Genomic DNA, 57,530 nt, shown 5'->3' on the forward strand with positions numbered 1-57,530 from the left:
GTGTTGTCTCCCTGCCAGCGGGGGCCGGCCTGTGGGGGGCGGGGGGTGGCGCCGCCCCCGGCATTACTGATCATCACATGGTAGCGGCCGTTGGAAAGTAACTGTACCGCGGGGTGCCGGCGGCAGGGGTCGGTGTAGACCCGCAGCTTGTTCTCACTGGCGCGGGAGACCTGGCCTTCCAGTGAGGCATTGGCGGTGTGCAGGTACTGCGCGGCACTTTTCGGCGCCCGCTCCTGCAGCAGCAGGGACGTCGCCTGGAAATGTGGATTGGCTTCGAAGCGACGCTGCATGGGCCGCTGGCGCAATACATGGGTCAGCGATAGCAGGCTCATGCCCTGGTGGTGCGCCATGAACGACTGGATGAGTCCGGCGTGCTGACCGGGAGGGAGGCGGGCGCTGGTGAAATCGATGGCTTCATACAGGCCATAGCGGCCAGCCATGCCCAAGCCGGCCAGGCGTTGGAGATTCTTGCAAGCGGCTTCTGGCGCTACCATCAGCGCCAGTACCGACGCATAGGGTGCCACCACCAGGTCATCGCCAAGTCCGCGCTTGAGACCGAGTCCGGGCACGCCGAAGGCCCGGTATTGGTAGTTCAGTTGTGCATCCAGGGTGCTATAGCCGGACTCGGATACGCCCCATGGCAGGCCCAGTTGCTGGCCGTATTCGATCTGCCTCGCCACGGCCGCGCGGCAGGTCTGGTCGAGCAGGGTGTCCGCATAGTGGGGCATGACCAGCATCGGCATCAGGTACTCGAACATCGAACCGGTCCAGGACAGCAACACGGGATTGCCGCCGTTACTCGTCAACAGCCGACCAAGGGTGAACCAGCTTTCCTGCGGCAGTTGGCCCTGCGCGATGGTCAGGAAACTGGTCAGACGTGCCTCTGATGCAAGGAGATCGTAGTAACCGCCGTCCAGGCGTTGTTCGTCCGCGTTGTAGCCAATGGTCAGCAGCTCGCGTTGCGGGTTGTAGAGAAAGGTGAAGTCCATGTCGGCCAGGTCGGCAGTGACATCTGCCAGGCGCAGCGCGGTGGCGATGCGCTCCTTGGCCTGGGCGATCACCGTCCGTACCCAAGGCTGTTCGTCGATGGGCCACTGCGTGACCTCCAGCTGCGCCAGCTCATGCCAACTGGCTGATGCCAGGGGGGATCCAGGGAGGGTGAGGCTGGCCACCTCGCCATGGAGATCCTGGCATTGCGCGGACAGCGCCTGGCGCCAGTAGTCGGCTTCGGGAGCCGCTTCCAGTGCGGGTTTCAGAGCCTCGGCCCAAACGATGAGGCGCTGCAGGACGGTACTGATCTCGTGCAGACCTTCAAGCGTGTGGGCGGACGCCAATTCGCTAAGCGCACCGTCGAGCAGGTGCTCATCCAGTTCGCTCGCCCGTACTGCCTCTCGCAGTACGCCAAAGCAGTCCGCTAGGCCATTGCACCAATCTGCGCTGAGCAGTGGCGCGTGCGGCAATTCATAAAGCCCGGAGCGCAGCGTCAGTAGCAGGCCAGCCAGATTGCCGCTGTCCACCGTAGACACGTAACGCGGTGGCAGCGGTTGCAGCGTCTGGGTGTCGTACCAGTTGTAGAAGTGGCGGCGATGACGCTCCAGCCGCGACATGCTGGCCAGGGCCTTGTCCAGTCGTGTGAGCAGGCGACCGCCGCTCAAGTAGGCGAAGTCATGGGCGGCCAGGTGGGACAGCAGCGCCATGCCCATGTTGGTTGGTGAGGTTCGGTGTGCGATCACCGACGTTGGTTGCTCCTGAATGTTGTCCGGTGGCAACCAGTTATCGCCAGGGCCCACATGATCGTCGAAGAAGGCCCAGGTCTTGCGCGTCAGGGCGCGCAAAAATTGCTGGTCTGCGGGTGACGGCGTGAATACCGAGGGGTCACTTGGCTGGCTCAACCGATAGGCGACGGCCGGTGCCAGCAGCCAGGCCAGCAGGAAAGGCGTTGCGCTTGCCAAGGCCCAGAGATCACCCAGCAGCAGCGCGGCGACGACACTCCCCAGCAATGGCGCGATCCACATCAGCCGATACAGGCCCGACAGGTCGTTGCGGCTGCTGCGCTCCACTTCGCGGGACGAATTCCATTGCAGCAGATGGCGGCGACTGATGGTCAGGCGCCACAGCGTGCGACCGATGGCGTCCAGGCTGCTGAAGGCTTCGAAGGGTAGCCACACCAGGCTTAGCAGTGCCCGCGTGAACTGCTGGGTCGCACTGCGAAGGACCACCTTCAGGTGCTGACCGAGCTGGATGTCCGGGGCTTTGTGTAGCAGCTCCAGCGAGGCGCTGATCAGGGGGTGGGTGATCACCAGCAGCAGTACACCCAGACTCCATGCCAGTGGATGAGCGCTGGCGAACCATCCCCATAGCAGTACCCCGAGAAAGGCGGCCGGCTCCAGGCTACGACGCAGGTTGTCGATGATCTTCCAATAGGCCAGGTGCGTCAGCCGATTCGGCTCCAGACCACCATCGGATTTCGGGGTCCAGGGCATCAGCCACGGCAGTAACTGCCAGTCACCGCGGATCCAGCGATGACGGCGTTTGGCATCGGCGCTGTAGCGCGCCGGATGCTCTTCATAGAGTTGTACATCGCTGATCAGACCAGAGTGGGCATAGCAGCCTTCAATCAGGTCGTGGCTGAGAATACGGTTTTCGGGAAAGCGGTCCTGCAGGGCATGTTCGAAGGCGTCCACGGCATAGATCCCTTTGCCGATGAAGGAGCCATTGCCGAACATGTCCTGATAGACGTCGGAGACGGAACGGGTATAGGGGTCCACGCCCGCGTCGCTGCCGAACAACTGAGCGTAGGAGGAGCGGGCGATGCTTGGCAGGCTGATGCCGACACGGGGTTGCAGGATCGCGTAGCCGCTGGTGATGCGTTTCTGGCGCCCATCGAAGCGCGGCTGGTTGAGCGGGTGGCAGATCGCCCCCAGGAGCTGCCGCGCCACCTCGCGCGGCAGCTGGGTGTCGGTATCCAGCGTGATGACGTAGCTGATCCTGGGCAAGGCGGAGAGGTTGCCGACCACCAGCGAGAAGCATCCAGCGCCATGCCCACGTAGCAGTGCATTGAGGTCCGCTATCTTGCCGCGCTTGCGCTCATGGCCTATCCAGCGCTGTTCGGTGGGATTCCAGCGCCGTGGGCGATGCAGCAGGAAGAACCGCGCCGCGCCGGTTTCCGGGTACTTCAGGTTCAGGGCTTCGATAGCCTGGCTCGCGTAGTGCAGCACCCCCGCGTCACTCTCGAGGACTTCGCTCTGGGCATCCATGAAATCGGTGAGCAGGGCGAAATGCAGGTTGGCGTCACGGTTGGCGAGAAAGCGTACCTCCATGCCATCGATCAGCTCTTCCACATCCTGAACGCTGCCGATCAGGGTTGGCACCACGACCAGTGTGCGTGCATCGGAGGGAATACCGGCGCTGAAATCCAGGCGGGGCAGGATGTCCGGCCGCAGCGTCAGGGTCGCCAGGCGGTTGACCAGCGCGATGGCCAGCTGGCTGGTCATTACCATTATCGGCCCGCCAAGCAGCAGTATCGTCCAGAGTCCCCAGCCGTCCGCTTTCGACCCGGTGAAGAAAGGCCAGGCCAACAGCAGGCTGAGCGCCAGAACGGGCACAACGAAGAACGCCATGGGCGCGCCACGCAGTATCCTGCGGCAGCGCTCCACCAGGGAGCGCCGGGCACCCAGCTGTATTTCCAGGGTGGCCAGCCCCGCGCCCACCAGGTAGAAACCGACGTGCCTCTGCACTGGATCCTGTTCGGCTGCGGCGTCGCAGAGCCCAATGGCCGCCTGCGCGATGTCAATCTCGGAAGACGAGCAACTGCGCGCCAGGCGCTCGATGGTGTGGCGGTAGTGATCGCGAGTGGCGAAATCCATGCGGCTGTAGATGTCGGCCGGGTCCTTAGCCAGCACCTGTTCGACCCCGCTCAGGCGTTCGACGAACTCGCGCCAGTCCACCGCCGATAGCAGCCGCAAGCTGTTGATGCTGTTGCTGATCGACACCTGCTCCGTGGCCTGCAGTTGGCCATCGAGATAAATAAGGCGTTCGACACTTTGGCCGGACTCCGCCAGGGCCTGTTCGACCCAGGTCATCGGCAGAACCAGTGAGGTACTCTGGCCCTGCAAACGTCGCGAGAGTTCCGCAACGAAGGCGCTGGTCATCGGCGGCGCAGAGCGTGCGAGATCGGCTACCAGCAGCACGACGCTCTTGGCGTCGTGCTCCGCCGTCGAAATGAAACGGTCGGCCCAGTTATCGGCGAGGTTGCGATCGGTCCAGCTGGCCATTACCTGCGACGCGACACGTCGAAGATTTTCGATCAACGCTAGGCGCAACATGATGGGAATGGCCCACAGCTCGCCCAGGGTCAGGGGCGTCACCGTTTGATAAGCGGTGACGAAACGACTCAGATTCTCGCTGTCGACGCGGCCGTCGCCATGGGAAATGGTCTCCAGCGCAATGTCATACACCCGCGGAAAGGTGCGCGAGGGTCCGTCTTCCAGACCGGGCAGCTCACGGCAGTAGCCTTTGGGCAGGTGTTTCTGGGCGGTGCGTATCTGCTCCTCGACCAGATAGAAATTGTCGAGTAGCCAGGCGGCCGCTGGCGTGGCGCGTTGACTGGACAGTGCGGCCACGGCCATCGCCTGGCCGCTGCTGGCCAGTACGGCGGCATTCTCGGCAAGGCGGTGAAGCAGGGCGTCCGAGGTGTTATGGGTGCTCAGCTGATGTTGTCGGGCGAGATGAGCGCCGTGGGCCGCCATCTGCTCCAGACTGAACAGTTCCGCGCGTAACGCCGGCTCATACTGGAAGGTGCGCGGTGCGGGATGCCACAGCCGTTGGATTGCTCGAAGCCATTGCCTATCCATGTTTTCCTTAGCATTCAGCGCGAAACGTAGACAACGACGCGGAGATGCCTTTCACGCTATTGCCGCGGGCACGACAGCTTGAGGGGATGCTCATTCAGTGTGGAAGTCTGGATATGGGGCGTCTGTCTGCTGGCACACATAGCGTTGGGTCTTGATGGCGGTTTGTGAGGTACGGCGCACCCCGTCAGTTGGACGACCTTTTAGAAGTCGCCATTGCCAGTGGCCAGGTGTAGCTTCTTCGCGCTGCTGGCCGTTAACTGCCCTCCGCCAACGGCTGCTTTGGGTCGAGAGCAGACCTTAAGCTTTTCCTACTGCATAAAAAGCCATCGGTGGATTCTTCAAACAAGAATCCACCGATAGTCGTAGCTATTACAAGCAAGTCCCTGGGCCGTCGCATTGATTGCTACCAGCAGTCGCAGCTATTTCGAAGATCTGAAGCTCCCTATTGCAGACTTGTTGGCCCGGGGTCGCATCTATTTCGCAAACCGACAGCCAACCCTATGCGCCACTGCACCTCAACTGTGTGGAGGCTGCTCGTAGCAGCTGCGGGCGAAGGCACCGATGGCGTCAGCCATGGCCTTGGGCTGTTCCGGGGCCATGGCGTGACCAGCGTTCTTCAATACCTCGATCTGCACCCGATCACCCAGCATGCTCTTGAGCACGCCCGAGAAGCGGCGGGGCGCCACTGCATCGGCCTCACCCTGCAAATCGAGAATGGGCGCCTTGCCGGCAGCGAAATAGTCGTCCACGGGGGTGGTGTTGCGCGCATGGGATTCGGCCTCGTGGGTGGCCTCATGCCAGCCGTCCAGCCAGACACGCGGATCGTTGCCCGGAGCGAAGAAGGCCTTGCGCAGATAGACCAGGCGCTGTGCTTCTGACAGCGAGGGATCGCCCGCGCCGTCGATGGCCTGCCGCATTTCGGCATTGATCGGTTTTTCCGTCGAACCCGGCGGTACCTTGCCAGCTGAAGCAGCGGCCAGGACCACGCCGCGCACCAGGTCCGGACGATCCACGGCCAGTTGCCGTGCCGGGAAGTTGCCCCAAGCATGGCCGACAACTACCACCGGACCTTGATGTTCGTGCTCCACCACGGCGGCGACATCGCGAGCGAAGTCGTGAACCGAAAGCTTGTCCATAGGCCCTTCACTATGGCCTATGCCACGCGGCTCGGGCCGTACGACACGGAAACCCTGCTCGACCAGGTAGGCTGCTACCTGGTCATAGTCGCGCCCCGAGCGGCCGAGAGAAGGCAGCATCACGATCACGGGACCTTTACCCTGGGCATTGACCTCAATCTGAACGTTATCGTGCTTTACCAGCGTCTGGGTCAGAGGTGGCGATACCGGTACCGCGTAGGCCAAGGCACTGGCCAGTGTCAGCGAGCCTGCCAGTAGCAGGGAAGCGGGGATCTTCATGGGTTAGCTCCAGCGATGGGTTCGAGGCCGCTTTCGACCAGCAGGTGACGGGCGGCGGGACTGCCTAGGAAGGCCACGAATTCGCTGGCGACCTGGGTATGGGGCGTGTTGCTGGCTACTGCGGCGCAGAACCGACTGATCTTTTGCACCTCTTCCGGCAATGGGCCGAGATAGTCGACGCCGGGAGTCACCTTGAGCTCGCTGACCTGCTGCATGCCGATGTCGGCATCGCCCCGGGCGAGGGCGGTACCCACCAGCTCCTTGCCCTGGATCTCGAGCGTCTTACCCTTGACCTGCTCGCTGATGCCCAGGCGCTGGAACAGCTCGTTTCGCACGAAGACGCCGCTGGCGCCCTGGGAGTAGGCGATCCGGGGCGCCTGCAAGAGCGCCGTGCCCAGGGCCGCTACCGTGCTCACATCAGGGTGAGCGTGGCCTGTGGGCACACCTACGCCAATACGGGATTCGGCGATCTCGCGACGACTCGCCACGTCGAAGACGCCCGTGGGGCCGAGCAGGGCAAGGGTCTCGTCGGCCATGATGGCCAGGTCCATGGGTTCCCTGTGCTTGATGCGTTCAGGAATGGATTCCGGTGAAGTGCCCATCGAGGGGCCCCAGGCGATGGTCAGTGTGTTGCCAGTAGCTTTCTCATAGGCTGGCTGCAACTGCGCCATGGCACCCTTGAGCGCGCCGCTTGCGATGATCTTCAGTTCGGCGGCATCGACAGCAGGAGCAAGGCTGACCAAGCCGGCCAATCCGGTGGCTGCGAGAAGTGAAGCGGATTTTGTTTTTTTCACGGTGGCTTCCAGGCAGACGCGACCTCTACAGGCCGCGAGTATTGACGAACAGGGCGTAGAGCGAGGTGGTGGAGGCCATCAGCAGGCGATTGCGCTGTGGGCCGCCAAAGCAGAGGTTGGCGCAGCGTTCAGGCAGGTCGATGTGGCCAATGGCGGTGCCGTCGGGGGCGAAGACGCGGACACCGTCCAGGCCAGGCTCGGACGCGCCCCAGCCGCACCAGAGGTTGCCGTCCACGTCCACGCGCAGGCCATCGGGCAGGCCGCTGCCGGCATCGATGAGTGTGCGGCGGTCGTACAATTGGTTCTGCGCATCGATCGAATAGGCCACGATCCGGCGCGGACGTGCTCGGGATTCCACTAGGTAGAGGGTGCGCTCGTCCGGCGAGAAGGCCAGGCCGTTGGGACCTTCGAGGTCTTCGGCGATGCAGTGCAGTTGGCCGTCGGGGTCCAGGCGATAGAGGTTGGCAGGCAACTCCGCCATGCCCTGGCGCCCCATGTAGTCGCTGACCAGGCCGAAGGGCGGATCGGTGAACCAGATGCTGTCGTCGCCCTTCACCACGATGTCGTTGGGCGAATTCAGGGGCTTGCCGGCAAATTGGTCGGCCAGCACCGTCAGGCTGCCGTCGTACTCGGTGCGGGTGATGCGGCGCCCGCCGTGCTCGCAGGCCAGCAGTCGGCCCTGGCGATCACGGGTCAGGCCGTTGGCCTGGTGAGCGGGCTGGCGGAAGACGCCGAGGGTCTCGGTGGCTTCGTCCCACCTAAGGATGCGGTCGTTGGGCAGGTCGGTGAACAGCAGGTAACGACCATCGCCGAACCAGACCGGGCCTTCGGCCCAGCGCATGCCTGTTGCCAGGCGCTCTACCTTGGCATGGGCCAGCCGATAATGGGCGAAGCGCGGATCCAGTTCGCGTACTGCCGGGTCGGGTACCCGGCGACTCGGTTGCCATTCGATGGCGTCCATGGGCTCTCCTCGGGGAAGCAGGTGGGCTAGGCGTATAGCCGACGCGGGTTGTCGATTAGCACGGCCTGTTGCAGCGCCCGGCTGTCGCAGACCTGCTGCACGAAGTCCAGCAGCTGGCCATCGTCGGGAACCGGACCCTTGATGTTCGGGTGCGGCCAGTCGCTGCCCCAGAGGGCACGCTCCGGCGCGCATTCGAGGAGTTGCCGCACGCGATCCAGGGCCTGGGGCCAGGGGCCGGGCTGACCCTGCATGGCCCGGTCGATACCGGACAGCTTGATCCAGCGATCCGGACGCTGCAGTTCCTTGCGCAGTGCGGCAAAGCCTGCCTCGACCAGCGGCTGGGTGAGGTCGGGGCGAGCCATGTGGTCGATAACCAGCGGCACCTGCAGGGTGCGCCACTGTTCCAGGAAGGGCAGCAGGGTCGGCAGTTCACCATGGATGAGCACGTGCCAGCCCAGGGGGGCAACGCGCTCGGCCAGTCGGCGAAGCTGCTGGGGGTCGCGGCCGCCTGGTAGGTGCCCCATCAGATTGAAGCGGATACCGCGCAGACCGCCGTCGTGCAGCGCCTGCAGCTGGGCGTCGCTGGTGTCCTGGTCGATCAGGCCGACGCCGCGATAGTGGCCGTCGCTTTCCGCGATGGCGGCCAGGATGGCGCTGTGGTCGGTGCCATAGGGTGCGGCCTGCACCAGTACGCCGTGGCTGATGCCCAGGCGGCGATGCAGGGCCAGCAGTTCGCTGAAGGGCGCCGGCGCGGGGGTGTAGGCGGCGTTGGCCGGCAAGGGAAAGCGTGCCCAAGGGCCATAGATATGGGTGTGACAATCCCAGAGGCCGGTCAGGGCAGGGGAAGCGTTCATGGTGGCTCCATGGGTCTGGAGGAGGGGGCCGGCGCCCAGCCCCAGGGCGGCGGCGGCAAGGGTTGCCTGCTTCAGAAAGCGGCGGCGCGTAGGGGGAACGTGGGCATCGGCCATCGGGCGCTCCAGGGTTGGAAAAGAAAGAACCGGGCGGCCGGTGCCGCCCTGGGCGAGCTAGTCGCAGCGCGCGGTCATGCCGCCGTCGACGATGATCTCGGTCCCGGTGACGAAGCGCGCCTCGTCGCTGGCCAGGTACAGGGCGGCGAAGGCGGTGTCGCGGCCATCACCCATGAAGCCCAGAGGGATGCGCGCCAGGCGCGTATCAAGCAGCTTGCTGACGTCGCCGCCGGTCCGCTGGCCGGCCAGGCGCGCTTCGACCATGGGCGTGTGCAACTGGCCGGGCACCACGGTGTTCACCCGGATGCCCTTGGGCGCGTATTCCACCGCCGTCACTCGTGACAGTTGAATCACGCCGGCCTTGCTGGCGGCATAGGCCACCTGAGCCGAGCCGGTCCAGCGAATGCCCGAGGTGGAAGCGGTGTTGACGATGGCGCCGCTGCCCTGGGCTTCCATCAGTGGCAGGACGTGCTTGCAGGTCAGGTAGACGCTCTTGAGATTAAGGGCGATCTGGGCATCGAAGCGCTCCTCGGCCAGGGCGACGGCGCCGCCGGCGGCCGAACCGCCGACGTTGTTGACCAGGATGTCGACCTGGCCATAGGTGGCTTGACAGGCCTGCACCATGGCCGCCACCGCGTCGCTGTCGGTAACGTCGCAGGCATGAGGGGTCACCTCGCCACCGGCTTCGCGAATGCGCGCCAGGGTTTCTTCGAGCGCGCCGAGGTCGCGGTCCACGGCAAACACCTTGGCGCCGGCCAGGGCGAAGAGGGTAGCCACCGCGCGGCCGTTGCCCCAGCCGGCGGCGACGCAACCGGCACCGGTGACGATGGCGACCTTGCCCTGGAGGCGGTCACTGCGGGGAAGTTGGTCGGTCATAAAAGGTTCCTCAGGCAAGGGTGGCGGGCAATTCGGGGGCGACACCGGCGGGTGGCGGAACCTCGAACACCTTGATGGTCATGGAAATCAGCGTGTAGTAGCCGGCGATGCCGACCAGGTCGACCGCCGCGTCGTTGCCCAGCTCGGCGACGAAGGCCTGGTAGAGGTCATCGCCCACCTGGCGCTGCTCGTGCAGCTCGCGAACGAAGCGGTAAACGAGCTGCTCGTCGCGACGCTGGAACGCGGGCTCCTCGCCAAGGCGGATCGCCTCGATCAGCTCCGGATCCAGCCCGGCCTCTAGGGCGAAGGGTTTGTGCGCGGCCCATTCGTATTCGGCGAGCCAGTGGCGGCCGAGCAGCAGGATGGCCAGCTCGGACAGACGCGGCTCCAGGCAGCTGTCGTAGCGGCAGTAGCGGCCCAGGGCCTGGGCGCAGGCCGCCAATTCCGGGCGGTGCAGCCAGATGGCCAGGGGGCCGCGGACGCCTTTACGGGGACCGCTGGCGATGCGGTCGTAAATCTCCTGTTGCGCGGCGTTAAGGTGCTGCGGGTCGACGGGGGCGAGACGATGCATGGTGGTGTCCTGTCAGGAGCGCAGAGTGGAGGAAGAGGAGGTGGCGACGGCCTCGGCCTGAGCTTCTGCCTGGGCTTCTCGGATGGCCGCGGCGGAGGGGCGCAGCAGGCTGCGGCCGGGCACTTTGCCCGTGGCGCGGGTGAAGGCGTCAGGGTCGAAGCTGCCCTCCCAGCGGGCGATGGCGAACACCGCGATGGTGTTGCCGACGATGTTGGTCAAGGCCGTGGCGGTAGCCATGATTCGATCGATGCCGAACAGCAGGCCCAGACCGCTCAGCGGCAGGACGTGCACCGACTGCAGGGTGGCCGCCAGCTTGATGAAGGCGCCGCCAGCCACCGTGGTGCCGCCCTTGGAGGTGATGCTCAGGACCGCCAGCAGACCCAGTTGCTGCCAGAGCGAGAAGGGGGTGTCGGTGGCCTGAGCGATGAAGCCGACGGCGATGGCCATGTAGATGGCAGTGCCGTCCAGATTGAAGCTGTAACCGGCCGGCAGCACGAAGCCCACCACCACCTCGTCACAGCCGCTGCGCTTGAGTTTCTCGATCAGGCGCGGGAAGGCCACCTCGCCGGAGGCGGTGCCGAACACCAGCAGTATCTCGTCGCGGATCAGGCGCAACACCGCCATGAACGGGAGGCCGATCGACCAGCTGATGCTGCCCAGCACGCCGAAGACGAAGAACAGCGAGGCGGCGTAGTAGACCGCGATCAGCTTGAGCAGATAGAACAGGGTGGCGCCGCCGTAGCTGCCGATGGCGGCGGCCATGGCCCCGAAGGCGCCCAACGGCGCGAGTTTCATGATGAAGCCGAGCATCTTGAACAGGATGGTCTGGGCTTCGTCGAGGGCGCGTACCGCGATGGATTCGGGACCACAGGTGCGGTTGATGGCGATGCCCGCCAGCAGCGAGATGAGCAGCACCTGAATGATGTCGCCCTTGGCGAAGGCATCGACCAGGGTGTGCGGGATGAGGCTGAGCAGATACCCGGTCACCGAGATCTCGCCCGCGCTCGACGTCGCCTTGATGGCGGCGGTGGATTCGGCGAGGTTGGTGGCATGCAGGCCGTCGCCGGGCTGCACGAGATTGACCAGGACGAAGCCGACCAGCATGGCGACGGTGCTGACCACCTCGAAGTACGCCAGGGACTTCATCCCCAGGCGACCCAGCTTGCGCATGTCCTGGACATGGGTGAGGCCGTGGACCAGGGTCACGAAGACGATGGGGGCGAGCATCATCTTCAGGAGGGCGATGAAGGCCTGGCCCAGCGGCTTCATCGCGACCGCCCAACCCGGGGCGGCGAAGCCGACGATGATGGCGGCGACCAAGGCGATCAGCACCTGCACGTGCAGTTTCTTCAACAGAGTCATGGCGTGTCCTCGCCCTGCGGGCGTCGTTGTTCTTGTGATTGGCCGGTAGGGATAGCCAATTCCCCCTACGAGCTATTTGATGCGAGCATAGATAAGTCGCTTTAGGTGGACAAAAACCTTATTTTCATCAAGAGCTATGCTTTGAAAGCATGGGGTTGTTATGGATATTCGCGAGCTTCGCTCCTTCGTCAAGGTCGCTCAGTGCGGTGGCTTCAGCCGTGCTGCGCGAGAACTCTATGTCGCTCAACCCGCGCTCAGCCGGCAGATCGCCAAGCTCGAAGAGCAACTGGGGGTCGAGCTTTTCATCCGCCACGGCAAGGGGGTGGAGCTGACCGCCGCAGGGTCGCGATTGGTGGAGCGGGCCGAGGTGATGCTGCGGTATCTGGAGGAAACCGCCGACCATGTGCGCAGCAGTGCCGAGGAGGAGCGGGGCCACTTGGCGGTGGGCCTGCCACCGGCGATCGGTTCGCTGGTCGGGCCCCAGCTGATCCAGAAGTTTCGTCAGCGTTGGCCCAAGGCCTCACTGCATGCCCTGGAGGGCCTGAGCACCTCGCTGCAGGAGTGGCTGCTGCAAGGGCGCATCGAGGTGGCCGTGGTCTACAACCAGCCGTTGCTCGAAGCCTTCGAGGTGCGGCCGCTGTTCAGCGAGCGGATGGTGCTGGTAGGGCCGCCGGGCGAGGCCAGTCGCTCGCAGCGGCTGTCGGCGCTGGGTGAGGTGCCGCTGATCCTGCCCGGGCTGCCGCACAGCAACAGACGCCTGGTGGAGCAGGTGGCGGCGCAGAGCACGGTACGCCTGAATGTGATCCTGGAGGTGGACAGCGTCGGCCTGACCAAGAAGCTGGTCGCCGCAGGGCAGGGCTATTCGATCCTCGCCCACGCCGCCGTTCAGCAGGACATAGACCGCGGCGAGCTGGTCGGCCACGAGATCGAGCGACCAGGCATCCGCTCGACGGTGGCCCTGGCGCGGCTGAAGGAACGTCGCAGCAGCCGCCTGGCCCTGAGCTGGGAAAAGATCGTGCTGGAAACCCTGGAGGAGCTGGTCACCGTGGGGCCCTGGAAGGAGGCGGCCCACTGGCTTGGCCATTGAGCGGGCTGGGTGGCCAAGGTCCCTTGCTCGCCATGGCCAAAGGCCGGCCGCACATCAAAGGGTCTTGAGTCCGTTGGGCGTTTCGATACAAGCCAGCAAGCCAGGGTGCGCAGCGGTCATACACGCTATCGGCCCGGAAAATCCGATGGCTTCCAGCTGCTGCCCGAGCACCGCGGCAGCGGGATGCCTGAGTTCCAGACGCTGCAAGCAGCAGCCCTGGTCGATCAGCCCTGACGCGGGGTGCCGGGCGTCGCCCCAGTCGATCAGGCTGGGCAGGGCACCGCCCAGCGGCAGCTGCCCATCGGCGTGGATCGAGATCTGCCAGGCCAGCGTGCCACGGCTCATCGACTCGATGCGCCCGAAGATCTGGGTGAGGCGCGCATCCGCCTCAGCCAATCCCCGGGTCCTGGTCACCCAGTGCGCCAGGCGGGGCTCGGCATCGGGGCCCAGCTCATCCAGCCCGAACCAGCGAGGTCTGGTCGGCGGTGGAGCATCCGGGTCCGGGGCTATGACTTCCAGGTAGCAGTCACCCAGGCGCAGCAGGAGGTTGTGGGTGCCCATGCGCGCGTGTTTGCCGCCGGGCTGCAGCGCCACGCCCAGGCGCTGCTCGACATGCAGGGCGCCCGCGGCGAGGGTCGGGGCCACGATGACCAGATGATCCAGGCTGGAACGTCTCATGGGTGCGACTCCTGAGTGGGTGAGGTGCGAGCACGAAAGGGGCGGCAGGGTCCGTTTGGCGTTCACCGGCCAGGCCTGGGTCACGAGGGCAGCCACCGCGGAACGCAGTGGCTGCCCTGGCGGTTCCATTCAGGGCCGTGGGTCTTCGTCAATTGGCTCGTCCGGCATGGGCCTTGGCGATTGCCACGCCGGCTTCTCGTGAACTCGCTCATCGAAGGCACGGCGCGCGGCCCGGAAGTCTTCGACATTCTCGATGACCCAGGTCCAGATGGGCGTCATCCGGATCAGCAGACTCAGGCCCAGCGGCGTCAATTCGTATTCGACCCGGGGCGGGACTTCGTCGAAGTCGTGGCGCAGCAGCAGGCCGTCACGTTCGAGGGCGCGCAGGGTCTTGGTCAGCATCCGCTGGGTGATGCCCGAGAGTTGCCGCGCCAGCTCGGCATGCCGCATGACGCCATAGACCCCAAGCGCATGCAGGACCCCCAGGGACCAGCGACTGCCCGCATGGGTCAGCACCTCCCGGCGTACGCCGTCTTCGTCCCGCCTGAGCGTCTGGCAGATGGCTTCGGACTGTCGGAGGATCTCCAGATCGGTCATCTCGTCCCCTGGTATCACGCGTGTGCCTTCTTCTGAGCGCCGCTGGCGTCTGCCAGCATTCGCTCATCTTACACCTGACGTCAGGAGGCATGATGACTGCCCAATTCCCTACCGCTACCCAATCCATTCTCGTACTCGGCGCCGGCGAACTCGGTCTGCCGGTGCTGCGCAATCTCGCCCGGCTCTCCGGGCAAAAGCCGGGCTCGCGGATCAGCGTGCTGCTGCGCCAGGCCACGCTCGACAGCCAGGAGCCTGGCAAGAAAAGGGAGATAGACGAGCTGCGCGCGCTCGGCGTCGAGCTGGTTGCTGCCGACCTGGTCAGGGATTCCATCGAGCACCTGGCGGCGGTCTTCGCCCAATTCGATACCGTCGTCGGCTGTGCCGGCATGGTTGCGGGACGCGAAACCCCCATGAAGCTGGCTCGCGCCGCGCTGCAATCCGGGGTAAAGCGCTACTTCCCCTGGCAATTCGGTGTGGACTTCGAGGCCATCGGCCGCGGCAGCCCCCAGGACCTGTTCGATGCCCAGCTCGATGTGCGTGAACTCCTGCGGGCCCAGCACCAGACCGAGTGGGTGATCATCTCCACCGGGATGTTCACCAGCTTCCTGTTCGAACCCGTGTTCGGGGTGGTAGACCTCGTAACGGCTACCGTGAATGCACTGGGCAGCCTGGATACCTGCGTGACCCTGACCACCCCTGACGACATCGGCAGGCTGACCGCCGAGATCGTCTTCTTCGAGCCACGTTTCTGCAATGAAATCGTCTATCTCGCGGGTGACACCCTGGCCTATGGCGAGCTGGCCGAGCTGCTGGAGCGGGTATTGAAGCGTCCCTTCAAAACCAATGTCTGGTCGGTTCCCTACCTGGTGGACGCCATGGAGCAGGAGTCCGACGAGGATGCCAAGCACATCAAGAAGTACCGTGCCGTCTTCGCCCAGGGCCGCGGCGTCGCCTGGCCGATGGAAACCACCTTCAATGCCCGGCACGGTTTCGCGGTGACCAGCGCAGAGCAGTGGGCGCTGGAGCACCTGGGCGAGGCCGGGCGTGCCGAGTGAGCCTGGCCGGGCCGGGACGTAGCCCGGTCAGGTAGGGCGGTGCCCCCGCTGTACTACCGGGCTCAACCAGTCTTCAGTAATAGGCAGGAGTGACACCACGGAGCGGAAGGATGGCCTCTCGGGCGGCGATGTTGCCCCGAGACATCACGTCAGTCCGCCAGGATCACTCCCACACGCCGCCCTGATCTCCCTGGCCAATTCCAGCAGCACCTCGGCATAGCGCTCCTCGATCTCCGCCTCCGACAGCGGGGTGGCCAGGCTGATGTTGAGGGCATGGGTGCGATAGCCGGGGAGGCCGAGGGGGGTGGCGATGGCGACCACTTCGGGTTGCCAGGCAGCCACGCAATAGCCCTTGCTGCGGACGCTGGCGAGGGCGGCGCGGATCTCCTGTTCCAGTGGCGCCCGGCGTGCCTCGCAGCGGCGGGCGCAGAAGGTGGCGATCAGCGTTTCGCGCTGGGCTTCGCCCAGGCCGGCGAGGCAGGCGCGGCCCAGGGAGGTGATGTCCATCGGCAGGCGCTGGCCGACCAGGACGTTGCGCGGGGTCTTGCGTTGACTCAGGCGAATCGACTCCAGGTAGATCATCTCGTCGCGGTCCGCCGCCGCCAGGCTGACGTTGACCTGATGTTGCCGCGCCACCTTGACCATCAGCGGCGAGGCGGCCTGCAGGAGGCTGCTGCCCTGGTGCATGGCATGGGCCAGGCCGAGAAAGGTCGGCGCCAGCCGATAGGCGCTGCGGCCGCCGTCGTAGTCCAGAAAGCCGGTACGCACCAGGGTCTGGGTCAGGCGGCTGACGGTGGACTTGGCCAGGCCGAGGAGGTCGCTGAGGTCGCCATTGGTGAGGTATTCGGTGCCCGGACGAAAGGCGCGCAGGACATCCAGGCCACGCTCCAGCGAGCGGTTGGCCGGTGCCTTGCCCTGGCCAGGCATGTCGGCGGCGTGCGGCTCGGCGACGGCGTGTTCCACCTGGTGGAATGGCTGCGTTGTCATGACAGGTCTCCTCGCGCAGATTGATTTCAAGCCTGGCGCAGATCCGGGCAGCCAATCAACCCAAGAATAAGAGAGGCCTCCCATGACGACAGCTCCCGAATCCTCGACCCCCATCCAGCTGACGGTGACCCAGGGCATCGCCACCCTGACGCTCAACCGCCCCGAAGCGCGCAATGCCATCAGTGACGACATGCGCACCCTGCTGATCGAGCACCTGGAGCGCATCGCCGCCGACAGCGCGATCAAGGCGCTGATCCTGACCGGTACCGGCAAGGGCTTTTGCGCCGGCGGCGACATCAAGGGCATGCAGGCGCGCATGAGTGCGCCGGCCGGTTCGGTGGCCTTCAACGGCTGGAAGCGCCAGCAACGGGTTCACCATGCCGTTTCGCTGCTGCACAACCTGCCCAAGCCGACCATCGCCGCGGTCAACGGCGCCGCCACCGGGCTGGGCTGCGACATGGCGCTGAGCTGCGACTTCATCATCGCGTCCGAGCAGGCGTCCTTCGCCATGAGCTACATCGCCCGCGGCCTCATCCCCGACGGTGGTGGCCTCTACTTCCTGCCACGGCGGGTCGGCCTGAGCCGGGCCAAGGAGCTGATCTTCACCGGTCGCACCGTCGCGCCGGGCGAAGCCGAGCGCATCAACATGATCGACCGGGTGGTGCCCCACGATGCTCTGCTGCCAGCGGCCCAGGACTGGGCGCTGCAACTGTCCGCCGGTTCCGCCACGGCGCTGGGGCTGAGCAAGTCGATCCTCAACAATACCTTCGAACTGACCCAGGGCCAGATCTCGGCCATGGGCAGCCAGGCCCAGGGCATCTGCTACACCTCCAGCGAACACCAGGAGTCGGTCGCCGCCTTCCTGGAGCGCAAGAGCAATGGTGGCCAACGATGAGCGCCCTCGACCGTCTGCTCAGTCCGGCCAGCGTCGCCGTCATCGGCGCCTCGGGCGACGCCCGCAAGACCTCCGGCCGGCCCATCGCCTTCCTGCGCAAGCATGGCTTCCAGGGACGCCTCTATCCGGTCAATCCGCGCTACGAGGAGATCGACGGCCTGCGCTGCTATCCCTCTATCGCCGAGTTGCCCGAGGTGCCGGACGTGGCGGTCATCCTGCTGGGTGCCGAACGTGCCAATCAGGCGGTGGCCGAACTGGCGGCGCTGGGCTGTGCGGCGGCCATCGTGCTGGCCGGCGGCTATGGCGAAACCGGGGAGAGCGGCATCCGCCGCCAGGCGGAACTCCAGGCCGCGCGCGGCGGCATGCGTATCCTCGGCCCCAATACCATCGGCCTGGTCAACGTCAGCGAGCGCATCACCCTGTCCGCCAGTGGCGCCCTGGACATGGACGCCCTGCTGCCGGGCAAGGTGGCCCTGGTCTCCCAGAGCGGCGGCATCCTCGGCGCCTTGCTCTCCCGTGGCGTGGCGGCCGGCATCGGCTTTTCCAAGCTGATCTCCACCAGCAACGAGGTGGATCTGGACGTCGCCGACTTCGTCGACCATCTGGCCGGCGATCCGGCCACCGCGGTGATCGCCCTCTACCTCGAAGGGCTGCGCGACACCGCCAGGTTCACCCGCGCCGTGGGCCGGGCCCGTGCCGCCGGCAAGCCGGTGGTGGTGTTCAAGGTCGGCCGCTCGGAAGCCGGCGCCAGCGCCGCGGCCTCCCATACCGGCGCCCTGGCTGGCTCCGATGATCTCTATTCGGCCTATTTCCGCCAGCTCGGGGTGATCCGCGCCGAGACCTTCGCCGATCTGCTGGACATTCCCTTCGCCCTGGCCAGTGGCCGGGTGATGCAGGGCACCCGGGTGGCGATCCTCACCTCCACCGGTGGCGCCGGTACCCTGATCGCCGACAACCTGGGCGTCAACGGCTTCCAGACCCCGCCGCCCGGCGCGGAGACGGCGGCGCGACTGCGCGCCCTGGACGTCGGCGACCAGGCGGTGCTCGACCGCAACCCCATCGACCTCACCCTGGCGGGCCTGCAACCCGAGGTCATGCGCGGCGCCATCGGCATCCTGCTGGACAGCCCCGACTATGACGCGGTGATCAGCGTGGTGGGTTCCTCCGGGGTGGCGCAGCCGCATCTGATGGCCGATGCCATCCGTGACAGCCTGGCCAATTCGACTAAGCCGGTGCTGGCCTATATCAGCCCCCATGCACCGGCAGCGGCGCAGCGCATCAACGGTTCGGGCGGGGTGGCCTTCAGCGCCCCCGAGAGTTGTGCCGGAGCGCTCCAGGCGCTGGCCTTGCAAGGCAGCTATGCAAGGCAGCGGCCGGGGCAGCTCGGCGCCGCTCCCTTGGCCGAGCCTGGGGCTCTGGCGGACCTGCAACCCGGCCCACTGGACGAGGCGCGCAGCAAGCAGCTCTACGAGACCTTTGGCATTCCGGTGACCCGCGAGCGGGTAGTGGGTGACGCGCGCCAGGCCGAGGCGGCGGCCCGTGAACTGGGCGGCGAGGTGGTGCTCAAGGTGCTCTCGGCGCGCATCCCGCACAAGAGCGAGGTGGGCGGCGTGGCCCTGCGGCAGCGACCCGAGGGGATCGGTGCGCGTCTGGAGCGGATGCGCGACGAGGTGACCACCCAGGTCGGCTTCAATCCCGAGGCCTTCCTGGTGCAGGAGATGGTCAGTGGCGGCGAGGAGCTGATCCTCGGCTTTACCCGTGATCCGCAACTGGGCCCGGCGCTGCTGCTGGGCATGGGCGGGGTGACCGCCGAACTGTTCCAGGACACCACGCTGCGCCTGCTGCCGGTGACCCTGGAGGATGCCCGGGAAATGCTCGCCGAATTGCGTACCTATCCCTTGCTGGACGGCTATCGCGGCCGACCCAGGGCCGATGTCGAGGCGGCGGCGCACTGCATCGTGGCGTTCTCCGACATGGCCCTGCGCCTGGGCGAGCGCCTGCAGGAGGCCGAGATCAATCCGCTGCTGGTCAGGCCGCAAGGGCAGGGCGTAGTCGCCCTCGATGGTCTCACCGTGCTGAGCTGATGCGCCGCTGTTCCACAGGGTGGAATAGCACCATTGCCGCTCAGGTTCACCCTTGCATAATCCAAGAACGCTTCATTTCTGGCTCATAACAATAAGTAGGTCACTATGAACAGCTTCCAGATCAACCGCCCTTGGTGTGCATTCCTACCGTCAGACGCCGTCGCGTCGTTCATGAGTCCTGAACCCGACGCCACGTCCTCGAACCGGGAGTAACGCCATGTCCGCCGTACTGAAGAACGCCAGCCCTCGCGAGCCGATCGGCAGCATCGCCACGGCGCCCACCGTGATTTCCTTTCGCAACGTCGCCAAGGCCTTTACCGTCAAGGGCGTAGCGAAACAGGCTTCCCACAGCATCAACGTCGACATTCAACAGGGCCAGGTGGTGACCATCGTCGGTCCTTCCGGTTGCGGCAAGTCGACCCTGCTCAACATGGTGGCCGGGTTGTTCGCCCCCACCGAAGGCCAGGTGCTCTACAGCGGCCAGCCGGTCAAGGGCATCAACGGTCGTACCGGCTACATGACCCAGAGCGATCACCTGCTGCCCTGGCGCGACGTGGTCGGCAACATCGCCGTGCCCCTGGAGATCCGTGGCGTGGGCAAGGCCGAACGCCAGGCACGCATCCGCGAGCTGCTGGCCCTGGTCGGCCTGGAAGGCCACGAAAAGGCCTACCCGAGCCAGCTTTCCGGGGGCATGCGCAAGCGCGCCGCGCTGGCCCGGCTGCTGGCCTACGATCCCGAGACCCTGCTGATGGACGAGCCCTTCGCGGCGCTCGATGCCCAGCTGCGCATGCGCATGCAGACCGAGTTGTTCAAGCTCAGTCGCCAGCTCAAGAAGACCGTACTGTTCGTCACCCACGACCTGGACGAGGCGGTGGCCCTGGGCGATCGCTGCCTGATCTTCTCCGGCCGGCCCGGCACCATCGTGCGCGATGTGACCATCCCCCTGGGCGACGAGCGCAACATCCTGCAGCTGCGCAAGGACCCGCGTTACCACCAGCTCTGCGGTGACCTCTGGGAATTCATCACCCCGAGCCAAGACGCCTGAGCGGCCCACCCCTGGAGAATCCTGCTATGAACATCTTTCTCGGCCGCGTCGCCATCTTTGCCGTCATCCTGCTGTCCTGGCAGTTCGCCTCGGGACCGCTGGTGGATCCCTTCTTCGTCAGCTCGCCCAGCGAGATCGGCGGCCGCTTCGTCGAGCTGGTCGCCAGCGGGCGGCTGTTCGCCCACGGCTGGATCACCGTCGTCGAGACCCTGGCCGGCTTCTTCTGCGGCGCCTGCGCCGGGATCAGCGTCGGCCTGCTGCTGGGTCGCAACGAGACCCTGGCCAAGCTGCTCGACCCCATCCTGATCTCCATCTACAGCCTGCCCAAGGTGGCCCTGGCGCCGCTGTTCATCATGTGGTTCGGCATCGGCATCGAGATGAAGATCATCCTGACCGCCACCATCGTGTTCTTCCTGGTGTTCCTCAACACCTACAGCGGCGTGCGCGCGGTGGAGCGCGAGCAGTTGGAGATCCTGCGGCTGATGGGCGCCAAGGAACATCACCTGATCAGCAAGGTGGTGCTGCCCTCGGCCATTCAGTGGGTGTTCACCGGGCTCAAGCTGTCGGTGCCCTATGCGCTGATCGGCGCCATCGTCGGCGAGATCATGGCGGCCAACCGCGGCCTGGGCTACCTGCTGCAGGACGCCGCCGGCCAGCTGGACACCGCCGGGGTCTTCGCCGCGCTGCTGGCAATCATCTTCCTGGCGCTGCTGCTGCAGGCGGCGGTGCGCAAGCTGGAAACCGCGCTGATGCCCTGGAAGAAGGAACAGGACGCCCGCGAACTCTCGATCTGAATGCTCCCGTTACCCATTACAAGAAGAAGAGAGGTCTTTGCCATGTCGTTCAAGCGTCTGTTTTCCGCCCTCGGCCTGAGTGCCGCGCTGCTGACCGCCACCCCCGCCGTGCAGGCCGATGAAGCGGTCAAGGTGGCCATAGGTACTGAAGGCTTCGTGCACATGCCGCTGTTCGTGGCGCTGGATGCCGGGCTGTTCAAGAAGCACGGGCTGGACGTCAGCCTGGTCAAGTTCAAGGGTGGCGGCGCCGCCGCCTCCGGGCTGGTCAGCCGCTCGGTGGAGTTCTGTTCCTGCGCCATCCAGAACGCCATCAACGCCAAGGTGAAGGGCGCCGACGTGACCCTGCTGGGGCGCATGGTCGGCCAGTATGCGAGCAATGTGGTGATCCGCCAGGAGGTGGCCGACCGCCTGGGGCTGAACGCCAACTCCACTGTCGAGCAGCGTCTGGCCGCCTTCAAGGGGCTTCGCCTGGCGGTCAGCGGGACGGGCGGCAGCGCCGACTTCCTGGTGCGCTTCCTCGGCCAGGAAGCCAAGCTGCAGTCGGAGAAGGATTTCACCCTGCTGTACCTGAACAACGGCGGCGCCATGCTGGCCGCCTTCGCCCAGGGCCGCATCGACGGCTTCGCGCTGTCGTCGCCGGCGTCGGACAGCGCGGTGATCGAGCAGCAGGGCTTCACCCTGCTGGACATGTCCGAGGGCCAGGTAAAGGCCCTGGATGGCTATCCTTCCATCGCCCTGAGCGCCCGCCGCGAGTGGTCGCAGGAGCATCCGGACACGGTCAAGGCCTTTCTTGCCGCGCTCAACGATGCCACCCAGCTGATCAGCCAGCATCCGGACGAGGCCGCCAAGGCCGTACGTACCCGCTTCGAGGGCGTCAACGACGAGGTCTATGCCGCCGCCTGGAAGAACAACCGCAAGTCTTTCCCCGCGACGCCCTATCTCACCGATGAAGACGTCCAGCGCGCCATTACCTTCCTGGGCCAGATCCAGAACACCCAGATCCCCGGTACCGCCGCCGATTACCTGACGCAGGTGCGCTGAGCCGCACGCTTCCTTCCATCCCCCTGGCGCCGCGGGTGGCCAGGGTTCGGTAGAGACCTCCTATGCACAGGCATCATGACAAGCCGATCTTGACGGCAGGGCTGGGTATTGCCCTGCTGTCGCCCCTCACCTATGCCGATGGCTTCCTCGAAGACAGCAAGGCCACCCTGGAGCTGCGCAACTTCTATATGAATCGCGACTTCCGCGACGGCAGCGGCCAGTCCAAGCGCGAGGAGTGGGGCCAGGGCTTCATCCTCAAGTACGAATCCGGCTTTACCCAGGGCACCCTTGGCTTCGGCCTGGACGCCCTGGGCCTGGTGGGGTTGAAGCTCGATTCGGGCCGTGGCCGCACTGGCACCGGTCTGCTGCCGGTAGACGACGAGGGCCGCGCGCCCGGCGAATACGCCAAGGCCGGGGCGACCTTCAAGGCGCGCCTCGCCAGGAGCGAGTTGCGGATCGGCACCCTGCTACCGCGCTGGCCGACCCTGGTCACCAACAATGGCCGCCTGCTGCCCCAGACCTTCGAGGGCAGCCAGTTCGAATTCAAGGAGATCAAGGGGCTGACCCTGACCGGTGCCAACATCCAGCGCACGGTCTATCGCGACAGTTCCGGGGCCGATGGCCTTTCGCTGAACAACAAGAATCGCCGTTTCAGCGGCTCCCTCGAGGGCGGGGATTTCAATGTCGTCGGCGCCCTTTATCGCTTCGGTACCACCACCGATGTGAGCGCCCAGTACGCCGTGCTGGAAGATGTCTATCGGCAGCGCTTTCTCGGCCTAACCGACCGCCGCAAGGGCGACTGGGGCGCCTTCCTCACCGAGGTGCGGCTATTCGACAGCGACCATGAAGGTCGTGCCCGCGGCGGGCGCATCGACAACCGCGCCTTCAGCGCCCTGGGTACCTACAAGCGCGCCGGCCACTCCCTGGGCCTGGGCTATCAGAAGATGTTGGGCTCGACGGCCTTTCCCTACGTCAATGGCACCGATCCCTATCTGGTCAACTTCGTCCAGGTGGGGGACTTCGCCGAGACCAACGAGCGCTCCTGGCAGGCGCGCTACGACTACGACCTCGGCCAGCTGGGTATTCCTGGCCTGAACTTCATGACGCGCTTCGTACGCGGCCGCCAGGCCGAACTGCGCGGCGGCGCGTCCGGCGGCGAACGGGAACTGGATGTGGAGCTGCAATACGTGCTGCAGGGCGGCTCGCTCAAGGGCCTGAACCTGCGCCTGCGCAGCGCCACCTACCGTTCCGATTTCTCGCGGGACGCCAATGACGTCCGCGTCATCGCCAGCTATCCGCTGTCGCTGCTCTGACCCTTCGGGAGACCCTACATGACCACCGTGACTCTGCAACGGATCGACGCCCTGGGCGTCATCACCCTGGACCATCCACCGGTCAATGCCCTGTCCCGCGCGGTGCGTGCGGGGCTCCTGGCACGGTTGCAGGAGGCCCTGGCGGATGACCGGGTCCAGACACTGGTGATCACCTGCGCCGGGCGGACCTTCGTCGCCGGCGCCGACCTCCGCGAATTCGACCTGCCGCTGCAGGAGCCCCATCTACCGGATGTGCTGGCGGCCCTCGAAGCCTCGCCCAAGCCGGTGATCGCCGCGCTGCATGGCACGGTATTGGGCGGTGGGCTGGAGCTGGCACTGGCCTGTCATTACCGGGTCGCGGCGACCGCTACCACCTTCGCCTTGCCGGAAGTCAGCCTGGGCCTGATCCCGGGTGCGGGCGGCACCCAGCGCCTGCCGCGCCTGGTGGGCGGGCTCCTGTCGCTGGACATGATCGTGGGCGGCACGCGCCTGGATGCCGGCGCGGCGCTCGCCGCCGGGCTGATCGATGGACTGGGGGAGGGAGAGCCGCTGGCGCTGGTTCAGGCCTTCTGGCGTGAACATCCGGGGCTGGACAGGCGGCCAACCGCCGCACGCAAACTGGCTCCCTTCGATCTGGAGGCCTTCGAGGCCCAGGCCCGCGCGCTGCTGCGCAAGCTGCCGGGCCAGGAGGCACCGGTGCTGGCGCTGGACGCCTTGCGCGGTGCCTGGCAGCTGCCGCTGTCCGCCGCCCTGCAGCGCGAGCGTGAGCTGTTCATTGCCCGCCGTGAATCCGCTCAGGCCCGTGCACTGCGCCATGTATTCTTTGCCGAACGTGCCCTGGCCGGGCGCAATCGCGCCTTGGGCAAGGCGGCGCCACCCCTGGCGTTGCGGCAGGTGGCGGTACTCGGCGCGGGGCTGATGGGCAGCGGTATCGCCCTCTGCCTGGCCAACGCCGGCCTGGCCACCGTCCTGATCGATACCCAGCCCCAGGCCCTGGAACGGGGCCGCGCCACGATCGACAGCTATTTTTCCGGGGCCCTGGCCAAGGGCCGCCTGACGGCGGATCAGGCCAGCGCGCGCGCCGCCCTGATCCGCTGTGAGGCGACGCTGGACGCGGTAGCCGACGCCGATCTGATCATCGAGGCGGTGTTCGAAGATCTGGCGGTCAAGCAGGAGGTCTTTCGTCAGCTTGATCGCCTGGCCAAGCCCGGCGCCATCCTGGCCACCAACACCTCCTATCTCGACATCGATGCCATCGCCGGGGTGACCGGCCGGCCCGAGGCGGTGATCGGCATGCACTTCTTCAGTCCGGCCCAGGTGATGAAGCTCCTGGAGGTGGTTCGCACCCGCGCGGTCGCGCCTGCTGTCCTGGCTACTGCTCTGCAGCTGGGCGAGCGTCTGGGCAAGACTACGGTGGCGGTGGGCAACTGCCATGGCTTCGTCGGCAATCGCCTGCTGGCGGTACGCGAACGCGAGGCGACCCTGCTGGTGGAAGAGGGCGCCGCCCCCGAACAGGTCGACCGGGTGTTGCGTGAATTCGGCTTTCCCATGGGGCCCTTCGAGTTGCGTGACCTGGCCGGGATCGAGATCGCCTGGCGCAATCGGCAGGGACGGGGTGAATCCCTCAGCCCTGCCGAGCGGGCCTGCGACCTGATCGAGCAGCTGCACGCCCTCGGCCGTCTTGGCCAGAAGTCCGGCGCCGGCTACTACCGCTATGAGCCGGGTCAGCGCCAGGGCCAGGCGGATCCCCTGGTCGCCGGGTTGCTCGCCGCCCACCGTCAGCGCCGGGGCATCACGCCGCGCAGCCACAGTGATACGGAGATCCTCGAACGCTGCCTGTTCGTGATGATCAACGAAGCAGCCTGGCTGCTGGAGGAAGGCATCGTCGAACAGCCAGTCGACATCGATCTGGTCTGGCTGCACGGCTACGGCTTTCCGCGCTATCGCGGCGGGCTGCTGTACCACGCCGACCAGTGCGGGCTGGAGCGGATCGTCAGCACCCTGGAAGGCTGGTCCGCCGCTCTGGCCGAGCGCGGCACGCGAATCTCTCCGCGGCTCAGGCAGCTGGCAGCCGAGGGCCGGACATTTCTGGACCTGTGAGTCGAAGGCAGCACCCTTAGCGACGCTGCATATCCGAGAGCGCCCGGTTCTTTGACCTTTCGTTCGCGGGCACCTAGGGTCAGGCGGGGCGCATTCGTCTGACGATTGCGCTTCATCGGAATACCAATTCAGGCAATGGGAGTGTCAGATGTCTTTTGCTCGTTCGGCCTTGGCCAACCGCTTTTCCGCTCTAGTGCTTACTGCCGCGACCGCCACCCTGGCGCTGCCCCTGGCCGCCGCGCCGGGCGTCGAGGGTTCCCTGTCTGCCGTCCAGGGCGATGCCCGGGTCACCAAGGCGCTGGACGCGCTGCGCGCCGATGACGGCCGCACCTTCACGGAACAGAAGCACATCGCCCAGATTCCCGCGCCGCCGTTCAAGGAAAAGGTGCGCGCCGAGTATTACCTCAAGCGATTCCAGGAACTGGGGCTCAAGGACGCCAGCATCGCCCCGGAAGGCTATGTGATCGCCACCCGCAAGGGCAGTGGCCAGGGTCCGCAGCTGGTGGTCTCGGCGCACCTGGATACGGTGTTCCCCGAGGGCACCGACCTGACCCTGAAGGAAAAGGACGGCAAGACCTACGGCCCTGGCATCGGCGATGACGCCCGGGGCCTGGCGGCGCTGCTGTCGGTGATCGACGCCCTGAACAAGAGCGGCATCGAGACCGTGGGCGACCTGATCTTCGTCGGTACCGTGGGCGAGGAGGAGCTGGGCAACCTGCGCGGGGTGAAGGCCCTGTTCAAGGATCGCCAGGGCATCGACGGCTTCATCTCGGTGGACGGCATCGACGTGCGGCGGATCGTCAATCGCGGCACCGGCAGCCACCGCTACGAGATGACCTTCAAGGGCCCGGGTGGCCACAGCTTCGCCGAGTTCGGTCGACCCAGCGCCATCCACGCCATGGGTCGTGCCATCGCCAAGATCGCCGAGGTGCGTCCGCCCAAGGAGCCCAAGACCACCTTTACCGTGGGCACGGTGCAGGGCGGCACCTCGGTCAATGCCATCGCCGGCGAAGCGCGCCTGACCCTGGACATGAGATCCAACGAGGAGGCCGCGCTGCTGGCCGAAGAGAAGGAGATACTGGCCCTGGTGCAGGACGCGGTGAAGGAAGAGAACAAGCGCTGGGACACCGATCAGATTTCGGTCGACATCAAGCTGATCGGTGATCGTCCGGCCGGTGGCACGGCGGAGGATTCGCCCATGGTGCAGACGGCGCAGCGCGCCATCGCCGCAGTCACCAACGGCGCCAAGGTCACCCTGAGCGGTGGTAGCACCGACTCCAACACCGCCATGTCCCTGGGCGTGCCGGCCATGACCATCAGCGGCGGCGGGGAGGGCGGCAGTGCCCACTCGCTGGCGGAGTGGTACAAGCCGGTGGATGCCTACCAGGGGCCGCAGAACGTGCTGCTGACCAGCCTGACCCTAGTCGGCGTCAAGGGCGTCAGCGAGCCGGTGCTGCAGGCTCACGGCAAGTAGCGGCAGGCAAAACCTGGCGTCCGCCACGGACGCCAGGGTAAGGATAGCTACGCGGCAGCCGGTTTCAATTTCAGGCAGGCCAGGGAACTGACCAGGATCGCCAGGCCGGACAGCGGATACAGCAGGGTCGAAGGCACCAGGGGGATGAGCACGCCCGCCAGCAGCGGCCCCACGCTGGCACCCACGTCGCGCCACATGGCGTTGGAGGCCAGCGCCGGCAGCCGGGCCTGACCGGGATGGCGAGTGGCGACCAGGGTCACCACCAGGGGGATCTGCAGGGCACGCAGGATGAGCACGCCGCCGGCGCCAAGGATCAGCCAGTGGAAGCCGAAGGCGATCAGGAACAGCGCGGTCAGCGTCGAGCAGACCACCAGCATGGGCGCCGCGCCATAGCGATCCGCCGCCCGACCGCCGAGCGGGCTGAGCAGCATGTCGGACACATAGCGCAGCGCCATCAGCAGCCCGGCCACCAGCACGGCATCGCCGCCCAGTACCGCCTGGGAAAAGGCCGACAGGCCGAAGATGAACAGACCGTCCAGGGTCACGCCCTCGATGAAGGACCAGGTGACGATGCGATCCGGCCAGCGCAGGCGCCGCCCGGGCGCCGGCAATTCGTGACCGGCGCGCGGCAGCCCCAGGGCCAGCAGCAGCCCGATCAGGCAGAGACCGCTGCTCAGCAGCAGCACCGCGCGCGGCCCGTATTGCAGGGTGAGCCAGGCACCCGCGGACAGGGCGAGCATGGGGCCGATGGCGATCAGCGCGCGGGAGGTGCCGGTGCGCCGGGCGGCGCCGGCCGGGTCGGCGGTGGCCAGTACCTGGGTGGACAGGTTGAAGGTGGCGAAGCTCAGGCCCCAGGCCAGGCGTAGCCCCAGCAACGCCCAGAAGCCCGAGAGGTTGGCGTTGCCCAGGGCGCAGAGCGCGGCCACCGCGGCGGCCACCACCAGGCTGCGCCGATCGCCGCAGCGGGCATAGAGCTGCACCACATAGCGATAGCCGACGATGCGGATCACCCGGTTGGCGGCCAGCAGGATGCCGGCTTCGATCAGGGTGATGCCGAAGACCGGAGCGTACATGGGCAGGACGAGGTAGAGCAGCACGTCGCTGGGCAGGCAGCAGGCGAGGACGATGGCCGCGCGCCGGGAGGCCTGATCGACGGACCGGGAAGAGGTCATGCGCGAAAGATTCCTGTGGACGGGGTGACGTCCAGCCCTTCGGTCGGCAGCTGGACAGCGGGTTACACGGGCGGCATTGCCGGACAGGCGCCTGGCAGAGGCCGTGGCTGCAACGAGACTGTCATTATCTCTTCTTTTGCAAGAGGTGTCCGCCAGGCGAAGCGGCTGAACTAACCCCGGGCGCGCGCAATCCTTTTCAGTGCGTCTTGCGTCGCGCAGTGGCTGCCCGGCCCTGCCACGTCCCGTCTAGAAAAGGAGTTGTCAGTGACCGTAGCTGCCCACCATTACCACCCTGTCCGGCCCGGCCCGCTGCACGCGCTGCTGCTGGCTGGCTCCGTCCCGCTGTTCATCGGCGGCCTGCTCAGCGATATCGCCTACTACCAGACGATGCAGATCCAGTGGGCCAACTTCGCCGCCTGGCTGATCGCCGGGGCGCTGTTGCTGTCCGGGCTGGCCCTGCTGTTCGCCCTCGGCAATCTGTTCGGCGCGCGCTTCCGCGGTCGCCGGCCGGCGGCCTATTTCCTCCTGCTGCTGCTGGCCTGGGCGCTGGGGCTGGTCAATGCCTTCGAGCATGCCAAGGACGCCTGGGCGGTGATGCCCGCCGGGCTGATCCTCTCGGTGGTGGTCTCGGTGCTGAGCCTGGTGGCGGCCTGGATCGCGCTCTCCAACCTGCGTTCGGAGGTGGTTCGATGAGCACTCCAAGAGCCTTGAGCGTCCTTGGTCTGGCTGTCTTGCTGGCCGCCTGCGGCAACGAAGGCGGTGCCGACACCCAGGCGCGCGGACCCGATCCCAAGCTGCCCGAACCCCAGCGCGGCCTCCTACCGAGCATGAAGATCGCCGAACCGGCCCCCTGGGGCGATCGCACGCCCACCGTGCCCCAGGGCTACACCATTAACGCCATCGCCACTGACCTGCGCATTCCGCGGCAGATGCTGGTGCTGCCCAATGGCGACATCCTGGTGGCCGAGGGCCGCGGCGGCAACGCGCCCAAGCTGAAGCCCAAGGATGTCATCGCCGGCTACATCAAGGCCCAGGGCAACACCCAGGTGAAGGGTGGCAATCGCCTGACCCTGCTGCGCGATGCCGACGGCGATGGCAAGTACGAACTCAAGACGGTGTTCGCCGAGAATCTCAATGCGCCCTATGGCCTGGCCTTCGCCAATGGGCGGATCTACGTGGCCAACCAGGACGCCTTGGTCAGCTTTCCCTACCAGGACGGCCAGACCCAGGCCAGCGGCGCGCCGGACAAGCTGGTCGATCTGCCGGCGGCGATCAATCACCACTGGACCAAGTCCCTCGCCGCGAGCGCCGATGGTCGCTATCTCTATGTGGGGATCGGCTCCAACAGCAACGTCGGCGAGCGCGGCATAGATGTCGAGGTGGATCGCGCGGTGATCTGGCAGATCGATGCCCAGAGCGGCGCGCACAAGAGCTATGCCACCGGGGTGCGCAATCCCACCGCCCTGGCCATCCAGCCCGACAGCGGCCAGCTGTGGGCGGTGGCCAACGAGCGCGACGAAATCGGCCCGGACCTGGTGCCGGACTACCTGACCTCCATCCGCGAAGGCGGCTTCTATGGCTGGCCCTACAGCTACTGGGGGCAGAACGTCGACACCCGCGCCCAGCCGCAGAATCCGGCCAAGGTGGCCGCGGCCATCAAGCCCGACTACAGCCTGGGCTCCCACGTCGCCGCCCTGGGCGTGACCTTTGCCACCGCGGCGGTGGGCGGTCAGTTCACCGATGGCGTCTTCGTCGGCGAACACGGCAGCTGGAACCGCGACAAGCCGGTGGGCTACCGCGTGGTCTTCGTGCCCTTCCAGCAGGGGCGTCCGGCCGGCGAGCCCATCGACTTCGCCACCGGATTCTTTGGCGACGATGGCAAGACCCGCGGCCGACCGGTCGGGGTGGCGGTGGACCAACGTGGCGGAGTGATCATCGCCGACGACCTGGCCAATACCGTCTGGCGGGTGACGCGCACCCAGTAAGGTGGGTGACGATCCGGTTGCCGTCTTTCGGGACGGCGACCGTTATCAACCCATGCGGTGATGAAGATCGCCCAGCACGATCAAACTACCTACCACCATCAGCACCAGGATCAGGCTGGTGAACAGCAGCAGACAGAGGTCGTGGCGGTGCGAACGCCCCAGGCTGATATGCAGAAAGCAGCGCAGGTGCACCAGAATCTGCAGCAGCCCCAGGCCGAAGATGACGCCCAGGGTGGTCCCGCGCGGCCAGGTCGGGAAGAGCACCAGGCCGATGGGAACCAGGCTCAGCGTCACCGCCAGCACCAGGCCGATCACATAGCTCGCCAGCTCGCGGCGATAGTTGTCACGCTTCATGGCAACAGCCCCTGCAGGTAGACCACCGACAGGATGGCGACCCAGACGATATCGAGAAAATGCCAGAACAGCCCCAGGCGCATCAGCCGGGTCTTCACCGGCGTATCCAGGCCGAACACCCTGAGCTGCACCAGCATCACCACCAGCCACAGGCAGCCGCTGGCGACGTGCACCCCGTGCATGCCCACCAGGGCGAAGCAGGCCGAGAGAAAGGCGCTGCGCTGGGGCAGGGCGCCCTTGTCCGCCATGCCGAGGAAGTCGTGCACCTCCAGGCCGAGAAACACCAGCCCCAGGGCCAGCGTCACCAGCAGCCAGGTTACCAGGGGCCGCAGGCGACCCTCGTGGTACTTCATCGCCAGCGACGCCAGGCCGTAGGTGAAGCTGCTGGCCAGCAGCACCAGGGTCTGGACGGTGACACTGCCAATCTCGAAGACGTCCCGGGCCACCGGTCCCCCGGCGGTGGCGTGCTGCAGCGTCGCATAGATGGCGAACAGCAGCGCGAACACCAGGGCGTCGCTCATCAGGAAGATCCAGAAGCCGAACAGCGAGTATTCGGCCTCGGCGTGGGTCGCGTGATCGGTGTGACCGACGTTGAGGCCGGCGTGGTTCATATCACGCGAACTCATGGCCCCATCTCCGCCAGGCCACGATTGCCCGGCCCGGTTTCCTCGTCGCGCGTGACGGGGCGGGTCGCGGCGACCTCATCCAGCCAGGCCTCATGCTCGCGCCGAACGTCCGCCGCCGAGATCAGTCGCTCGGTATCACGCTGGAAGCTGCGGGCGATCACCGCGCCCCAGGCCACCAGCAGCCCCAGTACGGCCATCCAGCCGATGTGCCAGACCAGGCCGAAGGCGCAGGCGAAGCCCGCCGCGCCGACGATGGCCGGTACGGCGCTGTTCCTGGGAAGCACCAGATCGGCATAGGTCCGCGGCCGGTCGTAGGCCAGGCACTGTTCCTTGAGCCAGGTGAAGGGGTCGCGGTCGTTGATCGGCAGCGGCACGGCGAAGTTGTACTCCGGCGGCGGCGCGGCGACCGCCCATTCGAGGGTGCGGCCGTTCCAGGGATCACCCGCCGGCACCCGCGCACTGTCGCGGCGGCGAATGCTCACCACCAGCTGAATCACCAGGCTGCCCAGGGCGGCCAGCAGCACCACAGCGCCGAGTTCGGCGACCCACAGCAGCGGGGCGAAATCGGGGTTGTGGATGGCCTGGCTGCGCCGCGGCAGACCGGAGACGCCCAGCACATACAGGGGCATGAAGGCGAGGACGAAGCCCAGGCCGAAATTCAGCGCGGCGATGCGGCCCCAGCGCTCGTCGAGGCGAAAGCCAAAGGCCTTGGGAAACCAGAAGTGGTAGCCCGCCAGCATGCCGAACAGCATTCCCGGGATCAGCATGTTGTGGAAGTGGGCGACCAGGTAGACGGTGTTGTGCACCTGATAGTCCACTGGCGGCGTGGCCAGGGTGATGCCGGTGAGGCCGCCGATCACGAACAGCATGATGAACATCACCGCGTAGATCAGCGGCGTGGTCAGGCGGATGCGACCGCGGAACATGGTCGCCATCCAGTCGTAGATCTTCACCCCGGTGGGAATGCCGATGAGCATGGTGGCGATGCCGAAGGCGGCGTTGATCCTGGGGCTCTGGCCCATGGTGAAGAAGTGGTGCAGCCACACGGTAAAGGACAGCACGGCGATCACCAGGGTGGCCCAGACCAGCGAGTGGTAGCCATAGAGCCGCTTGGTGGAAAAGGTGGCGAAGACCTCGGAAAACACCCCGAAGGCCGGCAGGATCAGGATGTACACCTCCGGGTGGCCGAATAGCCAGAACAGGTTGATGTAGTTCATCAGGTTGCCGCCCTGGGTATTGGTGAAGAAGTGGAAGTCCAGGTAGCGGTCCAGGGCCAGCAGCAGGGTGGCCACGGTCAGCGGCGGCATGGCGAAGATCATCAGGATGCTGGTGCATAGCGCCGTCCAGCTGAACAGCGACATATGGAACAGGCGCATCCCCGGCGCCCTTTCCTTGTAGAGGGTGACGGCGAAGTTGAGGCCGGTGAGGGTGCTGCCGAGGGAACTCAGGGTCAGCGCCCAGATCCAGTAATCCGGGCCGACGCCGGGCTGGTATGCGATGCCGGTATAGGGCGGGTAGCCGCTCCAGCCACCGGTGGAAAAGCGCCCCAGCACCAGGGACACCATCACCAGGGCGGCACCGGCCACGGTCAGCCAGAGGCTGATGGCGTTGAGCAGGGGAAAGCGCACGTCGCGGGCGCCGATCTGCAGCGGCATGACGAGGTTGATCAGCCCGGTGAGGAAGGGCATGGCGACGAAGAACACCATGATGGTGCCGTGGGTGCTGAACAGCTGGCCGAAGTGTTCCGGCGGCAGGTAGCCCGGCGCATCGATGGCCAGCGCCTGCTGGGTACGCATCATCACGCCTTCCACTACGCCGCGGCTGAACATCACCAGTGCCAGCACCACATACATGATGCCGATGCGCTTGTGGTCCAGGCTGGTGAACCACTCCTGCCAGAGATAGCGCCATTTGCCGAGCCAGGTGATCACCGCGGCGGTAGCCAGGCCGCCGAGAATCACCACGCTGGCGCCGCAGGTGGCGATCAGGCTGTAGAAGGGCAGGGCGTCGTAGCCCAGGCGGCCGAACAGCAGGTGCCAGAGGGCCGAGGAATCAGTCATGGGCGGCTCCGGTAAAGGTGGCACAGGTCGGTACCGGGTCCTGGCGATAGCGCGCCAGCACCCAGGCGAACAGGGCGGGTTGGGTCAGGCGCCACTCGGCGGCCTGCTCCAGGGTGCCGGGGCGGGCCAGCACCTGGTAATGGGCGCAGTCCAGGGCTTCGCGGGCCTGACCGACCTGTCGGGTCCAGGCCTGGAAATCCGCCTCCGCCAGCACCCGGATCGGGAAGTGCTGGTCCTGGAAACCTTCGCCGCTGTACTGGGCATTGCGGCCCTCGAACTGGCCGGGCGCCGGAATCTGCAAATAGCGCTGGGTCTGCATGCCGGCCATGGCGTAGATCTGGCCGCCCAGGCGCGGCAGCAGCAGGGATTGCATCACCGTATCGCTGGTGAGCCTGAGCTGTACCGGCCGCCCCGCCGGCAAGACCAGCTCATTGACCGTGGCGATGCCCTGTTCGGGATAGAGAAACAGCCACTTCCAGTCCAGGCCGATCACCTGGACCTCCAGCGGCGCCTCGCCGGGCGTCGGTGAACGATAGGGGTCCAGGCTGTGGGTGCGGGTCCAGACCAGGAAGGCCAGCACCGCGACGATCAGCGCCGGCACGCCCCAGGCGAAGACGTCCAGCAGCCAGGAGAATTCCCAGCGCGGCCGGTAGGCGGCGCGCGTGTTGCCGTGGCGATAGCGCCAGACGATCAGCGGGGTGAGCAGGATCACCGGCAGCACCACCACCAGCGTCAGGCCGACGATCCACAGCAGCAGGTCGCGTTCGCCGCTGGCGGCGAGGCCGGCCGGGGCGAGAAAGCCGTGCTGCAGCGGCGAACAGCCCGTGAGCGAAGCGGCGAGCAGCAGCCCGGCCAGCGCTCCGACGGCGGAGCGGCGCTTCGAGGTGCTCCCCGGGCAAGGAGAAGAACGATGCGACTTCAGCGCAAAGGACATGAGCGGACCTGACCGTAACCAGTTGTTGCAGCCAACAGACCGCCCGAGGGGACACGACGTTCACTGGATACTGGCGCTTGGCCGCTGCTGTTCAGGCCAGGGGCGCGTGCATGGCGCGGACTAGGGCTGTTCGGTCTTCCACTGGCCGAGCAGGATGGCGACGAATTTTTCCGCGGCGGGCGACAGCGAGGCGCCGCGGCGCGAGACCAGGCCGAGGGTACGGGTCACCTCAGGATCGGTGAGGGGCACGCTGACCAGGGTCGGGTGGTCGGCATCCGGCATGGCCAGGCTGGGCATGGCCGAGACGCCGAGGCCGGCTTCCACCATGCCCAGGGAGGTGGACAGGTGCTGCACCTCGTAGAACCACTTGGGGCGAATGCCCCGCGCGGAGAGAGCATGGTCGAGCAGCACCCGGTTGCCGCTCAGGCGCCCCACGCCGATCAGCCGGTGCTCGACCAGCTCGGCCCAGCTGATCGAGGGTCGCCCGGCCAGTTCGTGGTCCCGCCGGCAGGCCAGCACGAACTGCTCCTGCACCAGGGGCACGAATTCGATGTCCGGGTGCTGGCCGCTGAGCATGTTGATGCCGAAGTCGGCCTCGCCGCGCAGCACGGCTTCCAGGCCGTCGTTGGCGCTGAGGTCCAGCAGGCGGATGCGGATCTTGGGGTATTGCTCGTTGTACTGGCGGATCACCGAGGGCAGGAAGTAGAAGGCCGCGGTAGGGATGCAGGCCAGGGTGACCTGGCCGGTCTGGCGCTCGGCCAGTTCGCGGATGCTGAGGATGGAATCCTCGAAGTCGTCCAACAGTCGCCGCGCCTTGGGCAGGAAATCGCGACCGACGCTGGTGAGGCCGACGCGACGGGTGGTGCGTTCGAGCAAGGGCGTGCCCAGGCCGTCTTCCAGCTTCTTGATACGCCGGCTCAGGGCCGGCTGCGACAGGTGCAGGGCGTCGGCGGCCTCATGGAAGCTGCCCAGTTCGGCGATTTTCACGAAAGATCGAATGTCTTGCAGCTCGTAGTCCATGATTACCCTGCCTCGGAACCTCGTCGTAATTGATTATCCAGGTGGAATAATAGCGACGATATTTGCATTGGATAGATTTATTCGGGACTGCCAATCTTGTTCCCAGAACATCAATAACCGCTATTGATCAACAAGAGTTAGCAGTCATGCAACGTATTCCCTGCGTTCTCATGCGAGGCGGCACCTCCAAGGGCCCCTTCTTCCTCGCCAGCGACCTGCCCAGCGATCCCGTCCAGCGCGACGAGATGCTGATCGACCTCATGGGTGCCGGGCACGAACTGGAAATCGACGGCATCGGTGGCGGCAGCCCCCAGACCAGCAAGGTCGCCATCATCAGCCCGTCCAGCCATCCCGATGCCGACGTGGACTATCTCTTCGTCCAGGTGATGGTCGCCGAGCGCCGCGTCGATACCGCGCCCAACTGCGGCAACATGCTCTGCGCCGTGGGTCCCTTCGCCGTGGAGCAGGGGCTGGTGGCCGCTGAAGACGGCAAGACCCTGGTGCGCATCCGCAACCTCAACACCAACAGCTTCGTCGATTCGCTGGTGCATACGCCCGGCGGCCTGGTGCGCTATGAAGGCGACACCGCCATCGATGGCGTGCCCGGTACCGCCGCGCCGGTGCAGCTGACCTTTCTCGACGCCGTGGGCAGCAAGACCGGCAAGCTGTTTCCCACCGGCCAGGCTACCGATGTCTTCGACGGCGTGCCGGTGACCTGCATCGACATGGCCATGCCGATGATGGTCGTCGACGCCCGCCACCTGGGCGTGACCGGCAGCGAGCGGCCGGCCGAGCTGGACGCCAACACGGCGCTGCTGGCGCGGCTGGAAGCCCTGCGTCTGCAGGCGGGTCGGGCCATGGGCCTTGGCGATGTCAGCGGCAAGGTGATCCCCAAGCCGGTACTGGTCTCCCGGCCGCAGCACGGCGGCACCCTGCAGGTCCGCTATTTCATGCCGCACAGCTGCCACCGCGCCCTGGCCATCACCGGCTCGATCGGCCTGGCCACCGCCTGCGTCACCGCGGAAACGGTGGTGCTGGCGCTGCTCGGCGAGTCGGCACGAGCGCTGACCGACGTCCGCCTGGAGCATCCCAGCGGCGGGATCGATGTCGTGCTGTCGCGCGGCGGCGCGGACGGCACTACCATCCAGGCCTCGGTCGTCCGGACCGCGCGCCGCCTGTTCGCCGGCCATGTCTACGCGCCCACCGCGCGGAGGCTCGCCGGCTGACGTAAGAGCCTGTTCAGAATCTGCTGCGCGTCGGCCAATCCGTATTGAAAAGAGCTTCGGAATGCTCATTTACCACTCGTAAACTCCGCTTCCTCAGCCATTTTCGTGGGGCCGCCCAGGCCTTGTTTGGCTCTAGCTCGCGAGATTATGAACAGGCTCTAAGAACCCACCCCACCAGCGCATCCGCACAACTTCAATAAACGGTGATGCCCCATGAAACTTGCCAAATCGCTGTACTTCCAGATCCTCTGCGCCGTGGTCCTCGGGGTGCTGGTCGGTCACTTCTGGGCGCAACAGGCCGTCGCGCTCAAGCCCCTGGGTGATGCTTTCATCAAGCTGATCAAGATGATGATCGCCCCCGTGGTGTTCTGCACCATCGTCACCGGCATCGCCGGCATGACCGACAAGAGCGCTCTGGGTCGGCTGATGGGCAAGACGCTGCTGCTGTTCCTGGTGCTCACCGTCATCAGCCTGTTCATCGGCCTCGGCGCGGTCTATCTGTTCCAGCCCGGCGTGGGCATGAACATCGATCCCGCGACCCTGAGCACCGCCAGCATCGCCCAGTACACGGCGTCGGCGGCCAGGCTCAGCGTGGTGGACTTCTTCATGCACATCATCCCGGACACCTTCATGGGGGCGTTCAACAAGGGTGAGGTGCTGCCGGTGCTGTTCATCGCCGTGCTGTGCGGCTTCGCGCTCTCCGCCATGGGCGAGCGCGGCCGGCCGGTGCTGGAGGTGCTGGAGTCGGCGTCGCAGATGGTCTTCCGCATCTTCGGCTACCTGATGCGCTTCGCCCCGGTGGGTGCCTTTGGCGCCCTGGCCTTCACCGTCGGCCAGTACGGCATCACCTCGCTGGGTTCCCTGGCCAAGCTGATCGCCACCCTCTACATCGCCTGCGCCTTCTTCGTCTTCGTGGTGCTGGGTGCGCTGTGCCGCTCGCGCGGCTTCAGCCTGTGGAAGCTGCTGCGCTACTTCCGCGAGGAATTCCTGGTGGTGCTCGGCACCTCGTCCACCGAGCCGGTGCTGCCGCGCATGCTGCAGAAGCTCGAAGGCCTGGGCTGCAAGAAGGGCGTGGTCGGCCTGGTGCTGCCCACCGGCTACTCCTTCAACCTGGACGGCACCGCCATCTACCTGTCGCTGGCCGCGGTCTTCATCGCCCAGGCCTGCAACATCGATCTCACCATCGGCCAGACCCTGACCATGCTGGCGATCATGCTGCTGTCCTCCAAGGGTGCGGCAGGGGTGACCGGCAGCGGCTTCGTCGCCCTGGCCTCGACCCTCACCGTGATCCATGACATTCCCCTGGCCGGTCTGGCCCTGCTCATCGGCATCGACCGCTTCATGTCCGAGGCCCGCGCCCTGACCAGCCTGGCCAGCAACGCCGTCGCCACCGTGGTGATCGCGCTGAGCGAGGGCGCCTGCGATCGCGAGAAGCTGATGCGTGCCCTGGCCAGTGGCAAGGCCGAACCCCTGGCGGTGCCCGAGGCCGCCGAGTGGACGGCACCGGACGCCCGTCCCCACGCCTGATCGTTCCAACCCCGCTACCGCTGCACTCCCACCTCCGCGCCGTCAGCTGGCCGGGGGCGGGGATCGGCTGGCCTTCGTCTGGCCAGACCCACAACAAGAACCAGGGATATGCCTATGCTCGCGCTTCTCGGTCTGATCATGGTGGTGACCTTCACCTACCTGATCATGAGCAAACGTCTGTCGCCCATCGTGGCGCTCACCGTGGTGCCCATCGTCTTCGCCCTCATCGGTGGCTTCGCCCCCACCACCGGCAAGATGATGCTCGACGGCCTGAAGATGGTGGCGCCCTCGGCGGCGCTGCTGCTGTTCGCCATCCTCTTCTTCGGCCTGATGATCGATGCCGGACTGTTCGATCCGCTGATCCGCAAGATCCTCAAGCGGGTCAACGGCGACCCGGTGAAGATCGCCATCGGCACCGCGCTGCTGTCGCTGCTGGTGGCCCTGGACGGCGACGGCACCACCACCTACATGATCACCTGCGCGGCCATGCTGCCGCTGTACAAGCGCATCGGCATGAATCCCATGGTGCTGGCGACCGTCTCCATGCTCTCGCTGAGCATCATGAGCGGCATGAGTCCCTGGGGCGGCCCGGCCACCCGCGCCATCGCCGCGCTGGGGCTGGACGCCACCGCCTACTTCATTCCCATGCTGCCCACGGTGATCGGCGGGGCGGCCTGGGTGGTCTTCACCGCCTTCCTGCTCGGTCGCCGCGAGCGCGCGCGGATCGGCAACGTCGCCCTGGAAAGCGGCGGGGCAGCGGGCGGCAAGTGCTATATCGAGGAGATCCTCGGCGACTCGCCGAACAAGCGGCCGCGACTGGCCTACGTCAATCTGGTGCTGGTGATCGCGGTGATGACCGCCCTGGTCATGGGCGTGATGCACGCGGCCATCCTGTTCATGATCGGCTTCGTGCTGGCGCTGATGATCAACTACCCGCAGCTGGAGTTGCAGAAGGCGCGCATCCTGGCGCATTCCGGCAACGCCATGACCGTGGTGCTGCTGGTGTTCGCCGCGGGCATCTTCGCCGGCATCTTTTCCGGCACCAAGATGGTCGATGCCCTGGCCCAGACCCTGGTCGACTGGATTCCGCCGGCCTGGGGCCACTGGTTCCCGCTGGTGGTGGCCATCACCAGCATGCCGCTGACCTTCGTGCTGTCCAACGATGCCTACTACTTCGGCGTGGTGCCCATCCTGGCCAATGCCGCCGCGGCCTATGGGATCGATCCCGTGGAGATCGCCCGCGCCTCGGTGCTGGGCCAGCCGGTGCACCTGATGAGTCCGCTGGTGGCCTCGACACTGCTGCTGGTGGGCATGGTCGACCGCGACATCGGCGACTTCCAGAAGGCCACCGTCAAATGGGCGGTCCTGACCTCCCTGGTCATCACCGTACTCGCCCTGGCCACCGGCGCCATTTCCTTCTTCGTCTGACGCCGGCGGCCTGGCGCTTATGGCTGGGCGGGGATGGGCTTGAGACCGCTGTCCTGGATGGCCTTGGCGGCGTCCTTCGAGGCCAGGTACTGCAGCAGGGCGCGAGCCGCATCCGGGTGCGTGCTCTTGCTGACCACGGCGCCGGAATAGAGGGTCATCTTCTGCGCCTGGTCGGGGATCAGGCCGACGATGTCGATGCCCTGCACCGGCTTCAATTCGCTCAGTTGCTGGAAGCCCAGCTGTGCGTCACCGCGGGCGACGACTTCGCCCACCGGCTCGGCGGGGATCATGCGCGCCTTGGCCTTGAAGGCATCGCTCAGCTGCATGCGCGGGAACAGGATATGCGACAGGTAGACACCGCTGGCGCTATCGGAATAGGCCACCGACTGGGCGTTCTCCAGGCTCTGCTTGAAGGCGTCCATGGTGGAGATGTCCGGCTTGGGCGCGCCCTTGCGCACCGCCAGGGCGATGAACGACTGGCCCAGGTCGACGCGGCTGTCCTTGAGCGCCTGGCCGTTGGCGACCAGCTTGTCCAGCGCCGAACCCACCATCAGCACCACGTCGGCCGGCTCGTTGCGGGTCAGGCGCTGAGGGATGGCCTGGGGCGTGTCGCCCATGGACGGCGCGGCGGCGATGTCCAGTTTCACGCCGGTGGCCTTTTCATAGGCCGGGGCGACTTCGCGGATGGCGCCCATGATGCCGCCCGAGCTCAGCACCGTGAGGGTGGTGACGGGTTGCGCGGCCAGCAGCGGCGTGGAGGCCAGCAGCAGGGCGCCAAGGGCGAGGGTGGGCAGACGTCGAAACATGGTGAGGACTCCAGGGTGAAAAGACCGACGATAGACCGTGGGCAGGGCGGAAGCGCGTTAGTCCGAATGAAGAAAAATTTAATTTACCGGCCTGGACGTTTTCCCTAGGGTGTCCGGTCCGCCAGACCGGGCGCCAGATCCAGAGGCCATCATGACCCAGGCTTTGGTCATCGAAGACGACGAGGTGACCGCCCACGCCATCGCCAGCGAATTGCAGGCGCAAGACTATCAGGTACGCTGGGAACGCACCGGCCGCGACGGCCTGGCCGCGGCCATCGCCGGCGGCCACGACATCATCACCCTCGACCGCATGCTGCCGGACTTCGATGGCCTGACCATCGTCAGCACCCTGCGCGGCCTCGGCATCGCCACCCCGGTGCTGATGCTCAGCGCCCTGTCCGATGTCGACGAGCGCGTCCGCGGCCTGAGATGCGGCGGCGACGACTACCTGACCAAGCCCTTTTCCCTGGTGGAGATGATGGCCCGCCTGGAGGCGCTGCTCAGGCGGCCGGCCGCCCAGTCCGCCAGCCACCAGTTGCTGGTGGGCGAGCTGACCCTGGACCTGATCGACAACACCCTGACCCGTGCCGGCGAGGCCATCGCCCTGCTGCCCACCGAATTCAAGATCCTCACCTACCTGATGCGCAACGCCGGGCAACTGGTGACCCGCACCATGCTCTTCGAGCAGGTCTGGGGCTATCACTTCGATCCGGGCACTAACATCATCGACGTGCACATGGGGCGGCTCAGACGCAAGATCGAGCGAGCGGGGCGGCCGCTGGTGCATACCGTCCGTGGAGCCGGCTATGTCCTCGTCGTCCCGCACTAGGCGCTGGCGCTCGGGCAGCAGCCGTCTGCTGGCGCTCTATGCGCTGCTCTTCGTGGCCTGGGGCGCGGTCTTCACCGGCGTGCTCTACTGGCAGATCTCCGGCTACCTGGGCGCCGTGGCGGAGCGCACCCTGCTGCAGCGGGCGCACTACTACGGCAAGGTGGCCGACGCCGACCTGCTGGGGGAGTTGCAGGCCAGCGAGGTCTATTCCATGCCCGGTATCGACGCCTACGGCCTGTTCGAGGCCGATGGTCGCTATGTCGCCGGCAACCTGGTCAAACTGCTGCGCAACCTGCCGGACGACGGTCGGGTGCACTACCTGCAGCGCGGCCTCAGGACCACCGACGCCCTGGATGAAACGCGCAGCAGCCACGCCTTTCTGCAGCGCCGCGCGGACGGCCGCATCCTGGTGCTGGCCCGCGATGGCGGTTCCATTTCGGCGGTGGGCGGCATCATCGGCCAGGCGCTGTTCTGGGGGCTGTCGCTGACCCTGATTCCCGGGCTGGTCGGCTGGCACCTGCTGCGGCGACGACCGCTGCGGCGCGTCGAGCGACTGCAACGCAGCCTGGAGCGGATCGTCGCCGGTCATCTGGAAGAACGGCTGCCGTTGTCGCCGCGCCATGACGAGCTGGACATGCTGGCCGATGCGGTCAACACCACACTGGCCCAGCTGGAGCGCTCGATGCACGAGGTGAAGGGGGTCTGCGACGGCATCGCCCATGACCTGCGCACCCCGCTGACGCGGCTGCGGGCGCGCCTGCACCAGTTGCAACAACTGCCGCTGGCCGAACCCCAGGCCGACAGCCTTGGCGAGGCCCTGGCCGAGACCGAGGCCATCATGTCGCGCTTCCAGGGCCTGCTGCGCATCTCCGAGCTGGAGGACACCCGGCGGCGCATGGCCTTCGCGCCCCTAGACCTGGCCGCGCTGTTGCGCCAGGCCCATGACTTCTACGAGCCCCTGGCCCAGGAAAAGGCCCAGACCCTGAGCCTGGAACTGGGTGAGGCGTTGCCGGAGGTGCAGGGCGACGCCGAGTTGCTGTTCGAGGCGCTGGTCAATCTGCTCGACAACGCCCTCAAGTTCGCCCCCGCGGGAGGACGGGTGCGGCTGGTGGCGCGCGGCGTCGGCCTGGCGGTGCGCATCGAGGTGATCGACGACGGCCCCGGCATTCCCGAAGCCGAGCGCGAGAGCGTGCTGCGGCGGCTCTATCGCGGCGATGCCAGTCGCCAGCAGCCCGGCTACGGCCTGGGCCTGTCACTGGTGGCGGCCATCGTCCGCCTGCATGGTTTCAGCCTGAACATCGAGACGGCCGAGCCGCTGGGCGCCCGGGTGGTCATCACCAGCGCCGGCTGAGGCGCGGCTTCCTAAATTTTTCTTCACTTTCCTTCATTTGAGACCGGGGCAGGGCTCTCCCAGGATGGCGGGCCCCACTGCCATACCGGATCTGCCGCTCGTGAAACACCCCTTGCTCTGCCTCGGTCTCGCCGCCCTGGGTCTCGCCTGGCTCGGCCAGGTCGAGGCTGCGCCCGCCGCTGCGCCCGCCGCCAATGTGCTGATTCCTTCGCCACCCCAGCTCTCGGCCAAGGCCTGGGTGCTGATGGATGCCACCACCGGCCAGGTGATCGCCGAGGAGGATTCCCACGAGCACCTGCCGCCGGCCAGCCTGACCAAGCTGATGACCGTCTATGTGGCGACCCGTGACATCCAGGCCGGCCAGCTCAAGGCCGACGACAAGGTCACCGTCAGCGAGCACGCCTGGCGCACCGAGGGCTCGCGGATGTTTCTCGATCCGCGCACCCCGGTGGCGGTGCACGATCTGCTGCAGGGCATCGTCATCGATTCGGGCAACGACGCCAGCGTGGCCCTGGCCGAGCACATCGCCGGCAGCAACGAGAGCTTCGCCAGCCTGATGAACGCCACGGCCCAGCGCCTCGGCCTGCACGACAGCCACTTCATGAATCCCACCGGACTGCCCGATCCCGAGCACTTCTCCTCGCCCTACGACATGGCGCTGCTGGCCCGCGCCATCATCCAGGACGAGTCGGCCTACTATGAGCTCTATGCCAGGAAGTACTTCACCTGGAATGGCATCCGCCAACCCAATCGCAATCTGCTGCTCTGGCGCGATCACACCGTGGACGGCCTCAAGACCGGGCACACCGAGGCGGCTGGCTACTGCATGGTGACCTCGGCGCTGCGCGACGGACGCCGGCTGATCACCGCGGTGTTCGGCTCCAACTCCATCAACAACCGCGCGGCGGACACCCAGAAGCTGCTGACCTATGGCTATCGTTTCTTCGACAACCTGACTCTAGACAAGGCCGGTGCGACCCTGGGCGCCCCGGCGGTCTGGGAAGGCGAGCGGGCGAGCCTGCCGGTGGGCGTGACCCAGGACGTGGTCCTCACCCGACCCAAGGGCCAGCAGCCGCCGCAACACCGCCTGGTGCTGGACGAGCCGCTGGTGGCGCCCATCGCCCAGGGCGCCGTGGTCGGCCGCCTGGAGCTGCTGGAGGGTGACCGCATTCTGCAGACCCGCCCGCTGGTGGCCCTGGAGGCGGTGGAGCAGGGCGGCTGGTGGTCGCGCTGGCCGCAGCACCTCTACCGGCTGGTGCTGCACTGGTTCGGCCGGATCTGACCCGCGCGGGCCAACTCAGGCCTGCAGCTGCTCGCGCAGGAAGGCGTTCATCCGCTCCAGCGTCCAGCGCACACTCGGCAGGACCCCGAGCATCTCGATGAAGCCGTGGATCATGCCCGGCAGCTCGTGGTACTCCACGGCGGTGCCGGCACCGATCAGCGCCTGGGCATAGAGGCGGGCATCGTCGCGCAGGGCGTCGCATTCGGCGCCGAAGATCAGCGCCGGCGGCAGGTTGGCGTGGGAGGGTGCATAGAGCGGCGAGACCCGTGGGTCGCGGGTGTCCACGTCCTGCAGGTACATCCCGGAGAAGTAATCCATCATCGGCCGGGTCAGCGGCGGGACCTCGGCGTTCTCGATGCGCGAGGGATGATTCCAGGCCTCGGGGGTGTTGTCGACGCCGGGATAGATCAGCACCTGGGCCTTGAGCCTGAGCGGTCCTTCGCGCAGGTGCAGCGCGGCCATGGCCGCAAGACCACCGCCGGCGCTGTCGCCGGCCACGGCGACGCGGTCGAGATCGAGGTGCAAGGCGCCGCCGGCCTCGGCCAGCCAGTGCAGGGCGGCCAGCACATCGTCAGGGCTCGCCGGGGCCGGATGCTCGGGGGCGAGGGCATAGTGGACCGCCAGCACCGCATAGCCGGTACCCAGGGCGATCTGGCGGCAGAGCGAGTCATGGCTGTCCAGGTCGCCGATCACCCAGCCACCACCGTGCAGATAGACCACCAGCGGGCGGGGTCGATCGTCTTCCGCGTAGGGGCGGTAGAGGCGCAGCGGGATGGGGCCGAGCGGACCGGGCGCGTCGAGCTCGTCCACCCGCGTCACCGCTGCTGGCGGCAGGCCGAGGGCGCGACTCAGCTGCACATAGGCGGCGCGCGCTTCCTGCGGGGTGAGGCTGTCCAGCGGCGGCTGCGGATGGGCGGCCAGCTGCGCCAGCAGGCCGGCAACCTCGGGAGTGAGGCGCGCGAAGACGTCGTGCATGGGGCTTCTCCTGTGGTCCCGGGCGCCAGGATGGAGGCCGGGTCGCCGCCAGCCTCGCCGGAGCGCTCGGGTGGGTCTATCGATCAGATGAACGATGGCGGCGGGCGTTGGACCCCGCTTCGCGCGCGGCCGTTGCGCGGGCGCGCCGGTAGCAGAGGGCGGCCTATCCTGCATCTGAACGATAGGCGCGCCGGCCCGCTACGGTAAACTCAGACCCAAGCCAGGCCCTTCTGAGGCCGGCGTTCTACCCAAAGACAATCAAAAAAATGGGGGTAGCATGGATCAGTCAGCCGTCGTTTCCTGCAGCGTGCCCAGCGCGGTGGTCGCTCGCTTCAGCCAGGTCGTCCTGGCGCTGCAAGCCCGCCTGCGTGGCGGGGCCATCACCGAATTCCATGCCCAGGCCCTGGAGCAGCTGCAGCGCCTGGTCGCCTTCGACAAGGCCTGGTGGGGCAACTCCGCCTGGCGCGACGGCGTCCCCGTGGCGCACAGCACCTTTCTGCTGGGTCTGCCCGGCAGCTATGCCCAGGAATGGGACGCCCTCAAGGCCGACGACCACACCCTCGGCGAACTGCATCGGGCGCAGGGCCGCTGTCAGCTGTTCGATTTCCAGGACCAGACGGCCCTGCCGAGCCTGGCCGCCCTGGTTCAGCGATATGGCCTGGCCCATGGTCTGCGCATCGTGCTCACCGACGACCAGACCCGCCTGGGCGTCCACCTCACGCTGTTCCGCGACGATCCCGCCACGCCTTTCACCGCCCTGGAATGCCAGCTGGTGGAATGGCTGATGCCCCACCTGCTGCATGCCGAGCGCGAGAGCTGCCTGCGTACCCTGGCGACCCTGAGAGACAGCCAGGGTCGCTTCGACGAAACGACCCTGGCGGTGTGCGATCGCTATGGCGTGCTGCTGTCCATGGAGCCCGGCTTCGCCGCCCTGCTGGCGGCGGAGTGGGAGGGCTGGCACGGTAATCGCCTGCCGCCCGCCTGCGATCCCCAGGGCACCTACCAGGGCCGTATCCTGCAGCTCGATGCCCAGCCGCTGGGCGATCTGCTGCTGCTCAAGGCGCGCCGGCGCAGCTCGGCGGAACGCCTCAGTGCCCGTGAACTGGAAGTGGCCCAGTGCTTCGCCCTCGGCCAGACCTACAAGGAAGTCGCCCGCAACCTGGGCATGGCGCCGGCCACGGTCCGCCATCACCTGAGGCGCATCTACGAGAAGCTCGGCGTCAACCGCAAGGCGCAGATCGCGCAACAGGTCGCCGCCGCGCCGGACTGATCCTCCCCTGATCCCTATGCCAAGACCGGGCGCTCACGCACCCGGTGAGGCCTCGCTCGCCCGCTCGAATGCCCTGAGGAATCCCGCCATGCCGCCTCTGCCCGGAATGCTGACCCGCGCCGCCGTCCTGTCGCTGGCCGCGCTGGCCACCACCACCCATGCCACCGAAAAGGGCATGCCGACCACCGCGGCCGGCGTGCAGGACTTCGGCGCCGGCTTCATGCCGCCGTCGACGCCCGTCGGTACCTTCGGCCTGCGCTTCAGCGACTACCAGGCACGGGTGATCAAGGACAGCCATGGCAAGGACGATGGCAACGATTTCAACATCAATGTCCTGGCCATCGGCCTGGCCTACCTGCGCATGACCGACCAGCAGCTGTTCGGTGCGCGCTATGGCTTCGGGGCGATCTCGGTGTTCTTTCGCATGGACGCCGATCTCGGCATCAACGCCGGCGGCCAGCGGGTGTTCAGCGACAGCGCCGAGCTGTTCCGCCCCGCCGACCTGCAGCTGATTCCGCTGATCCTCGCCTGGGAGCCGGCGCCCGGCGTCGGCATCAACACCCAGCTGTCGATCCAGGCGCCGACCGGCGACTACGACAAGGATCGGCTGGTCAGCCCCGGGACCAACCACTGGACGGTCTCGCCGATCCTCAACGCCAGCTACATCAGCCCGAGCGGACTGGAGCTGTCGTCCAGCTTCCAGGTCGACATCAATGCGCGCAACGCGGCCACCGACTATCGCAGCGGGGTGGAGTATCGCCACGAATTCGCCGTCGGCCAGCATTTCGGTCCCTGGACCGCGGGGCTGGGCGGCTACTACTACCGCCAGCTCAGCGACGACGACGCACCCGGCCTGACCCGTGGCAACCGTGCCCGGACCCTGGCACTGGGGCCGGCGCTCAGCTTTTTCGACCCCTCCTCGGGATTGCCGGCCATCTGGCTGCACGCCTACAAGGAATTCGAGACGCGCAACCGGGCGGAAGGCTATACCGTGGCGCTGAAAATCGGCGCCAGCTTCTAGCGCGGCGTGCTAGAGGCCTAGCATCTCGCGTACCCGGGCCGCAAGGGTGTCCATGGCAAAGGGCTTGGTGAGGATATCCATGCCCGGGTCCAGATGCCCGTTGCCGATGGCGGCGTTCTCGGCATAGCCGGTGATGAACAGCGTCTTCAGGCCCGGACGCGACTGCCGTCCCGCCTCCGCCATCTGCCGGCCGTTCATGCCGCCGGGCAGGCCGACGTCGGTGATCAGCAGGTCGAGCGACACGTCCGATTGCAGGATCTTCAGGCCGGTGAGGCTGTCGGCCGCTTCGATCACCGCGTAACCGAGGTCTTCGAGGATATCCACGACCAGCATCCGCACCGTCGGCTCGTCGTCGACGATGAGTACCGTTTCGCCCTGGGTGCTGCCGGCCACCTCCAAACGTGCGGCCAGGCCTTCGTTGGCCGGCGCCTCGCCCAGATAGCGCGGCAGATAGATGCACAGGGTGGTGCCCTGGCCGACTTCGGAGTAGAGCCGCACCTGACCGCCCGACTGGCGCGCGAAGCCATAGATCATCGACAGCCCCAGGCCGGTGCCCTGGCCGATGGGCTTGGTGGTGAAGAAGGGTTCGAACACCCGCACCGCGACCTCGGGCGGAATGCCGACTCCGGTATCGGTCACGCTCAGCGACAGGTACTGACCTTCCGGCAGATCCTGGGCGCGGGCGGTCTCGCGATCCATCCAGCGGTTGGCGGTCTCGATGGTGATGCGCCCGCCTTCGGGCATGGCGTCACGGGCATTGATGCAGAGATTGAGCAGTGAATTCTCCAGCTGGCTGGGGTCCACCAGGGCCGGCCAGAGGCCCGCGGCGCCGACGGTCTCCACCTGGATGCCAGGACCCACGGTGCGCTGGATGAGTTCGGTGAGGCCATCGATCAGCTGGTTGACGTCCACCGGCCGCGGGGCCAGGGTCTGGCGCCGGGAAAAGGCCAGCAGCCGGTGGGTAAGGGCGGCGGCGCGCTTGGCCGCGCCCTGGGCGGCGATCAGGTAGCGATCGAGTTCGCGCAACCGCCCCTGGGCGATGCGCGTCTCCATCAGTTCCAGGGCCCCGGAGATACCGGCCAGCAGGTTGTTGAAGTCGTGGGCGAGACCGCCGGTGAGCTGGCCGACCGCTTCCATCTTCTGCGACTGACGCAGCTTTTCCTCGGCCTGCATCAGCTCGGCCGAGCGTTCGGCCACCCGGATTTCCAGGGTCTCGTTGAGGGTCCGCAAGGCGGCCAGGGCCTTGTCCCGTTCGGCTTCGATGGCCCGCCGCTCCTCGACGTCGATGAGCACCCCGGGAAAACGCAGCGGGGTGCCGTCGGCCGCGTGATCGACCCGGCCGTTGGCCTCGATCCAGTAGTAGTTGCCGTCGGCGCGCCGTACCCGGTACTGGTGGGCGAAGGGACCGCCCTGGGCGATCACCCCGTCGATGGCGTGCGCGAGACCGTCCTTGTCGTCGGGATGGACGTTGGTCACCACCTGGGCCAGGCTCAGACCTTCGTGCCCCAGGCGCGGATCGAGACCAAAGACCGTGGCGAAGGCTTCGTCCACGCTGAAGCGGTCGGTGGGCAGGTCCCAGTGCCAGGTGCCGATGATGGCGCCGGCGGACAACGCCAGCTGCACTCGCTCGATGTTTTCCCGCGCCAGGGCCTCGCTGATGCGCAGTCGTTCCTCGGCGTTGCGCCGCTCGGTCACGTCGCTGAAGAGGATGGCGATCTGGCGCTCGTCGGGATCGCCCACCCGTACGGCGCGGACATCGAACCAGCGTTCGAAGGTATTGGCGTAGTTTTCGAAGGTCGCCGGCTCGCCGGTCTTGGCCACGTGGCCGTAGGTCTCGAACCAGAACTGCTCCAGGTTGGGGGCGAATTCGGTCACCCACTTGCCACGCAGGTTGACCCCGGCCTGGCGTTCGAAGGCCGGGTTGGCTTCCAGGAAGCGGTAGTCGATGGGCTTGTCGTCGGCGTCGAACTTGACCTGGACGATGGCGAAGGCCGAACCGATGGTCTCGATAATGGCGCGAAAGCGTTCCTCGCTCTTGCGCAGGGCGGTCTCGGCCGTCTGCAACTGGCTCATGTCGAGCAGGGCGCCGATCATCCGCAGCGGGCGTCCGTAGCTGTCGCGGATCACCCGGCCGCGGTCGAACACCAGCGCATAGGAGCCGTCGGCGCGCTGGAAGCGGTATTCATCGGTCCAGACCAGGCCGTCGCCATCGATCACGGCATGGATGGAGGCCGCGATACGGGTGCGATCGTCCGGGTGGATCCGGCCCAGCCACCAGTCGCCGGTCGATTCGACCGCGGTGGGGGTATGGCCGTAGGCCGTGTGCAGGGCCTCGTTCCAGAGCACCGTCCCGGAGCCGAAGTCCCAGTCCCAGATGGCGTCGTTGGTGGCTTCGGCGACCAGGCGATAGCGTTCCTGGGTTTCCTTGAGTGCAAGGCCCGCCAGGTGTTCATCGGTGCGGTCGCGCAGGATCTTGACGAAGCCGAGGGGCTCGTTGTCGTCATCGTTCAGCGCCATCATCTCGCCGGAAGCCCAGAAGCGCTGCCCGTCCTGGCGCAGGTGCCAGCGCTCGTCGATGGCGCTGCCGTCGCGCAGGGCCTTGGCCATCTCGTATTCGGCACGACGGTTGGCACGGTCCTCCGGGGTGAAGAAACGCGAGGCATCCTGGCCGATCATCTCCTGGGCGGTCCAGCCCATGACCTGCTCGGCACCGGGATTCCAGTCGGTAATGAGCCCCTCGGAGTCGCAGACCACGATGGCGAACTGGGTGGTGCTCTCCAGCACGGCACGGCTGCGTGCCTTGCTGGGCCGGCGGATGGCGCCGGTCGGGGCCACGCCGTGGTCCTCGGTGGACAGCAGGGCGGCGCGCAAGCGCAGGACCTCGGCTTCGAGTTCCGCGCGCGTCAGCGTTGCCAGGGGTGCCTCACTCATCTTGCAGGGGATCCTCGGAAGAAAGGGGTCTGGGCATCCTTCGACCACCAGAACGCCAGAGTGTGGCGGCCCCGTGCGACGCCGGATAGCCCTGGCCGCTGATCGGCACGCTGGGCGGAAGAAGCGGCCGGGGTACCGCCCAGGCCGCGGCGGCGACCAAGCGAAACGGTCATGGCGCGGAAGTCGCCGGGATAGAGCGGGGCAGGGGAGGCGGCCGACGGCAGCGGTTGGCACGCGGCTGTTGTGTGGCGCTGAGGAAACGACCCCTTGCGGCAGGGGAGGAGCGATGGCACCTCGGAACCCGCTTGCCGTCGGCGACCTCTACGAAGGCAAGCGGCGGCCCTTGCGACCGCCAGAATCCTTCCCGAACGGACCGCGCAGGAGCACTTCGAGCATGGCCATGGAATCCTCCCCCGCAACCGCGACACTCAAACGCGCCATCACCCTGCCCATGCTGCTGTTCTTCATCCTCGGTGACGTCCTGGGTGCGGGTGTCTATGCCTTGGCGGGTACCATCGCCGGGCGGGTCGGCGGCGCCATCTGGGCGCCTTTGCTAGTCGCCCTGCTGTTCGCCCTCCTGACCGCGGCGTCCTATGCCGAGCTGGTCACCAAGTACCCCAGGGCGGGGGGCGCGGCGGTGTTCGCCGAGAGAGCCTTCGGGCGGCCCTGGCTGTCCTTCCTGGTGGGCTTCTCGATGCTGGCCGCCGGGGTTACCAGTGCGGCAGGGTTGGCGGTGGCCTTTGCCGGTGGCTATCTGCAGGCACTGGTGCCCTGGCCCGCCAGTTGGGTCTGCCTGGCCTTCCTGGTGCTCATCGGCCTGCTCAACGCCCGGGGCATCAAGGAATCGCTGTCGGTCAATCTGGTGATGACCCTGATCGAGCTGTCAGGCCTGGTGATCGTCGTCGCGGCGGCGGCCTGGTTCGTCGTCCAGGGACAGGGCGAGCCGGCGCGGCTACTGGAAGTGGATGCGCCCTCGGCCACCGTGGCCATCCTCGGTGCCTCGCTGCTGGCCTTCTATTCCTTCGTCGGCTTCGAGACCTCGGCCAATCTGGCTGAGGAGGTGCGTGACGTGAGCCGTGTCTATCCGCGAGCGCTGTTTGGCGCCCTGGTCATCGCCGGCATCGTCTACATGCTGGTGGGCGCCGGCGCCGCCCTGGTGCTGCCGGTCGACCAGCTCAAGGCGTCGGGCGCACCGCTGATGGACGTGCTCGGTGCCTCGGGCCTGGGGGTGCCGACCCGGGTGTTCGCCGTCATCGCGCTCATCGCCGTGGCCAACGGCGCACTGCTGACCATGATCATGGCCAGCCGCCTGGCCTATGGCATGGCCCGCCAGGGCCTGCTGCCGCCGGTGCTCGGCCGGGTGCTGCCGCGGCGGCAGACCCCCGGGATCGCCATCCTCGCCACCACCGCGGTGGCCATCGCCCTGACCTATACCAGTACCCTGGATGTACTGGCCGAAACCGTGGTGCTACTGCTCCTGGTGGTGTTCATCAGCACCAACCTGGCGGTGCTGGTGCTCAAGCGCGACCGGGTCGAGCATGCGCATTTCCGCGTCCACTGGCTCTTTCCGGTACTGGCCCTGGGCTCCTGTGCGCTGCTGCTGGCCCAGCAGGGCGCCGCGACCTGGTGGCGCGCCGGGCTGATGCTGCTGGTGGGCGTGGCGCTCTATGGGCTGACGCGGCTGGCCGGTTCGCGCCGGGTCAACGCCTAGGCGCCCACCAGGGCATAGAGAGTCTGAATATCGGCCGGCTTGGTCAGGTGATGATCGAAGCCGGCCGCCAGGGCCTCGGCCTGGTCCTGGGCCTGGCCCCAGCCGGTCATGGCGATCATCCTCACCGCCTGGCCGGCCGGCGTCGCGCGGATCGCCCGGGCCAGCTGGTGACCGGTCAGGCCCGGCATGCCGATGTCGGAGATGACGATTTCGGGGCCATAGCTCTGGAACAGGGTCAGGGCTTGCTGGCCATCGTAGGCGACCCGCACCTCGTGGCCATCCAGCTCAAGGAGTTCGGCGATGGTGTCGGCGATGTCGGGGTTGTCGTCGGCGACCAGGATCCGGCGGGTGGTGGGCGTTGCCGAGGCGGCGGCCACGGCTTCCAGCGCGCTGGCGGGCGGCGCCGCGGTCAGCGGAAGGCTCACGGTGAAGCGGCTGCCCTGACCCAGGCCGGCGCTGGTCACGGTGATGTCGCCACCATGCAGCCGCGCCAGTTCGCGGGAAAGGGCCAGGCCGATGCCCAGCCCGGGCGAGCGTTCGGTAAGGCGCGGATCGATCTGGCCGAACATCTGGAACAGGTTCGCCAGGCGCTCGGGGGCGATACCGATGCCGTTGTCGGCGATATCCACCCGCACCTCGCTGTCGCTCGCCTGCACGGCGAGGGTGATCCGCCCCCCTGCCGGGGTGTAACGGGCGGCGTTGCCCAGCAGGTTGATGAAGATCTGCTCCAGGCGCAGCGGATCGGCCTGCAGCCAGAGTGGCGCCTCGGGCACTTGCAGCGCGAAGGTCTGGCGCTTCTCCTGCATGGGCGCCAGGGTCGCCTCGGCGGCGGCCTGGAGTACCGTCTGCAGGGTGACGAAGGCGTTGTGCAGGGTGATGCGGCCAAAGGTGATGCGCGAGATGTCCAGCAGATCGTTGAGCAGGGCGCCCATGCGTTCCACCTGTTGCTCGATGGTCTGGCAATTGCGCTGCCGCTGTTCGGCCGAGGCCTGGGGCGCGGCGATCAGTGCCGCCGCCTGGCGAATGGGGGCCAGCGGATTGCGCAATTCATGGGCCAGCACGGCGAGGAATTCGTCCTTTTGCCGGTCGTTGTCGCGCAGCTGTTGCTCCTGGCGCTTGCGCTCGCTGATGTCGAGAAACCAGACCGCCACGTTGCCGTCGAAGGGCGTGGCGCTGATCTGCAGCCAGCAACTGGCGCCGCTGGCATCGGCACCTTGCACTTCGACGGACCAGGCCGCCTTGCCGGCCCGGTGCTGCGCACAGAGCTGCAGGATCCGCGCACTGGCCCAGGGCAGGCGGGCGTTCGCAGCGTTGCCGTCGAGGCCCAGGGTGGTGGCGCCGATAGGGTTGAGATAGTCCCAGCCGAAGGCATCCGCAGCAGCGGGCACGGCGATGCCGAAGGAGACCTGGGAGCTTTCCAGGGCCACCCGCAGCCGGCGTTGCGAGCGCAGGGCGGCCTCCTGGATGCGGGCGCGGTCGATCACCAGCACCGCCTTGGAGGCGCACAGATCGGCCAGGCGCTGCTGGCGTGGCGTAGGTTCCCGGGCCTCCGGCAGGTGGACGGTGATGGCGCCGAGGGTGCCGTGCAGGGTGCTGCGCAGGGGCACGGCATGCAGGGCGGCGAAGCCCAGGCGCTGGCCGAGCGCGGCCAGGGCGGCGAACTCGGGTGCGGTCGCCAGCGCCGGCACCACCACCCGGGCATCGCTACGCAGCACGGCGGCACAGGCGCTTTCCGCCAGCGGCAGGGTGGCCAGCTGCGCCTGATCTGCGGCCGAGAAACCGGCCGCGAAATACAGCTGCGGCGGCTTGCCGTCTTCCAGCAGCGAGACGCAGCCCAGGGAGGTCTGGTGGAAGCGGCAGAGGACCGCGAGGATCTCCTGCAATTGCTGCGGCAACGAGGGCAACTGCAGCAGGCGATGATTGAGCCGCTGCAGGACCTCCAGGTCGGCGACCTGCAGTTGCAGCTGCTCCTGGCTCAGCTGCAGGCTACGCAGGTAGTCGTCGCGTTCCTCTTCGATCAGCCGGCGGGCGTCGGCAGCGGCCAGCAGGGCTTCGCCCACCTGGCGGATCTCCAGCACGTCGCTGTCCGGCAGCACCGGCGGCAGGCGCTGCCCCAGGGCCTGGGCGGCCGCCTGCAGCGCCTGCACCGGCCGGCTGATTCGCCGTGACAGCAGCAGCGCCATCGCCCAGGCGAAGGCCACCGACAACGCCAGGCCGCCGCCATAGAGGGCAAAGGAACGGGTAGCCGCGGCCGACACCTCCACGGTGGGGATGGCCGTGGTCACCGTCCAGCCAGAATCGGGCAGCCGCACGAAGGCGGTGTAGACCTGGCGGCCTTCCCGGGTACGGGCGGTACCGACGCCTTCTTCGCCGGGCTGGGCCAGGATCTCCGCCAGACCTGGCAGGGCCGGCTCGCCCAGGCTCTCCTCGTGCAGGCTGGTACGGGCGATGCGCAGGCCATGGCGATCGAATACCGAGCCCACCCAGTCCTTGGGCAGGGCGCGGGCCATGCGCGCCGCGCGGATGCTCTCCGGTGTCATCACCGCGGTCAGCACGAAATTCGGCCGACCTTCGCGCAGCACCGGGACCCGGATCGGAAAGGCCAGCAGCCCGGCGGCTCCGCGGCCCAGTTGCCCGATCACCGGCCGGCGCTGGGCGAGCACCTCGGCAAAGCTGTCCGGTTCGGCGAGAGGACCGCCTGCGGGCCGGTTGACGCTCGATATCCGCCGGACGACCTCGCCCTCCGGCGTGGCGAGCAGCACCGTTCGCCAACCTGGCACCAGCGGCAGGATGCGCTCGACCAGGGTTTCGAAATCGCTCAGGTCACCCGTCCGCAACAGGGGCGACTCGGCCAGCGCCTGGAGGATGGTCACCGAGCGGCGCAGTTCGCTTTCGATGATGGTAGCCGCCTGGCGGCTGGACTCCAGCGCTCGCTGTTCGGCTTCGTGCTGCTGGTGGTGGACGAGCAGCCACAGCCCCAGCCCAGCCACCAGTGCCAGGGGCACGATTCCGGCGAAGGCAATGGCCAGCAGGCGATTGCGCAAGGGGACCAGACGCGCAGGGCGAAGCTTCGTCGGCGGCATGGGGAGTTCGATTGAGGAAAAGGCTCATTCTAGCCTGAGTTCGAGTGGCCATTGGCCAGGGTTGGGCGTCCGTCGTCGGCTCGCTGCCTACGGCTGCAGGCCGCGCCAGCTCTAGCCTGCAGCTTATCGAGGGGGACCACTGATCGGCGATGGGTGGCTGTTCAGTCAGGGGGGTTGGCGCCGACCAGAAGGAGGTGAATACCCCTTTCCTGCCTGGAGTCGCGCCATGCGTACCCTGAAATTGTCGGCCCGTTCGGCCGTGTGCTTTGCCGCCGTCACCCTGTTGCTGCTGGTGCTGGCGGTCACCTCGGCGGTGGGCCTCAACGCGCTGTACAAAGCCGAGCAGGATGTCGAGACCAACTGGATGGCCAGCATCGCCCAGACGGCGAAGATAGACTCCCTCGTTCTCAGACTGCGTCTGGAAACGCTGCGCATGGTGGCCTCGGAAGACGCGCAGATGAAGCAGACCGCCGCGGCGACCATCGCCCAGGCGCGCGGCCATCTGCAAAAAGAGGTGGCGGCCTACCAGGCGCTGGTCGCTTCGCCCGAGGAGCAGCGGTTGGCCGACGCCGTGTCCGTTGGCGTCAAGGCCTACGATACGCGCCTCGACGAGATCGTCACCCTCGCCCAGACACGTCCGGCCAGCGAAGGGACCGCTTACGTCAATGCCAACATCCGGCCGCTGACCAACGACCTGCAAGAGAAGATCGTGACCCTGGCTGACTTCAACCAGCGCGGCGCCAAGCAGGCCGGCGAACTGGCGACCCAGACCTACAGCCATAACCTCTGGCTGCTCGGGATCATCTCCGCCGTGGCCGTGGTGCTTACCGTGGTGCTGGCCGTGCTCTACACCCGCAGCATCCTGCAGCCGCTGCGCCAGGTGCTGGCCATCAATCGGCGGATTGCCGAAGGTGATCTGCGGGTCGCGGCCCAGGCCACTGGCCGCGACGAGATGGCCGACCTGATGCGCGCCACGGTGCAGATGCAGCAGACCCTGCGCGACACCGTCAGCCACATCGGCGAAGCCTCGACCCAGCTGGCGTCCGCCGCCGAAGAGATGAATGCCGTGACCGAAGAGGGCAGCCGTGGGCTGCAACGGCAGAACAGCGAAGTGGAGCAGGCGGCTACCGCAGTCAACGAGATGACCGCCGCGGTCGAGGAGGTGGCGCGCAACGCCGCCTCGGCCTCGACGTCCGCGCAACAGTCGGAGCGCTCGACCGGCCTGGGCGCGGCCCGCGTCACCGAGACCGTCAACGCCATCCAGTCGCTGACCGGCACCGTGTCCCACACCAGCGAGCAGATCGTCGCCCTGGCCGAGCAGGCGCAAGGCATCGCCACCGTGGTCGACGTGATCCGCGGCATAGCCGAGCAGACCAACCTGCTGGCGCTGAACGCCGCCATCGAGGCCGCCCGCGCCGGGGAGCAGGGCCGCGGTTTCGCCGTCGTCGCTGACGAGGTGCGGGCTTTGGCCCACAGGACCCAGGAATCCACCCGCGAGATCGAGCAGATGATCGGCGGCATCCAGAGCGGTTCGGAAGGCGCTGTCCAGGCCATGCAACGCAGCCGCGACGAGGCCACCGCCACCCTGAAGATCGCCAACGAAGCGGGCGCGGCCCTGGAGGAGATCGCCCGCTCCATCACCGAGATCAACGAGCGCAATTTCCTCATCGCCACGGCCTCGGAAGAGCAGGCCCAGGTCGCCCGTTCGGTGGACCAGAATCTGGTCAGCATCCGCGACCTGTCGATCCAGACCTCGGCCGGTGCCCACCAGACCGCCGCCGCCGCCCATGAGGTCTCGCGCCTGGCGGTGGACATGAATCGCCTGGTCGGCCGTTTCTCGGTCTGATCCGACTGAACGGTGGTGAAAGGCCCTGCCGAGCGCTCCTTGGCAGGGCCTTTTAGTTTCTGGCGTGCGGGCAGGCACGCTGGGCCGGGACCAATGGACGGGAACCCGCCCGGAGGCTCAGGGGGGCTGCAGCCCACTACTCCAGGAGCGATGGCCATGTACCTCGTTCAGTTGCTGCTACCCCTGAACGACAATGGCGACCAGCGCCTGTCCGGGGCGCTGTTCCAGGAGGTACGCGAGGAACTGGTCGCGCGCTTCGGCGGGCTGACCGCCTTCAGCCGGGCACCGGTGGAGGGCCTGTGCCAGGACGAGGCGCGGCGCGTCAAGGACGGCGAACGGCTGGTCTGCGAGGTCATGACCGAGGCCCTGGATCGAGCGCGGTGGGACGGCTGTGGCACCGCCTGGAAACGGCCTTTCGCCAGCGCTAGATAAGGCTCCGCGCCCAGCCGACGGCGCGGCGCTAGCCGTCCGCCAGCACCACCCGGGCCCGCCCGGCGCGCTTGGCCTGGTACAGGGCGCCATCGGCGCGGCGGATCAGTTCGTGGACGTTGAGGCTGCCGGCGGCGCCGTGGGCGATGCCGATGGAGGAGGTGGTCGCCAGGCGGATGTCCTGCAACGTCCAGGGCTCCTGCAGGGCCAGGCAGAGGCGCTCGGCCAGGGCCAGGGCAGTGGTTGCGGGGGTGTCACGCAGGAAGACGATGAATTCGTCTCCGCCGATCCGCCCGAGCAGATCGTCCGCGCGCAGGCAGGCGCTGACCCGGGTGACGAAGGCCACCAGCAGCCGATCTCCCACCTCGTGGCCGAATTCGTCGTTGATCGCCTTGAACCTGTCCAGGTCGAGGTAGAACAGGGCGCACTCCGCCTGGGGAGAGGCGGCTGCCAGGTGACCGACGATCTGGTCGAGGATGCTGCGTCGATTGGGGATGCCGGTCAGGGCATCCAGGTAGGCCAGGGACTTGAAGCGTCTTTCGCTGTCCTGCAGGGCGGTCTCCGCCAGCTTGCGCTCGGTGACATTGCGACTGACGATGGTCAGCAACTGGCGTCCGCCCTGGGCATCGAAGTGGGGCGTCTTGATCACTTCCCAGGTATTGATGCGTCCATCCGGCCCCATGAAGGACTTCTCGATCTGCGTGGCCACACCGT

The 57,530-nt window shown here is 67.0% G+C and carries 45 protein-coding genes and 2 pseudogenes (1 of these 47 running past the window's edge); 24 read left to right on the top strand and 23 right to left on the bottom strand.

Features of this window, described 5'->3' with window-relative positions:
• The 9 genes and pseudogenes from QMX82_RS05385 to QMX82_RS05420 all read right to left on the bottom strand — a co-directional run.
• Positions 1–4,853: glucoamylase family protein (locus tag QMX82_RS05385; RefSeq protein WP_282281446.1), on the bottom strand; the 4,853-nt coding region annotated here is incomplete at its 3' end.
• A gap of 515 nt (positions 4,854–5,368) precedes the next feature.
• On the bottom strand, positions 5,369–6,268 hold the full coding sequence (locus QMX82_RS05390) for an alpha/beta fold hydrolase (RefSeq protein WP_282281447.1): 900 nt from the start codon (positions 6,266–6,268) through the stop codon (positions 5,369–5,371).
• The gene (locus tag QMX82_RS05395) at positions 6,265–7,011 is read right to left on the bottom strand and encodes a substrate-binding domain-containing protein (RefSeq protein WP_282281448.1); all 747 of its coding nucleotides are present in this window, start codon (positions 7,009–7,011) and stop codon (positions 6,265–6,267) included. Before QMX82_RS05395 ends, QMX82_RS05390 begins: the two co-directional genes overlap by 4 nt.
• Before the next feature lie 76 nt (positions 7,012–7,087).
• Complete coding sequence (locus QMX82_RS05400; protein WP_282281449.1) at positions 7,088–8,023, bottom strand: SMP-30/gluconolactonase/LRE family protein; 936 nt, start codon at positions 8,021–8,023, stop codon at positions 7,088–7,090.
• Between the two features lie 26 nt (positions 8,024–8,049).
• A complete protein-coding gene (locus tag QMX82_RS05405; RefSeq protein WP_282281450.1) occupies positions 8,050–8,877 on the bottom strand; it encodes an amidohydrolase family protein in 828 nt (275 codons plus the stop codon).
• Between the two features lie 27 nt (positions 8,878–8,904).
• Positions 8,905–8,991: pseudogene (locus QMX82_RS25945) on the bottom strand (twin-arginine translocation signal domain-containing protein); the annotation flags it as partial.
• Positions 8,992–9,048: 57 nt separating this feature from the next.
• Entirely contained in the window at positions 9,049–9,867 is an 819-nt protein-coding gene (locus QMX82_RS05410; RefSeq protein ID WP_133860778.1) for an SDR family NAD(P)-dependent oxidoreductase, read from the bottom strand.
• 10 nt (positions 9,868–9,877) lie between these two features.
• Positions 9,878–10,438 carry a carboxymuconolactone decarboxylase family protein gene (locus tag QMX82_RS05415; RefSeq protein ID WP_282281451.1) on the bottom strand — a complete coding sequence of 187 codons (561 nt, stop codon included), beginning with the start codon at positions 10,436–10,438 and terminating at the stop codon, positions 9,878–9,880.
• Between the two features lie 12 nt (positions 10,439–10,450).
• Positions 10,451–11,800, bottom strand: coding sequence for a cation:dicarboxylate symporter family transporter (locus QMX82_RS05420; RefSeq protein WP_282281452.1), 1,350 nt, complete (start codon positions 11,798–11,800; stop codon positions 10,451–10,453).
• Positions 11,801–11,960: 160 nt separating this feature from the next.
• Between QMX82_RS05420 and QMX82_RS05425 the strand changes: the two genes are divergently transcribed.
• On the top strand, positions 11,961–12,887 hold the full coding sequence (locus tag QMX82_RS05425; RefSeq protein WP_282281453.1) for a LysR family transcriptional regulator: 927 nt from the start codon (positions 11,961–11,963) through the stop codon (positions 12,885–12,887).
• Positions 12,888–12,941: 54 nt separating this feature from the next.
• Here QMX82_RS05425 and QMX82_RS05430 read toward each other — a convergent pair whose 3' ends face one another.
• Both QMX82_RS05430 and QMX82_RS05435 read right to left on the bottom strand, forming a co-directional pair.
• On the bottom strand, positions 12,942–13,565 hold the full coding sequence (locus QMX82_RS05430) for a VOC family protein (protein WP_282281454.1): 624 nt from the start codon (positions 13,563–13,565) through the stop codon (positions 12,942–12,944).
• Positions 13,566–13,694: 129 nt separating this feature from the next.
• A complete protein-coding gene (locus tag QMX82_RS05435) occupies positions 13,695–14,162 on the bottom strand; it encodes a winged helix-turn-helix transcriptional regulator (protein ID WP_187979473.1) in 468 nt (155 codons plus the stop codon).
• A gap of 92 nt (positions 14,163–14,254) precedes the next feature.
• Here QMX82_RS05435 and QMX82_RS05440 point away from each other — a divergent pair, with 92 nt between their 5' ends.
• Complete coding sequence (locus tag QMX82_RS05440; RefSeq protein WP_282281455.1) at positions 14,255–15,217, top strand: aromatic alcohol reductase; 963 nt, start codon at positions 14,255–14,257, stop codon at positions 15,215–15,217.
• A gap of 144 nt (positions 15,218–15,361) precedes the next feature.
• Here the strand turns inward: QMX82_RS05440 and QMX82_RS05445 are convergent, their stop codons facing one another.
• Complete coding sequence (locus QMX82_RS05445) at positions 15,362–16,204, bottom strand: IclR family transcriptional regulator (protein ID WP_282281456.1); 843 nt, start codon at positions 16,202–16,204, stop codon at positions 15,362–15,364.
• Positions 16,205–16,286: 82 nt separating this feature from the next.
• Between QMX82_RS05445 and QMX82_RS05450 the strand changes: the two genes are divergently transcribed.
• The 8 genes from QMX82_RS05450 (at position 16,287) to QMX82_RS05485 (ending at position 26,950) form a co-directional block, all read left to right on the top strand.
• A complete protein-coding gene (locus QMX82_RS05450; protein WP_282281457.1) occupies positions 16,287–17,099 on the top strand; it encodes an enoyl-CoA hydratase/isomerase family protein in 813 nt (270 codons plus the stop codon).
• Positions 17,096–19,183 carry an acetate--CoA ligase family protein gene (locus QMX82_RS05455; protein WP_282281458.1) on the top strand — a complete coding sequence of 696 codons (2,088 nt, stop codon included), beginning with the start codon at positions 17,096–17,098 and terminating at the stop codon, positions 19,181–19,183. Before QMX82_RS05450 ends, QMX82_RS05455 begins: the two co-directional genes overlap by 4 nt.
• 217 nt (positions 19,184–19,400) lie before the next feature.
• Positions 19,401–20,228, top strand: coding sequence for an ABC transporter ATP-binding protein (locus QMX82_RS05460; protein WP_282281459.1), 828 nt, complete (start codon positions 19,401–19,403; stop codon positions 20,226–20,228).
• A gap of 26 nt (positions 20,229–20,254) precedes the next feature.
• Positions 20,255–21,022, top strand: a complete 768-nt coding sequence (locus QMX82_RS05465) for an ABC transporter permease (RefSeq protein ID WP_208691434.1) — start codon at positions 20,255–20,257, stop codon at positions 21,020–21,022.
• A gap of 42 nt (positions 21,023–21,064) precedes the next feature.
• Positions 21,065–22,063 carry an ABC transporter substrate-binding protein gene (locus QMX82_RS05470; RefSeq protein WP_160922617.1) on the top strand — a complete coding sequence of 333 codons (999 nt, stop codon included), beginning with the start codon at positions 21,065–21,067 and terminating at the stop codon, positions 22,061–22,063.
• 62 nt (positions 22,064–22,125) lie between these two features.
• Positions 22,126–23,376 (top strand): OprD family porin, encoded by a 1,251-nt coding sequence (locus QMX82_RS05475; protein ID WP_282281460.1) that lies wholly within the window; start codon positions 22,126–22,128, stop codon positions 23,374–23,376.
• An 18-nt stretch (positions 23,377–23,394) separates the two neighbouring features.
• On the top strand, positions 23,395–25,476 hold the full coding sequence (locus tag QMX82_RS05480) for a 3-hydroxyacyl-CoA dehydrogenase NAD-binding domain-containing protein (RefSeq protein ID WP_282281461.1): 2,082 nt from the start codon (positions 23,395–23,397) through the stop codon (positions 25,474–25,476).
• 148 nt (positions 25,477–25,624) lie between these two features.
• Positions 25,625–26,950, top strand: coding sequence for a M20/M25/M40 family metallo-hydrolase (locus QMX82_RS05485; protein ID WP_282281462.1), 1,326 nt, complete (start codon positions 25,625–25,627; stop codon positions 26,948–26,950).
• Positions 26,951–26,997: 47 nt separating this feature from the next.
• Here QMX82_RS05485 and QMX82_RS05490 read toward each other — a convergent pair whose 3' ends face one another.
• Positions 26,998–28,122, bottom strand: coding sequence for an MFS transporter (locus tag QMX82_RS05490; RefSeq protein ID WP_133860764.1), 1,125 nt, complete (start codon positions 28,120–28,122; stop codon positions 26,998–27,000).
• 264 nt (positions 28,123–28,386) lie between these two features.
• Between QMX82_RS05490 and QMX82_RS05495 the strand changes: the two genes are divergently transcribed.
• Both QMX82_RS05495 and QMX82_RS05500 read left to right on the top strand, forming a co-directional pair.
• Positions 28,387–28,815: a DUF2231 domain-containing protein gene (locus QMX82_RS05495; protein ID WP_017641227.1), complete on the top strand. Its 429-nt coding sequence runs from the start codon at positions 28,387–28,389 to the stop codon at positions 28,813–28,815.
• Positions 28,812–30,107: a PQQ-dependent sugar dehydrogenase gene (locus QMX82_RS05500; RefSeq protein WP_282281463.1), complete on the top strand. Its 1,296-nt coding sequence runs from the start codon at positions 28,812–28,814 to the stop codon at positions 30,105–30,107. The genes QMX82_RS05495 and QMX82_RS05500 overlap by 4 nt, the downstream gene beginning before the upstream one ends.
• A gap of 45 nt (positions 30,108–30,152) precedes the next feature.
• Here the strand turns inward: QMX82_RS05500 and QMX82_RS05505 are convergent, their stop codons facing one another.
• The 5 genes from QMX82_RS05505 to QMX82_RS05525 form a co-directional block, all read right to left on the bottom strand.
• Positions 30,153–30,461, bottom strand: a complete 309-nt coding sequence (locus QMX82_RS05505) for a cytochrome o ubiquinol oxidase subunit IV (protein ID WP_282281464.1) — start codon at positions 30,459–30,461, stop codon at positions 30,153–30,155.
• Positions 30,458–31,087: a cytochrome c oxidase subunit 3 gene (locus QMX82_RS05510; protein WP_282281465.1), complete on the bottom strand. Its 630-nt coding sequence runs from the start codon at positions 31,085–31,087 to the stop codon at positions 30,458–30,460. The genes QMX82_RS05505 and QMX82_RS05510 overlap by 4 nt, the downstream gene beginning before the upstream one ends.
• Positions 31,084–33,147, bottom strand: coding sequence for a cbb3-type cytochrome c oxidase subunit I (locus QMX82_RS05515; RefSeq protein WP_282281466.1), 2,064 nt, complete (start codon positions 33,145–33,147; stop codon positions 31,084–31,086). Before QMX82_RS05515 ends, QMX82_RS05510 begins: the two co-directional genes overlap by 4 nt.
• Positions 33,140–34,081, bottom strand: coding sequence for a ubiquinol oxidase subunit II (locus QMX82_RS05520; RefSeq protein ID WP_282281467.1), 942 nt, complete (start codon positions 34,079–34,081; stop codon positions 33,140–33,142). The genes QMX82_RS05515 and QMX82_RS05520 overlap by 8 nt, the downstream gene beginning before the upstream one ends.
• Positions 34,082–34,201: 120 nt before the next feature.
• A complete protein-coding gene (locus tag QMX82_RS05525) occupies positions 34,202–35,101 on the bottom strand; it encodes a LysR family transcriptional regulator (RefSeq protein WP_133860758.1) in 900 nt (299 codons plus the stop codon).
• A gap of 146 nt (positions 35,102–35,247) precedes the next feature.
• On the opposite strand from QMX82_RS05525, the gene QMX82_RS05530 reads away from it, so the two are divergent.
• The 3 genes from QMX82_RS05530 (at position 35,248) to QMX82_RS05540 (ending at position 39,282) form a co-directional block, all read left to right on the top strand.
• Positions 35,248–36,327: a 4-oxalomesaconate tautomerase gene (locus QMX82_RS05530; protein WP_282281468.1), complete on the top strand. Its 1,080-nt coding sequence runs from the start codon at positions 35,248–35,250 to the stop codon at positions 36,325–36,327.
• Positions 36,328–36,540: 213 nt separating this feature from the next.
• Positions 36,541–37,854 carry a C4-dicarboxylate transporter DctA gene (gene dctA / locus QMX82_RS05535; RefSeq protein ID WP_282281469.1) on the top strand — a complete coding sequence of 438 codons (1,314 nt, stop codon included), beginning with the start codon at positions 36,541–36,543 and terminating at the stop codon, positions 37,852–37,854.
• A 114-nt stretch (positions 37,855–37,968) separates the two neighbouring features.
• Complete coding sequence (locus QMX82_RS05540; RefSeq protein ID WP_282281470.1) at positions 37,969–39,282, top strand: CitMHS family transporter; 1,314 nt, start codon at positions 37,969–37,971, stop codon at positions 39,280–39,282.
• Between the two features lie 17 nt (positions 39,283–39,299).
• Here the strand turns inward: QMX82_RS05540 and QMX82_RS05545 are convergent, their stop codons facing one another.
• On the bottom strand, positions 39,300–40,088 hold the full coding sequence (locus QMX82_RS05545) for a substrate-binding domain-containing protein (RefSeq protein WP_208691422.1): 789 nt from the start codon (positions 40,086–40,088) through the stop codon (positions 39,300–39,302).
• Between the two features lie 151 nt (positions 40,089–40,239).
• Between QMX82_RS05545 and QMX82_RS05550 the strand changes: the two genes are divergently transcribed.
• The 3 genes from QMX82_RS05550 (at position 40,240) to QMX82_RS05560 (ending at position 43,550) form a co-directional block, all read left to right on the top strand.
• On the top strand, positions 40,240–40,917 hold the full coding sequence (locus tag QMX82_RS05550; protein ID WP_282281471.1) for a response regulator transcription factor: 678 nt from the start codon (positions 40,240–40,242) through the stop codon (positions 40,915–40,917).
• Positions 40,895–42,268 carry a sensor histidine kinase gene (locus QMX82_RS05555; protein ID WP_280307639.1) on the top strand — a complete coding sequence of 458 codons (1,374 nt, stop codon included), beginning with the start codon at positions 40,895–40,897 and terminating at the stop codon, positions 42,266–42,268. The genes QMX82_RS05550 and QMX82_RS05555 overlap by 23 nt, the downstream gene beginning before the upstream one ends.
• A gap of 112 nt (positions 42,269–42,380) precedes the next feature.
• Complete coding sequence (locus tag QMX82_RS05560; protein ID WP_282281497.1) at positions 42,381–43,550, top strand: D-alanyl-D-alanine carboxypeptidase family protein; 1,170 nt, start codon at positions 42,381–42,383, stop codon at positions 43,548–43,550.
• A 15-nt stretch (positions 43,551–43,565) separates the two neighbouring features.
• On the opposite strand, the gene QMX82_RS05565 is transcribed toward QMX82_RS05560, so the two are convergent.
• Entirely contained in the window at positions 43,566–44,525 is a 960-nt protein-coding gene (locus tag QMX82_RS05565; protein WP_282281472.1) for an alpha/beta hydrolase, read from the bottom strand.
• Between the two features lie 277 nt (positions 44,526–44,802).
• Between QMX82_RS05565 and QMX82_RS05570 the strand changes: the two genes are divergently transcribed.
• On the top strand, positions 44,803–45,795 hold the full coding sequence (locus tag QMX82_RS05570) for a helix-turn-helix transcriptional regulator (protein ID WP_282281473.1): 993 nt from the start codon (positions 44,803–44,805) through the stop codon (positions 45,793–45,795).
• A 106-nt stretch (positions 45,796–45,901) separates the two neighbouring features.
• Positions 45,902–46,816, top strand: a complete 915-nt coding sequence (locus tag QMX82_RS05575) for a SphA family protein (RefSeq protein ID WP_282281498.1) — start codon at positions 45,902–45,904, stop codon at positions 46,814–46,816.
• A 9-nt stretch (positions 46,817–46,825) separates the two neighbouring features.
• On the opposite strand, the gene QMX82_RS05580 is transcribed toward QMX82_RS05575, so the two are convergent.
• A complete protein-coding gene (locus QMX82_RS05580) occupies positions 46,826–49,747 on the bottom strand; it encodes a PAS domain-containing hybrid sensor histidine kinase/response regulator (protein ID WP_282281474.1) in 2,922 nt (973 codons plus the stop codon).
• A 394-nt stretch (positions 49,748–50,141) separates the two neighbouring features.
• On the opposite strand from QMX82_RS05580, the gene QMX82_RS05585 reads away from it, so the two are divergent.
• Positions 50,142–51,458, top strand: coding sequence for an APC family permease (locus QMX82_RS05585; protein WP_442969372.1), 1,317 nt, complete (start codon positions 50,142–50,144; stop codon positions 51,456–51,458).
• On the opposite strand, the gene QMX82_RS05590 is transcribed toward QMX82_RS05585, so the two are convergent.
• Positions 51,455–54,541 carry a hybrid sensor histidine kinase/response regulator gene (locus QMX82_RS05590; protein WP_282281475.1) on the bottom strand — a complete coding sequence of 1,029 codons (3,087 nt, stop codon included), beginning with the start codon at positions 54,539–54,541 and terminating at the stop codon, positions 51,455–51,457. The two genes, QMX82_RS05585 and QMX82_RS05590, sit on opposite strands and share 4 nt — an antisense overlap.
• A gap of 226 nt (positions 54,542–54,767) precedes the next feature.
• Between QMX82_RS05590 and QMX82_RS25950 the strand changes: the two are divergent.
• From QMX82_RS25950 to QMX82_RS05600, 3 genes and pseudogenes are all read left to right on the top strand, one after another.
• Positions 54,768–55,532, top strand: a pseudogene (locus QMX82_RS25950) (MCP four helix bundle domain-containing protein); the annotation flags it as partial.
• Positions 55,533–55,598: 66 nt separating this feature from the next.
• Positions 55,599–56,387, top strand: coding sequence for a methyl-accepting chemotaxis protein (locus QMX82_RS25955; protein WP_442969373.1), 789 nt, complete (start codon positions 55,599–55,601; stop codon positions 56,385–56,387).
• Positions 56,388–56,543: 156 nt separating this feature from the next.
• The gene (locus tag QMX82_RS05600; RefSeq protein ID WP_282281476.1) at positions 56,544–56,819 is read left to right on the top strand and encodes a hypothetical protein; all 276 of its coding nucleotides are present in this window, start codon (positions 56,544–56,546) and stop codon (positions 56,817–56,819) included.
• 28 nt (positions 56,820–56,847) lie between these two features.
• On the opposite strand, the gene QMX82_RS05605 is transcribed toward QMX82_RS05600, so the two are convergent.
• A protein-coding gene (locus tag QMX82_RS05605) for a sensor domain-containing diguanylate cyclase (RefSeq protein ID WP_208691414.1) crosses the window boundary here: on the bottom strand, positions 56,848–57,530 show its 3' portion. The gene runs 238 nt beyond the window's last position; only the last 683 of its 921 coding nucleotides appear in the window; its start codon lies beyond the right edge, outside the window; it ends in the stop codon at positions 56,848–56,850.

The organism is Pseudomonas sp. PS02302 (assembly GCF_029959585.1).
Lineage (GTDB): Bacteria > Pseudomonadota > Gammaproteobacteria > Pseudomonadales > Pseudomonadaceae > Chryseomonas > Chryseomonas aestiva.

Excerpts from the sequence above, each read along its gene's own strand:
- QMX82_RS05430 (WP_282281454.1), bottom strand. The coding sequence starts at position 13,565 with ATGAGACGTTCCAGCCTGGATCATCTGGTCATCGTGGCCCCGACCCTC.
- QMX82_RS05515 (WP_282281466.1), bottom strand. The coding sequence starts at position 33,147 with ATGACTGATTCCTCGGCCCTCTGGCACCTGCTGTTCGGCCGCCTGGGC.
- QMX82_RS05505 (WP_282281464.1), bottom strand. The coding sequence starts at position 30,461 with ATGAAGCGTGACAACTATCGCCGCGAGCTGGCGAGCTATGTGATCGGC.
- QMX82_RS05550 (WP_282281471.1), top strand. The coding sequence starts at position 40,240 with ATGACCCAGGCTTTGGTCATCGAAGACGACGAGGTGACCGCCCACGCC.
- QMX82_RS05530 (WP_282281468.1), top strand. The coding sequence starts at position 35,248 with ATGCAACGTATTCCCTGCGTTCTCATGCGAGGCGGCACCTCCAAGGGC.
- QMX82_RS05570 (WP_282281473.1), top strand. The coding sequence starts at position 44,803 with ATGGATCAGTCAGCCGTCGTTTCCTGCAGCGTGCCCAGCGCGGTGGTC.
- QMX82_RS05400 (WP_282281449.1), bottom strand. The coding sequence starts at position 8,023 with ATGGACGCCATCGAATGGCAACCGAGTCGCCGGGTACCCGACCCGGCA.
- QMX82_RS05485 (WP_282281462.1), top strand. The coding sequence starts at position 25,625 with ATGTCTTTTGCTCGTTCGGCCTTGGCCAACCGCTTTTCCGCTCTAGTG.
- QMX82_RS05555 (WP_280307639.1), top strand. The coding sequence starts at position 40,895 with ATGTCCTCGTCGTCCCGCACTAGGCGCTGGCGCTCGGGCAGCAGCCGT.
- QMX82_RS05480 (WP_282281461.1), top strand. The coding sequence starts at position 23,395 with ATGACCACCGTGACTCTGCAACGGATCGACGCCCTGGGCGTCATCACC.
- QMX82_RS05475 (WP_282281460.1), top strand. The coding sequence starts at position 22,126 with ATGCACAGGCATCATGACAAGCCGATCTTGACGGCAGGGCTGGGTATT.
- QMX82_RS05415 (WP_282281451.1), bottom strand. The coding sequence starts at position 10,438 with ATGCATCGTCTCGCCCCCGTCGACCCGCAGCACCTTAACGCCGCGCAA.
- QMX82_RS05540 (WP_282281470.1), top strand. The coding sequence starts at position 37,969 with ATGCTCGCGCTTCTCGGTCTGATCATGGTGGTGACCTTCACCTACCTG.
- QMX82_RS05500 (WP_282281463.1), top strand. The coding sequence starts at position 28,812 with ATGAGCACTCCAAGAGCCTTGAGCGTCCTTGGTCTGGCTGTCTTGCTG.
- QMX82_RS05510 (WP_282281465.1), bottom strand. The coding sequence starts at position 31,087 with ATGAGTTCGCGTGATATGAACCACGCCGGCCTCAACGTCGGTCACACC.
- QMX82_RS05460 (WP_282281459.1), top strand. The coding sequence starts at position 19,401 with ATGTCCGCCGTACTGAAGAACGCCAGCCCTCGCGAGCCGATCGGCAGC.
- QMX82_RS05525 (WP_133860758.1), bottom strand. The coding sequence starts at position 35,101 with ATGGACTACGAGCTGCAAGACATTCGATCTTTCGTGAAAATCGCCGAA.
- QMX82_RS05420 (WP_282281452.1), bottom strand. The coding sequence starts at position 11,800 with ATGACTCTGTTGAAGAAACTGCACGTGCAGGTGCTGATCGCCTTGGTC.
- QMX82_RS05435 (WP_187979473.1), bottom strand. The coding sequence starts at position 14,162 with ATGACCGATCTGGAGATCCTCCGACAGTCCGAAGCCATCTGCCAGACG.
- QMX82_RS05490 (WP_133860764.1), bottom strand. The coding sequence starts at position 28,122 with ATGACCTCTTCCCGGTCCGTCGATCAGGCCTCCCGGCGCGCGGCCATC.
- QMX82_RS05545 (WP_208691422.1), bottom strand. The coding sequence starts at position 40,088 with ATGTTTCGACGTCTGCCCACCCTCGCCCTTGGCGCCCTGCTGCTGGCC.
- QMX82_RS05450 (WP_282281457.1), top strand. The coding sequence starts at position 16,287 with ATGACGACAGCTCCCGAATCCTCGACCCCCATCCAGCTGACGGTGACC.
- QMX82_RS05445 (WP_282281456.1), bottom strand. The coding sequence starts at position 16,204 with ATGACAACGCAGCCATTCCACCAGGTGGAACACGCCGTCGCCGAGCCG.
- QMX82_RS05600 (WP_282281476.1), top strand. The coding sequence starts at position 56,544 with ATGTACCTCGTTCAGTTGCTGCTACCCCTGAACGACAATGGCGACCAG.
- QMX82_RS05410 (WP_133860778.1), bottom strand. The coding sequence starts at position 9,867 with ATGACCGACCAACTTCCCCGCAGTGACCGCCTCCAGGGCAAGGTCGCC.
- QMX82_RS05465 (WP_208691434.1), top strand. The coding sequence starts at position 20,255 with ATGAACATCTTTCTCGGCCGCGTCGCCATCTTTGCCGTCATCCTGCTG.
- QMX82_RS05390 (WP_282281447.1), bottom strand. The coding sequence starts at position 6,268 with ATGAAGATCCCCGCTTCCCTGCTACTGGCAGGCTCGCTGACACTGGCC.
- QMX82_RS05440 (WP_282281455.1), top strand. The coding sequence starts at position 14,255 with ATGACTGCCCAATTCCCTACCGCTACCCAATCCATTCTCGTACTCGGC.
- QMX82_RS05405 (WP_282281450.1), bottom strand. The coding sequence starts at position 8,877 with ATGAACGCTTCCCCTGCCCTGACCGGCCTCTGGGATTGTCACACCCAT.
- QMX82_RS05580 (WP_282281474.1), bottom strand. The coding sequence starts at position 49,747 with ATGAGTGAGGCACCCCTGGCAACGCTGACGCGCGCGGAACTCGAAGCC.
- QMX82_RS05575 (WP_282281498.1), top strand. The coding sequence starts at position 45,902 with ATGCTGACCCGCGCCGCCGTCCTGTCGCTGGCCGCGCTGGCCACCACC.
- QMX82_RS05585 (WP_442969372.1), top strand. The coding sequence starts at position 50,142 with ATGGCCATGGAATCCTCCCCCGCAACCGCGACACTCAAACGCGCCATC.
- QMX82_RS05455 (WP_282281458.1), top strand. The coding sequence starts at position 17,096 with ATGAGCGCCCTCGACCGTCTGCTCAGTCCGGCCAGCGTCGCCGTCATC.
- QMX82_RS05425 (WP_282281453.1), top strand. The coding sequence starts at position 11,961 with ATGGATATTCGCGAGCTTCGCTCCTTCGTCAAGGTCGCTCAGTGCGGT.
- QMX82_RS05520 (WP_282281467.1), bottom strand. The coding sequence starts at position 34,081 with ATGTCCTTTGCGCTGAAGTCGCATCGTTCTTCTCCTTGCCCGGGGAGC.
- QMX82_RS05565 (WP_282281472.1), bottom strand. The coding sequence starts at position 44,525 with ATGCACGACGTCTTCGCGCGCCTCACTCCCGAGGTTGCCGGCCTGCTG.
- QMX82_RS05470 (WP_160922617.1), top strand. The coding sequence starts at position 21,065 with ATGTCGTTCAAGCGTCTGTTTTCCGCCCTCGGCCTGAGTGCCGCGCTG.
- QMX82_RS05590 (WP_282281475.1), bottom strand. The coding sequence starts at position 54,541 with ATGCCGCCGACGAAGCTTCGCCCTGCGCGTCTGGTCCCCTTGCGCAAT.
- QMX82_RS25955 (WP_442969373.1), top strand. The coding sequence starts at position 55,599 with ATGAATGCCGTGACCGAAGAGGGCAGCCGTGGGCTGCAACGGCAGAAC.
- dctA (WP_282281469.1), top strand. The coding sequence starts at position 36,541 with ATGAAACTTGCCAAATCGCTGTACTTCCAGATCCTCTGCGCCGTGGTC.